We start from the raw sequence: 41,144 nt of genomic DNA, 5'->3' as shown, positions 1-41,144 counted from the left end.
CGAGTCGATTTCCACGAGCGGATGGAACGCGCCCTCGGGCAGCGCGTCCATGTAGGCGCACGGCGCCTGTGCGCCTACATGGACGCGCTGCCCGAGGGCGCGTTCCATCCGCTCGTGGAAATCGACTCGTGCGTCAGCCTCGATGAGCTGACGCTGGACAACGTGGCGCAACTGGACAAGCTGGCGCCGTTCGGCCAGGAGCATCCCGTGCCCGTGTACCTGGCGCGCGACGTGATGCTGGCGAACTGCCGCGCGGTGGGCGCCGAGAAGAACCACTTCTCGTGCTCGCTGTCCGACGGGCGCGCCACGGTGTCGGGCATCATGTTCCACTGCTCGGACATCGAATCGCTCATGCGCACCGACAGCGTGGTGAACGCCGCGTTCGAGGTGCAGATCGACGAATGGCGCGGCCGCAAGTCGGTGAAGGCCATGCTGCAGTCGCTGGCTCCCGCGCGCACCTGCGGCGCCCTGGAGGCCTGCCTCAACCCCGAGAACCTCAGCTTCGTGGCCGACCTGTACGCCACGAGCGACGCCGAGCTGTGCGCGAACGCGCCGCATCGCCCCGAGGACGTGGAGGCCTACGAGGCGGCCCGCGCGGCGAACCGCGCCTGCTGGGAGCGCAAGGCCGCGGAAGACCCCGCGGCGCTCGAGCAGGCCGTCGTGCGCGCCATCATCGGCGACAAGCCGCTGCACGACGCGCAGCGCGAGATCCTCGCGCATCTGCGCGCCGGGCGCTCCACGCTGGGCATCATGGCCACGGGGCGCGGCAAATCGCTGACCTTCCAGGTGCACGCCGCCACGCGCGCGCTGGCGAACCACGAGGCCAGCCTGTTCGTGTACCCGCTGCGCGCGCTGATCGCCGATCAGGCGTTCCACCTGCGCGAGGCGCTGGACGCGTTCGGTATCGGCGTGATCACGCTGACGGGCGAGAGCACGCCCGACGAGCGCCGCCAGGGCTTCGCGGGCCTGGCCGACGGCACCTACGACATCGTGCTGACCACGCCCGAGTTCCTTGCGTGGCACGCTGACGAGTTCGCGGCCGCGGGCCGCGTGCGCTTCGTCGTGGTGGACGAGGCGCACCATATCGGCCTGGCGAAGGCGGGCCAGCGCGTGGCCTACGCCACCATCGGCGCCGCCATTGCGAAGCTGGCTGGGCCCGGCGGCGAGGCTCCCGCGGTGCTGGCGCTTACGGCCACGGCCGACGACGAGGTGGCGGCCGCCATCAAGCGCGAGCTGCCGGTGGACGCCTGCGTGTACGACCCGGCTTCGCGTCCCAACCTCGAGGTGGACGACCAGCGCAACCTCAAGAACCGCGACGACTACCTGGCGAATCTCATCGCGTCGGGCGGCAAGACGGTCATCTACGTGAACTCGCGCGAGCAGTCGGTTGCCGTGGCGCGCGCTCTGCGCAAGCGGGTGCCCCAGCTGGCGCCGCTCATCGGCTTCTACAACGCGGGCCTCGCACGCGCCGAGCGCAAGCGCATCGAAGAGCTGTTCCGCACCGACGCGCTGTCGGTGCTGGTGGCCACGTCCGCTTTCGGCGAGGGCGTGGACATCCCCAACATCCGCCACGTGGTGCTGTACCACCTGCCGTTCAACGAGATCGAGTTCAACCAGATGAGCGGCCGGGCGGGCCGCGACGGCAAGCCCGCGGGCATCCACCTACTGTTCAACCGCGGCGACTGCTCGCTCAACGAGCGCATCCTGCGCGACATGACGCCCGACCACGACTGCCTGGCCCAGGTGTACCGCCGCCTGCGCAGTCTGCAGCGAGAGATGGGCGAGTGCTTCTTCACCATGGGCAACGCCGATCTGGCCGCGGCGGCCAGCACCGATGCATTCCCTATCAGCCCCGCCTCGGCAGCGTGCGGCGTGGCGGTGTTTCGCGAGCTCGGGCTTATCGAGACGCACACCGCGTTCGGCGCCGACGGCATGGCGCGCTCCATCCACGTGGTGGAGACGCAGGACAAGGTGGAGTTGACGGACAGCGTACGCTACCGTGAAGGTTTGGGGGAGCGCGAGGTGTTCCACGCGTTCCGGGACTGGGCGATGAAGAGCGATTCTGCTACCCTCCATATACGCGTGTCGCGGCCCATTTTGCCGGGTGACGCGGCAGGCGACGCGCGCGAGCGCTAGGGCATAGGGAGGACGACCAAAATGGGCAAGAGCAACCATGAGGAGCTGCTGGGCGGCGCGCCCGAGGCGACGTCGAACAAGCAGACCGTGGAGGACAACCTGCTGGGCCGGCCGCACGTGGCCGAGAAATCGTTCGCGCCCGAAGCCAAGAAGGACGCCCTCGCGCCGAAGACTCCCGAGGAGCGATTCGCCGAGCTGCAGCGCCTGACCTCGGTGTACCTGTCCGAGGACGACGAGGCCATGCTGGCGAAGGCCTTCCGATTCGCAAGCGAGGCGCACGAGGGCCAGTGCCGCAAAAGCGGCGAGCCGTTCGTGGCACATCCCGTGGAGGTGGCCATCATCCTGGCCGACTTGCGCATGGACGTGGAAACGCTGTGTGCAGCGCTGCTGCACGACACCGTGGAGGACACCAGCGTGACGCGCGACCAGGTGGAAGCGGAGTTCAATCCCCAGGTGGCACAGCTGGTGGAGGGCGTGACGAAGATCACGCGCATCGAGGTGGAAAGCCTCACCGACGAGCAGGCCGCCACCATCCGCAAGATGTTCGTAGCCATGAGCAAGGACATCCGCGTCATCGTCATCAAGCTGGCCGACCGCCTGCACAACATGCGCACGCTGGGCGCGCTGCGTGAAGACCGCCGCATCTTCAAGGCGCGCGAGACGCTGGAGATTTACGCGCCCATCGCGCACCGTCTCGGCATCAACAACATCAAGTGGGAGCTCGAGGACCTGTCGTTCTACTATCTGGAACCGAACAAGTTCAAGCAGATCAGCCGCATGGTGACTGAAAGCCGCTCTGAGCGCGAGGGCTATCTCGACCAGATCATCTCCATCTTGCACGACGAGATGGAAAAGGTGAACATCCAGGCGCAGATCATGGGCCGCCCGAAGCACCTCTACTCCATCTACCAGAAGATGACGAAGAAGGGCAAGGGCTTTTCGGAGATATACGACCTCATCGCCGTGCGCGTTATCGTGAAGTCGGTGAAGGACTGCTACTCGGCTCTGGGCGCGGTGCACACGCTGTGGCATCCGATGCCCGGCCGTTTCAAAGATTACATCGCCATGCCGAAGTTCAACATGTACCAGAGCCTGCACACCACGGTCATCGGGCCGGCGGGCCGTCCGCTGGAGGTCCAGATCCGCACCGAAGACATGCACCGGCAAAGCGAGTACGGCGTGGCGGCGCACTGGCGCTACAAGGAGAAGGGCGGCAAGAGCGGCGACGCGCTGGACCAGCAGCTGGCGTGGCTGCGCCAGATGGTGGACTGGCAGGACGAGTCGCAGGATTCGCGCGAGTTCCTGAAGGACCTGAAAGTGGATCTCGCGCCCACCGAGGTGTTCGTGTTCACGCCGAAAGGCGAGGTCATGAGCCTGCGCGCTGGTTCGACGCCGGTCGATTTCGCCTACGCCATCCACACCGAGGTGGGCAACCACTGCGTGGGCGCGAAGGTGAACGGCGCCATCGTGCCGCTGACCTACGAGCTGCAGCTGGGCGACCGCGTGGACATCCTCACGCAGAAAAGCGCCAGCCCTTCGCGCGACTGGCTGGGCATCGTGAAAACGCCCAGCGCGCGCAGCAAGATCCGCTCGTACTTCAGCAAGGTCAGCCGCAGCGACGATTTGCAATTCGGCCGCGACAAGCTGACCCGCGAGATGCGCAAGCACGGTCTGGGCATATCCAGCGCCCAGTCGATGCGCGCCCTCAAGTCGGTGGCCGACCACATGGGCTACAAGGACGCCGACGACATGCTCGTGCACATCGGCACCGGCAAGGAAAGCGCCCAGCACGTGGCGAACCGTCTGCTGAAGATCCTCGTGGACAAGGGCCACGAGGCCGAGACCGCCATGGACTACGTGGCAGGCGACATGTCCACCGGCAAGATGCCGCCGATGCTGACCAGCGTGAAGGCGCCGAAGAAGCACGAGGCGCACACGTCGAACGGCGTGGTGGTGAAGGGCGTGGACGACGTGCTGGTGCGCCTGTCGCGGTGCTGCAACCCGGTGCCGGGCGACGAGATTCTCGGCTTCGTGACGCGCGGCCGCGGCGTGTCGGTGCACCGCGCCGACTGCCCGAACGCTCAGGATCTCAAGCAAACCCCCGAGCGTATCATCGAGGTGGCCTGGGAGAACGATCTGCCGAAGAACACGTCGTTCAAGGTGGAGGTGTTCTTGGACGCGCTCGACCGCATGAACCTGCTGCGCGACGTGGCCATCATCCTGTCGGAGCAAGGGGCGAACGTGCTGTCCAGCTCCACCACGTCGCATCGCGACGGCATGGTGGAGATGCGGTTTTTGTTCCAGGTGTCCGATATCAACCATATCGATATCGTACTGAGCAAACTGCGCGGCATCGAAGGAGTGTTCGACGCGCGCCGCATGGTTCCCAAGGCCGGCGGCGGCAAGAAAAAGACTAGGAGCGACGCATGACCAATAAGGTGAAGGGCACGTGCGTGCCCGTCGAGTACCTCGTGCTCGGCATGCTGGAGAACAACGTGTACATCATTTCCGACGGCAAGGCCACCATCGTGGTGGATCCCACGTGCAAGCCCGACGAGATCATCAAGGCGGCGGGGGGCTCGGTCGACGCCATCATCCTCACGCATCGCCATTCGGACCACGTGGGCGCTGCGAAGGAGCTGCGCGACAAGACCGGCGCCACGGTCATCGCCTCGGCCATCGACGCGCCCATCATTTCGGGCGAGAAGAAGCTGCCGCGCGACGACATGCGCTTCACGCCGTGCCCGGTGGATCATGTAGTGAACGACGGCGACATTCTCAAGATCGGCGACATGCCGTGGAAGGTGATCCTGACGCCGGGTCACACCGAGGGCGGTATCTGCCTGTTCATCGACCCGCGCTTCGGCACGAACCCTGAAGGCGCGCCGGTGCTGATTTCGGGCGACACGCTGTTCTGCGGCTCCATTGGCCGTACGGATTTCCAGGGAGGCGACATGAACGCTATGCGCCGCTCGCTGAAGCGCCTGGCCGTGCTGCCCGACGAGACGGTGGTCCTGCCCGGCCACAACAGCACCACCAAGATCGGCAACGAACGCAAAAGGGTGTTCGCTTACTACGCGTAGGGGGTCGCGGCTTACGCTCAGGAGACGGATTGCGCGCTCCGTGCCCTCAGGATGACCGAGTCTTCCTCCTCATGACCAGCGAAATCGCCAGGCAGGCGAGGGCGAAGGCGCCGAAGGCGGCAAATCCGGGGACGCTCGTGCTGAACAGCAGCGTCGATGCCGACAGCACGAGCGGCGGAAAGAAGCCGCCCAGGCCGCCCATCATGGCCACGATGCCGTTGGCAATCCCGGCTTGCTTCGTGAAGTACGCAGGCACCAACTTGAACACCACGCCGTTGCCGATGCCGCATGCGATGCTGACCAGATAGATGCCCGCCAGGTACACGGGCAGCCCCGGTGCCGTGGCCAGCACCGCGGCGCCTGCGGCGAGGCCTGCGAACACGAGGGCCAGCAGCCGATAACAGTCGAACCGGTCGCCCAGCCAGCCGCCCAGCACGCGGATGGCGGCCGCCGCCACGATAAACACCGAGGTGGCCACGCCTGCCGACACGCCGTCCATCCCGTAGTGCGACGTGAGAAAGTTCGGCAGGTACACGGTCAAGGCTACGAAAGCGCCGAATGTCACGAAGTAGAACAGCGACAGGAACCACAGGCGCGCGTCGCTCCAGACGGCGCGCAGCTGCTCCATGACCGGCGTCTTCACACGCGGTTCGTCGCGATCGCCCAGCACGAAGTTCAGCACGATGAACGCCGCCAGCAGCACGAGGTACAGCTTGACGGCCATGCGCCAACCGAAGGCAACCGCGGCCACGGGCGCCAACCAGGTGGTCAGCGCCGTTCCCATGTTGCCGAAGCCGTATACCCCGTTCACGAAGCCGTGGCGCTCCTTCGGGTAGTACTTCGGCAGTGAGGTGACGCCCACCGAGAACACTGCGCCGGCGATGCCCAGAAACGTCCCGCCTATGAGCAATCCCTGATACGTGGTGGCCTCGCTCAAAAACCATACGGGCACCACGAGCACGATGAAGCTGGTCAGGAACACGGCGCGCGCGCCGAACAGGTTGGCACAGTAGCCGAAGGGTACGCGCAGCACCGATCCCAGCACCACGGGAATGGCGGTGACGAGGGCTATCTGGTCGGGAGGGATATAGACGTCCTGCTTGATGTACGGAAGCAGCGACGACAGGATGACCCACACCATGAATCCGGCGATCAGATCCGCGGTCTGCAAGGGCAGCTGGAAGCGCCTTCTCATTTCGATTTCCTCCCCCCAGGCGTCGTCGAGCCGTGCTTGCGACGCGGCGACGCGGAAACCTCTTCTTGCGTAACGGTTACTTTATCACGTATCGATAGAGCGGGGGTTAACTCCTACCGATTGCAGGGGTTTTACCCGTAGGCGGTGCCGGGGCGTGACTTTACCTGTATTTTGCCGTTTCGCCCGTAATCCAACGTGAAAAGAGAAAAGAGCCCCTTTCGCTTTGTTAGATTTACGTTAAACTGGGGAATGCTGAACCTTTTTGCTGTTGTTGTCGAGAGGGATTTCGTGACCATAGAGTGGGCTTCGTTCATCGCTGGGCTCGCGTCCAACCCGATCCTCGTGGTTGTGACCCTGCTCAACATCGGCGTCATCGTCGTGAATGGGGCGACGGACGCTCCGAACGCGATCGCAACCGTCGTATCGACAAGGGCTATGAAGCCGAAGCCCGCCATCGTCATGGCGGCTGTCTGCAACTTCCTGGGGCTGCTGGTGGTTTCTCTGTTTACCGCCGCCGTTGCGCATACCATATTCAATATGGTCGATTTCGGAGGCGACTCCCAGCAGTCGCTCATCGCTCTCATGGCCGCCATGGTGGCCATCATCGTGTGGGGCACCGTGGCCTGGTATTTCGGCATTCCCACCAGCCAAAGCCATTCGCTGATCGCCGGCCTCACGGGCGCGGCCATCGCGCTGCAGGGCAGCTTCGACGCCATCAACGGCGCGGAGTGGATCAAGGTGGTGTACGGCATTCTTTTGTCCACGCTGCTGGGCTTCTTTCTGGGTTGGCTGAACTCCAAAGCGCTTGGACGCGTCTGCCGCAACATGGATCGCAAGAAGACTTCGCGCTTCTTCCGTTGGGCTCAGGTGGCCTCGGGCGCGGGCGTGGCGTTCATGCACGGCGCGCAGGACGGCCAGAAATTCATGAGCATCTTCGTGCTGGCCATCACGTTGGCCACGGGCGTGGGGCAGGCCGATCAAATGATCCTGCCCATCTGGCTCATGTTCTTCTGCGCGCTCAACATGGGGTTGGGCACCGCCGTCGGCGGCGAGCGCATCATAAAAAGCGTCGGCCTGGATATGGTGAAGCTCGAGCCGTTCCAAGGATTCGCCGCCAGCGTGGCAACGTTTTTCTGCCTTATGCTCTCCACCTTCGCCGGCTTGCCGGTTTCCACGACGCACACGAATACGACCGCCATCATGGGCGTGGGCGCAGCGAAGCGGAAAAGCGCGGTGAAGTGGGGAATTGCAATCGATATGGTGAAAACGTGGGTGCTGACGTTTCCGGGGTGCGGTCTGCTCGGATTCGCGTTCGCCCACCTGTTCTTAATGTTCTCGTAAAGGAGGACCCTGTGGGCAAGAGGGACAAGTTCGATTATTTCGATGCGTTCGAGAAACAGACGGAAGTTGCCGTTCAGGAAGCCGAGCTGCTGATCGAGGCCATCGAAAGCTTCACCGAGGCGGAGCATCTCAAAGAGGTCATGGAGCGCGCGCACGAGCTGGAGCACAAGGGCGACGAGATCAACCACGCCATCTTCAAGACGGTTGCTACCGATTTCATCACGCCTATCGAGCGCGAGGACATCATCAACATGTCCCAGTACCTCGACAACATCATCGACTACATCGAAGACGTCATGCAACGCTTCTACATGTACGACGTGCATTTCATCCATCATGATGCGCTGGAGTTCGCGCACCTCATCAAGAAGAGCTGCGTGGCGCTGGACAAGGCCATGGAGGATTTTCGCAATTTCAAGAAGTCCAAGATGTTCAAGCAGCTCATCATCGACGTGAACGATTACGAGGAAGAGGCCGATCAGCTGTACATGACGGTCATTCGCAAACTGCATACGCACGACCGCGAGAACCCCATGCGCGTGCTGGTGTGGTCGCAGATATTCGACCGTATGGAGAAGTGCTGCGACTCGTGCGAGCACGCCGCCGACACGATGAACTCCATCCTGCTGAAGAACGTGTAACCGAAGGAAAGCGTGTCAAAGGGACGGGGGATTTGACACGCTTTTTCCCGTTTTGCGAGGCGCGGTGTCGCGAGCGTGTCAGATCCCCCGTCCCTTTGACACGCGCTGGACACGGTGGCTTGGTTTTAGCTTCTTGGCTCGAAGGGGTCGCGAGGTTTCTCTTCCTCGCCGCCCATGATGCGGTGGAGCTCCTCGCGGTCCACGATGATGCGGTCGCTGGGGTCGCTGGCTGCGGCGGTGCCGGCCGACGATCTGGCCGCTTGCGAGTCGGATGCGGCAAGCTTGTCGTCCTTGCTGCGCTCGGCCACGTACTCGCCGTTCATGCGCGCCCAGAACGCACGCAGCTTCTCGTAACCGTGCCGCTCCTTGTCGCGCTCCACCTTGCCCTTGGGCGGCCGCACGCGATTCGCCACCGAGCGTACCGGCTTCGATACCGCGCGGGTCACCACGTCGGAGTAGTCGCGCGGCGGCTTCGTGCGCCAGCCGAAGAACAGCGACGCGTAGCGCAGCCCCAGCACCAGCACCACGCAGGACAGCGCGGCGTAGTTGTCCAGGATGTGGTTCTGGCTCATCAACGCGTACACGATGCAGCCCACCAGCGCGGCGCTGCCGTACAGTGCGCCGGCCTGGAACGCCTCGGGCTCGCGGTTCATGCAGATGTCGCGCAGGATGCCGCCGCCCACGGCGGTGATGGTGCCCAGGATGATGGACGGGATGATGTCGAGCCCCGCCGACAGGCTCTTGCTCACGCTGATCACGGCCCACAGGGCTACCGACAGGTTGTCCAACAAGTCGACGATGGGGTCGAGATAGGTGGCCAGCTTACCGAAGTAGAACACCACCACGCCCGCGATGGCGCAGGCGATGATCAGCGTAGGCTTCTGGAACGCGTAGATACCGTAGTTCTGCAGCAGGATGTCGCGCATGATGCCGCCGGCCAAACCGGTGATAATGGCGATGCACGCCACGCCGAATATATCGTAGCGTGCGCGCACTGCGCTCATGGCGCCGGACAAACCGCCGGTCAGCGCAGCGGCAAGCTCCAGCCAGAAGGGGATGGTGAGGGCGACGTCCAGCATGGGGCGCTTACGCTTCGTCGGCGGGCTGCGGCTGCGCGTCGGCAGCGCCGTCCTCGACCGACACCACGAGCGCCACAACGGGTTCGCCCGAGAAGTCTCGCTCGTTGGTGATGGCGCGCGCTGCTGCGAGATCGAATCCGTCCTCGTCGAATGCGAACAGGTTGTCTTGCGCTTTTCCCAGCGCCTCGTCGAAGAGATCCCAGAAGCTTGCGGTGCTCATGTCTCCCGTGAACGGGTTCTCCCACGCCTCGCGGGCACGGTTGTCGAACTGGCTTTCGGTAAGCGCGACGGGGCGGTGGCTCATCGACTTGTAGAACGAGAAGGGGCGCAGCAGCTCCTCGACGCGACCGAAGAGGGCGCGCTTGCGGCCGGAGGGCGAGTAGAACACGCGCTGCGCCACGCGGAAGTCCTTCACGGCCGTCTCGAACAGGTCGGCGGGGACGATCTCGCCGTACACGGTGAGGGCGACGTAGGCGTACATCTTCGAGATGACGTGCAGCGTGAAGTTGCTGGCGTTGAGGATTTCGGCGGAGGGGTTGAACGTGGCGATGGTCTCGCCGCGCTTCTCAAACAGAACCAGTTCGTCCAGTTCGCTCTCGATCGTCCCGTGCACTTCGCTTCCGTCGGCGCGCGTCAGGCCTGGAACGCCGGCGTCGCACAACCGGTACTCGTGGAAGTACACGAACGGGTGCATCGTGGAGTCCAGCGTGTAGTGGCAGAGGAAACCCAACGCATAGGCGCGACCTACTTCACGCTCGGCGCTGTTGAGGATGCCGAGGGAGTTTTTGAGCGCGGTTAGAAGCTCGCTGGGCTTTTTATTGTGCATAGTCGAGCCCAGTCGGTTGTGCGCGCGCAACTGCGGACTGAGCACCAGGTAAAACAGAGGGTCGGGGCCTTGGTTGCCCAACAGGAAGGCGTCGGCTTCGTCGCGCGAGCCGCCTATGAAGGTGTACAGGCGGTCGTAGACGTCGCGCCCGAAGAAGTCGTGGGTGATGAGTGCGGGCATGGGGTGACGCTCCGTTCTGACTTGAATTTTACCGGTGACGCTACGCGCTATCATATACAATGAGCGGGGACTTGTTAACCTTCGGTTTCGCACTTGTGAAGAAGGAATCCCAAGTTGACGCAAACGAGACGAGAGGCAAGGCCATGGCAGGCAAGCTGACCAAGCAGGAGAAAAGCTGGATCCTCTACGATGTGGGCAATTCGGCCTTCGTGCTGCTTGCGACGGCGCTGATCCCCGTGTATTTCAAGACGCTAGCCGAACCGGGTTCGTCGGTTGTGGTGGCGTGGGGCTATGCCGAGACGGTGGCGTCGCTTCTGCTGGCGCTGCTCATGCCGGTTCTGGGCAGCCTGGCCGACCTCAAGGGCAATAAGAAGAAGTTCTTCATCGGAACTGTGGGTACGGGCGCCATCGCCTTGGCGGCGCTGGGCATCCCGTCGGCTGCGCTGGCTTTCCTCGTGATCTACGTCGTCGCGTCCATCATGCTGAACGGCTCGATGGTGTTCTACGATGCGTTCCTCGTGGACGCCACCACCGACGAGTGCTATGACGAGGTGTCATCGCAGGGTTACGCCTGGGGCTATATCGGCTCGTGCGTGCCGTTCATCCTGTGCCTGATCGTGGTGCTGGCAGGGCCCAGCGTGGGCATCCCTATGGACATCGGGATGAAGATCGCGTTTCTGATCACGGCCGTTTGGTGGGTGGCGTTCAGCGTGCCCCTTATCCGCGATGTGCATCAGACGCACTACAAGGAACGTGCTCCTCGCTTGATCCGCGACACGTTCGCCGGCCTCTTCCGCACGCTGAAACGTATTTGGAAGGATCGTCGCCTGCGCTACTTCATGCTAGCGTTCTTCTGCTACATCGACGGCGTGCACACCATTATAAAGATGTCCACAAGCTACGGCACCGACCTCGGCATCGATGCGACGCAGCTGGTTTTGGCGCTGTTGGTGACGCAGTTCGTGGCGTTCCCGTCGGCCATCGCCTACGGGCGCCTGTCCACAAGATTCGGCGCGAAGCGCATGCTGCTGGTAGCTATCGGCGCGTACTTCTGCATCACGCTGTTCGCGGCGTTCTTCCTGCGCGAGGCCGCGGAGTTCTGGATGCTGGCCATCTGCGTGGGGTTGTTCCAGGGCGGCATCCAAGCGCTGTCGCGCAGCGAGTTCGGCAAGCTCATTCCGAAGGAGCACGCCAACGAGTACTACGGCTTCTTCGACATCTTCGGCAAGTACGCTGCCGTCATGGGCACGTTCCTGGTCAGCTTCTTCACCCAGCTGTCGGGCAACTCGTCGTTGGGCGTGCTGTCCATCGCCGTGCTGTTCGTGCTGGGCTTCGTGCTGCTGTGGAGGATGCCTGAAAAGCAGGGGTAGAGCGCGCGGCGCGCGGGTTCGCGCAGCATGTGGCGCGCGGGTTTTGCGGCCTCCGCGGCGCGGGCGGCTGGTCGCCGGTTGGGGCTCAGCGGGTGCGGCTGATCGGATACATGGTGCGGCTGCTCTCCGAGAACAGACAGGCCACCAGCACGAATGCTCCTATGATGACGGTTGCGCCGACGGCTTTGCAGGCGATGCTCAACGGTTTGCTCATAGCGATCTCCTCGTATCGTGCGTTCACGGGTTCAACTATACCGTGAGCGCATGACGGACACCTTGACCGCCGCTTACACTCAGCTTACGTCTTCGTAAGACGAGGGTTCCCGGCAAAGCGCAGGTGTGAGGTCGCGTGGGGAAGCGACGTTTCCGCCCTCTGTCGAAAGGATTCCCGTTCGGGTGCCTCTCGCTCGGGGCGGTTGCGGACTGTGTGCGGAGCTGGGCGCAAAGCGGCACCCATGGCAAAGTTTGCCGTCACGAACTGGCGAATTCTCGAATCAGCGAAGTTGCGACCAGGCATTATGGTGGGTGACGCCCGTGTTTGCGGGTGCGAGCAGCTCGAAAACGCTTGCGAAATTGTCATGGGAAGCATTTTGCGGCCACGTCGGCAGGATGACCTAGCTCCTGGAGGGTCGCCTCTTCGAGATCGAGGCCGGGGGAGCCTTCCGGTTCGCACGCGTAATTCTCGTCAAGCGCGGCCGGTCGTCCGAACGCGCTCCTCGCGATGCGGTATCATGCGTACCGTATCGCATCTTCTTGGAAGATCGCTTCTCATGCGCGATGGGACGGAGGGGCTGTTGGTTACCGTTGCGGACATTATCGCATTGCCGGCGTTCAAGAACGTGGAGCTCGCCGCTCCCTGCGAGGGAGCGGAGCGGCGCGAGGTGCGCAACGTGGGCATCCTCGACTGTCCTCCCGACTACAACGAATACAGTGTATACGTGGCGGGCGAACTCATCCTCACGAACCTCGGGTTCGCGTTCGGCAACCCTGGCATGGCCGAGAAGTCGCTGCTGACGATGCTGCGCCGCGACGTGGCCGCCATCGCCGTCAAAACCGTCTACGAGCCTCCCATCAGCGACGCCGTGCGCAAGGAAAGCACGGCGCGCGGGGTGCCGCTTTATCTGTACGACGGCGCTTACCACGAGACGGTGGCGTACCAATCGCTCGATCTGCTGCAGCGCGATCGCGACGAGCTGGACAAGGGCAAGGCCCTCGACGAGCTGCTGACCGCCCACGACGGCGACCGGGTGCGTACGAGGCTGAGCGCGCTTGTGGGCGTGACGGGCTCGAAGCTGCAGTGCTTCGCGTTCGCCCTGCGCGCGGGCGACCCGTGCTCGTTCTACGCCATGCTCGACTCGGTGTCCTCTGGGCTGGGGACGGTGAGGGACGGGTGCGCGATCGTCGAGTCGGCCAGCGTGTGCCGCTACCGCGATCATATCCTGGCGTTCGTATCCTACGGCTCGGCCAGCGATGAGGAGCGGGCGGCCGCCGAGCGCCGCTGCATCGCCGTGACCTCGGTGGAAGGCAGCCTGCACTGCGGCGTGAGCGAGGCGGTGCACCTGTGCGATGGCGACCTGGCTATCCGCCAGGCGCTTGCCGCAGCCGCGAGTGCGCAGCGCCACGGCGAGCAGCTGGCGCGTTGGTCGGGCCTGCACCTGTCGGCATTCGCCAGCGCCGCGCGCTACGACCGCCTGTTCATGAGCGCGAGCGAGCTGTACCGCTCGATGCTGGCCGGCTATGACGACGAGCACGGCACCGAGCTCGTGCGTACGGCCGAGGCGCTGGTGAACTGGCACGGCGACGTGAAGGCTATCGCCGAGGAGCTTCACCAGCATCCGAACACCGTGCGTTACCGCATGCGCAAGATGAAGGCCGTGTTGGGTATTCCCCATGAGGACGACAAGGTGTTCATCAACCTGCTCAGCCTGGTGTTCCTGCCCGAGTTGGGGTGAGGCAAGGGAACGGGTTCACGCCTCATTCAAACGGCGAGGGCACCTTCTGCTTGCTGAGAAGGTTCGCCGCTGCGTACGCTACGAGCCCCGACGCCATGCCTGCGACGATGGGGACTGAGCTTGCTGTTCCCACGACGACGAAGCAGCCCGTCACCGCCACGGTGCTCGCGCCCAGCGCGTACAGCCCCGCTTTCGGGCTGAACCGCTTGAGCACGAAACTGGCCACCAGCGGCACGAACACGCAGCCCGACAGGTACCCGTAGCAGATGTCGATGCCCACCAGCACGTCGTTGATCCACAGCGAGCACACCATCACCACCACGCCGATGAGCAGGGCGAACAGACGCGTGATGGTCACTTCCTTGAGATGCGTCGTCCTCCGGGCCGCCCCCTTGCGAACGAATCGCAGGTACAGGTCGTTGTATAGGATGGTGGACGATGCCAGGATGGTGCCGCTCGACACCGACATCGTGGCCGCCATCGCCGCCGCCAGGATCAGCCCGCGCACCCCGACCGGCAAGAACGTGGACACGCCCACCACGAACGCGTTCTGAGGGTTGTCCAGGTGTGGCAGCAGCACGAACACGCTCATGCCGATGACGACGGTGGCCAACGCGTAGAAGACGCTGTACACGCCCGCGCAGACGGTGCCCGTTTTCGACACCTTCTCGTTCTTCGCGGTGAAGATGCGCTGCCAGATGTCCTGGCCGATGATGAGCCCTGGCACGTACAGCACGAGGTAGGCGAAGCTCTTGTCGAAGCCCATGCTGCCCACCGACAGGTACGTCTCGGGCACCTTGCTGACGAGCGCGTCCCAGCCGCCCGCCGCCGAGATGCAGAAGATGGGGGCCAGGATGAGGATGCCCACCGTTTTCACCACGAACTGCACGATGTCGGTCATGGTGACCGACCACATGCCTCCCACGAACGTGTACAGGATGACGATGCCGCCTCCTACCAGCATGGACAGTGTTGCGTCGATGCCCGTCACGCCGTTGATGATGGTACCGATGGAGATGACCTGCACCACGCTCAGCGTGAGCGTGTAGATGAGCGTGAGCGCCGAGCTGAACACGCGTGCGATGGGGCCGTAGCTGCTCTCCACCACCTCGTTCACGCTGAGAGCGCGCAGCTTCGAAAGCTTGCTGGTAACCAGGAAGCCGGCCGCGACGAGCCCCAGCCCGATGCTCAGGTTGAGCCAGATGCCGCCGAGCCCGAACTCGTAGCCCAGCTGGGCGCTGCCGATAGTGGAGCCGCCGCCCAGCGTGAGCGCGGCCATGCAGCCGAAAAACAGGGGAAACGACAGCCGCCTGCCGGCCACGAGGTAATCTTCCTTCGTTTTCGCGAACCGCGCCGCGATGAAGCCGATGGCCACGATGACGATGAAGTACAACGCGATGATGACGTAGTCGATAGGCGATAGAACCATCTGCGACCCCCGCTCCGTTGGAAGAACCCGCTTGCGCGCTTTCATCCTAGATTCCCGTTGCCCTGCGTCCCTTGTTCGGTCGGACAAAGCGCGCGACTCGGGTTTTGTCCGACTGTCCAGAGGGGCTCCCTCTCGCCGCTGCGTATGATGCTTCTCGTAACCTGGCCTGCCAGGAGGGGTCGCACCATCGGGCGCGGCGTCCGTCGGGGATTAGGGCGCAAGAGCATCCATCGAAAGGAGCTTCACATGACCGAGTCGGTATTCCAGGGACGCAGCCTCCTCTCCACGAGGGACTACACGAAAGACGAGCTGATGTACCTCATCGGGTTCGCCGAGCATCTCAAGGACCTGAAGAAGCGGGGCGTCGAGCATCGCTACCTCGCAGGCAAGAACATCGCGCTCTTGTTCGAGAAGACGTCCACCCGCACCCGCGCCGCGTTCACCACCGCGTGCATCGACCTGGGCGCGCACCCCGAGTATCTGGGCAAGAACGACATCCAGCTGGGCAAGAAGGAGACGGTGCGCGACACCGCGCTGGTGCTGGGCAGCATGTTCGACGGCATCGAGTTCCGCGGCTTCAAGCAGGAGCACGTCGAGGATCTGGCGAAGTACAGCGGCGTGCCGGTGTGGAACGGCCTCACCGACAAGGAGCATCCCACCCAGATGCTGGCCGACTTCATGACCATGAAGGAGAACTTCGGCACGCTGGAGGGCCTCACGCTGGCCTACTGCGGCCAGGGACGCAACAACGTGCAGAACTCCCTCATGATCACCAGCGCCATCCTGGGCGTGAACTACGTGAACGCCACGCCGGCCGAACTCGAGCCCGACCCGGCCATCGTCGAGGTGGCGCGGGCCTTCGCCGCCGAGAGCGGCGCTACCATCACGGTGACGAACGACCCGGTGGAGGCCGTTGAAAACGCCGATGCCATCTACACGAACGTGTGGGCGGCCATGGGCGAGGAGTCTCAGTTCGCTGAGCGCGTGAAGCTCATGTCTCCCTACCAGGTGAACGCCGAGCTGCTGTCCCATGTGAAGAACCCGGACTACATCTTCCTGCACTGCCTGCCGGCCTTCCATAATGCGGAGACCGAGTACGCCGCCGATATGGCCGAGCGCTTCGGCGTGAAGGAGATGGAAGTTACCGACGAGGTGTTCTACTCCGACCACGGCCGCCAGTTCCAGCAGGCTGAGAACCGCATGCACACCATCAAGGCCATCATGGCGGCCACCCTGGGCGATCTGTACATCCCCTGCGTCTAAACACGCTTCCCGGTACGCCGTGCGGCTCTGCGCAGGGTCGCACGGCAGGCTCGGTCTGCGAGGATGCCGCTTCTGCGGCACCCTTGGGCAGCTGCGCCCCGCTGTGCCGGAAGCGTCGAGGAGAGGAGCATCCATGTCAGACAACGAGCCCGAGAAGGGCAAGAAGAAATTCAAGATGCCGAACACCTACGTCATCCTGTTCGGGGTCATCTGCTTCATCGCCGTGCTCAGCTGGTTCGTGCCGGGCGGCGCGTACGAGCTGAACGCCAACGGCGACGCTATTTCGGGGACGTACCACATCGTGGAGTCCAACCCGCAAGGGTTGTGGGACGTGTTCATGGCGCCCATCACGGGCATGCTGGGTTCGGGCGCCATCAGCGGCGCCATCGCCATCTCGCTGACCATCTTGCTGTTCGGCAGCTTCCTCGAGATGATGGAGGAAACCGGTGCGGTGAAGACGGCGCTCAAGCGCATCACCATGAAGAACCAGAACAATATGCACCTGCTTATCGCCATCCTTGTATGCCTCATGTCGTTCCTCGGCACCTTGGAGGGTGCCTACGAGGAAGGAATCGTGTACTTCCTCATGTTCGTGCCGGTGATCCTGGCGCTGGGGCTGGACACCGTGGTGGCCATCATGATCGTGGTGCTGGGCACGCAGGCCGGCTGCCTGGCCTCGACGGTGAACCCGTTCGCCACGGGTATCGCGTCGGGTATCGCGGGCATCTCGGCCGGCGACGGCATGGGCATGCGCGTGCTGATGCTGGTGGTGTTCACGGGACTCGTCATCTTCATCATCAACCGCTACGCCGACAAGGTGAAGGCTCATCCCGAGAAGTCGGTCCAGTTCTTCCGTCGCAAGCTCGATCTTATCGAGTTCCCGGTTTCGGCTGACGAGAACTTGGAGCTGTCCGGCCGTCAGAAGGGCGTGCTGGCCATCTTCGTCCTCACGTTCGCCATCATGGTGGTGGGGTGCGTGCCGTGGACTTCCATCAACCCTGATTGGACGTTCTTCGAGCAGTTCGTGTCGTGGATCGGCGTCACGCCGGTGCTGCGCGAGGTGCTGGGCAGCGACATCACGCCGTTCGGTTCGTGGTACTTCCCCGAGATCGCCATGCTCGTGATGGTGATGACGTTGCTCGCGGGCATCGTCATGCGCTACAAGGCCGATAAGATCATCGACACGCTGATCAAGGGCGCTGCCGGGCTCGTGTCCACCGCGTTCGTCGTGCCGCTGGCGCGAGGCATCCAAGTGGTGATGGACGGCGGGCAGATCACGCCCACTATCTTGCACATGTGCGAGAGCACGCTGTCGGCCCTGCCTCCCGTCGCGTTCGTGATTGTGGCGCTGATCTGCTACTTCCTCATCGCGTGCCTCATTCCCTCGTCGACGGGGCTGGCGGCCGCGACCATGGGCATCATGGCGGCGCTGTCGCAGTTCGCCGGCGTGGACGTGGCCATCATGGTGACCATCTACTGCATGGCGCTGGGCCTGGCCAAGATGATCTCGCCTACGTCCATCGTGGTGATGACCTGTACTTCGGCTGCCCACATGAGCTACGGCGACTGGGTGAAGCGCGCTGCACCCATCGTGGGCTTCCTGTTCCTGGTGTGCTGCGTGTTCCTCACCGTGGCCGTGATGCTGTAACCCTCCGCGCTGCCCCCGGGGCGCCCCGCGCGCCCCGGTTTCTCAAACTGCTTCCCAAACAACCTGTCAAACGAAAGGAGCCTGTCATGGCTGAAGAAGAGAAGGTCTACGTGTCCAACGCAACGAACCCCCTGAAGAAAGTGATGATGTGCTCGCCGCGGTACTACCAGTTCAACGGCATCAACGTGATCACCGCCGAGTGGATGAAGAAGGGCGACCAGGAAAAGAACGACGTCATGGTTGCCGAGTGGCAGATGCTGGTGGATGCGTTCAAAGACAACGGTATCGAAGTGGTCGAAGTGGAGGCGCGCCCCGAGTTCGAGGTGATGACGTTCGCCCGCGACTACGGTTGCATGATCAAGGAAGGCGCCGTGATCGGCCACTTCCGCCACCCGGTCCGTCAGGTGGAGGCCGTGGCGTACGAGGAGAAGCTGAAGGAGATGGGCGTTCCCATCGTGGCGCGCGTGAACGCGGGCTGCATGGAGGGCGGCGACTTCTGGATGATCGACGAGCACACGCTGGCGTTCGGCCAGGTGGATCGTACCGACCAAGCCGGCGTGGACAACCTGCGCGACCAGCTGCAGAAGTTCGGCTACACCGTGGTGGGCGTGCCGTGCCCGCCGGACAACCTGCATCTCGATATGATCTTCAACATCGTGGCCCCGCAGGTGGCGCTGGCTTGCATCGACCAGCTGCCCTACAACTACCTGCAAATGCTGAAGCGTCGCAACTTCGAACTGATCCCCGTGGCCAGCGAGGACATGTACAAGCACGGCTGCAACGTGCAGTGCATCGGCAGCGGCAAAGTGGTGGCAATCGAGAAGAACAAGCACATCAACGACAAGATGCGCGCGCTGGGCTTGGACGTGATCGACGTGCCGCTCGATCAGATCCTGCATGCGGGCGGCGGTCCTCACTGCCTGACCCAGCCCATCGAGCGTCCGTAACTTCGTCGAGACGAAAGAAGGGTTGCCATGAAGGTTCTCATCTGCGATCACGCCGATTGCATGATGCCCGACCACGCGTTGGAGATCGAAACCCTGCGCGCGGGCCTGGGCGAGGACGTGGAGGTCGAGGTTCTCGAGTACGAGGACGATAAGCGTGATGAATTCTACGAGCATGTGGCCGATGCCGATGCGTTGCTGACGGCGTTCGTCACGGTGGATGCCGAGGCTATGGATCGCGCGCCGAAGCTCAAGGTGGTTTCGCTGAACTCTACCGGGTTCGACCAGGTTGACCTGGACGAGGCCACGAAGCGGGGCATCGGGGTCTGCCCGGTGGGCGAGTACTGCACGTGGGACGTGGCCGAGAGCGCCATCGCGTACATGGGCGCGCTCAACAAGCACTTCAAGTTCTACCAGAGGGAGATCGACGAGCGGCACAAGTGGGATTACGCCGCGGCACCCCAGTGGCCGCGTCTGGAGGATCAGGTGCTGGGCATCGTTGGGTTCGGCAAGATCGGCAAATGCACGGCCGAGAAGGCGATGGGCCTCGTGAAGCGCGTGATAGCCTGCGATCCGCACGCGGACGATGCCGTATTCGCCGAACGGGGAGTGACGCGCGTGAGCAAGGAAGAGCTGCTGACCCATGCCGACATCATCGTGAACCACATGTGCTTGACCGATCACAACGTGCGCTTTTTCGACGAGGCGGCGTTCGACTCGATGGCGCGACGCCCTATCTTCATCAACCTGGGCCGCGGCCTGTGCGTGGACGAGGAAGCGCTTGTGGACGCGCTCGATGCGGGCAAGCTCCGTGCGTTCGGCGCGGACGTGCTGTACGACGAGACTCCGGATCTGGCTTCGAACAAGCTGGTAGGACGCGACAACGTCATCATCACGCCCCATTCTGCGTTTTACTCGACCACGGCCATCGAAGACTTGGAGCGTTTGAGCTGCGAGAACATCGTCCATTTCCTGAAAGGCGAGAAGGAGAAGGTATTCAAGCTGGTCAACGAGGTGTAGGGCGAAACGGAGGGAGGGCCGTCGCAAGTACGGCCCTCCCTCGCTGCGCGCGTTCTGGGCGCAAACGGCCCCCTGTGACAAAGTTCGCCATGGCGAACCGCCGATTTTCCGAAGCGGAAAATCGCCACCAGGCATTATGCCGAACGTCATCCGGGTCGGTCGGCGCGAGCGGCCCGAAAACGCCTCGGGAATTGTCATGGGTGCGCTTTCGCGTCCATTTTTCTCGCGAGTCGGGTTGGATGCTTCGTGCCGAACGGCAGGATGCGCCAAGTGGCGCAGGACGGCGACTCGTCGTATCATGTCCGTGACAGGTTTCGGAAGGAGCTCCTCGTGATCACGGTTGCGGACATACTTGCGTTGCCGGCGTTCGAGCAGGTGCAGCCGCTGGTGCTGTGCGAAGGAGCCGAGTTGCGAGAAGTCCACAACGTGGGCATCCTCGATTGCGCTCCCGATAAGGACGGCGGCTACGAATCGTACATTCCCGGCGAGTTCATCGTGACGAACCTGGGGTTCGCGCACGACGATCCGGAATTGTCCGAGCGATCGCTTCTGGTCCTGATAGCGCGCGGCGTTTCGGGTATCGCGTTGAAGAAAGCGTATCGCCCCATCGTCAGCGACCGCGTGAGGGCTGCCAGCGAGGCGGCGGGCGTGCCAATGTACTTGTACGACGGCGGCTACCACGAAGTGGTGGCATATCAGGCGCTCGATCTGATTCGGCGCGACGGCGAACAATCCGATAAGGGACGCATCATGGACGGCTTGCTTTCTGGGCACGATCCGCATGCTGCTCGTGCGGCGTTGTACGAGCTGGCGGGGGCGACCGGATCGACCGTCCAATGCATAGCGGCGTCCCCGAAAGCGGACGACGAATGCTCCCTATACGCCATGCTCGACGCGATGACCGTCGTGTTGGCCGAGTTCAAGCGCGATTGGGACGATGTGGTGGAGGCGGTGTTCGCCTTCCGCTACCATGGCGCGTTGCTTGCGCTGGTGTCGTACGCGCAGCCTCCTGCCGGTGTGCGAACTCGCTCCGAAAGCGACCTGACGATGCGCCTTTTGGCTGCGGGCCAGGTGCATCTGGGAGTGGGCGAGGAGACGCCGCTTTCCGACGGCGACATGAGCGTGCGCGAGGCGCTTGCCGCGTTGAAGACGGCGCAGGTTGAGGGCGATCGCGTGGTGTGCTGGGCCGATCTGCATCACGATGCGTTTCGCGCGGCCGCCAACGAGGGGCGCTTGTTCTGGCGCACGGCCGCGCTGCACAGGGCCTTGCTGGAAGAGCACGACGACGCCCACGGCACCGAGCTTGCCGCGACTGCCGAGGCGGTCGCGCGCGCCTACGGCGACCTGCGTCTGGCGGCCGAGGCGTTGCACCAGCATCCGAACACCGTGCGCTACCGCCTGCGCAAGGCCAAGGACGTGCTCGGCATGCCCGATTCCCCCGATCGCGAGTTCGCGTTCCTGCTGGGCCTCGTGTATCTGGACTACACGAATCCCTTGCTGCAGCCGTAAGGGCAGGGGGCGGCGGCTCGCTACGCGGCGCTCGATGCTTTCTCGGCCAGTCCGCCTGCAATAATATGATTTAAATAATCATGGACAAAAAGCACCACTTTTCAGTAGTTTTCGACGCGTAATGGGAGCGAGCAGGAAAGAGAGGTCGAAGAAACCCCAGGTGATGAAAGGCTATTCCAAAATGAGAATAAAGAAAAACGGCATATTTTGTCCATGATGGTTTTGGTAATGAATCAAGTCGCAGCGCGCCGCTGTCTCACGAGGCAACGGAGGCGCTTTGAAGCTGTCGGGATGCTTGTTTGTACGATCGGCCAAAACCGACCGGCGAGGTTCTCCATTCGTCCAAAAGCCATCTTTCCTTGGTGCAGTACGCTGGATGCATCGAAAAGGAAAGGAGCATCTCATGTTTGGAAAACTGAACGAGCAGGCTGCGTCCGCCCTGCTGTCTTTGGAGCCCGGCGACCTGTCGTATTGCCTTAAGCTGGCGAAGCGCTTCGAGCACATGGGCATCGAGAGCGATCAGGCGAGCAATGCGTTGTGCACGCTCGTTGAGAGCGGCGAGCTGGAGACGATCTACCAGGCGGGGTAAGCGTATGCAGAGCAACGTCGAAGCTGTCTTCGGTTCGGGACGTCGCCCGCATGATCTGCTCGGTTTCGAGCGCATCATGCGGGCGACTGCTCGTTCTCTTCGTTTTCCCCATGTAAAAAGCTCCTGTTAACGGGCTTTCTATAGGCGACGATGCGACCGTTTGGTATAGTGGACAGCCGATTGGGTTCAACCTGACGAGAAAGAGCACCATGTCGCTAATCGTATGCAAATTCGGGGGCACGTCCGTCGCTTCGCCTGAGCGCATCCAGATGGTCGCGAAGAAGCTCATTGCGAAGAAGCAGGCCGGGCACCAGGTGGTCGCCGTCGTGTCCGCCATGGGCAAAACCACCGACGAGCTGGTGGGCCTTGCCGCCTCGCTCAACGACAACCCGCCGGCGCGCGAGATGGACCGTCTGCTGTCCACGGGCGAGCAGGTGTCCATGACGCTGCTGGCCATGGCCATCGAAGCGCGCGGCTACAAGGCCATGAGCTTCACGGGCCGCCAGGCCGGCATCGAGACGGACGGCACGCACGCCAAGGCCAAGATCGTGAAGGTGCACAACGAGCGCATCATGGAGGCTCTGAACAGGGGCGTTATCGCGGTAGTGGCCGGGTTCCAGGGCATCGACGCCAACGGCGACATCACCACGCTTGGTCGCGGCGGCTCCGACACCACGGCGGTGGCGGTGGCGCACGGCCTGGACGCCGACGTGTGCGAGATCTACTCCGACGTGGACGGCGTGTACACGGCCGACCCGCGCGTGTGCCCGCGCGCCAAGAAGCTCGACGTCATCTCCTACGACGACATGCTTGAGCTGTCCAGCTCCGGTGCCGGCGTGTTGCAGATGCGCGCCGTGGAGTTTGCGCGCAAGTACCAGGTGGTCATTCATTCTCGTTCGGCGTTCTCCGACGCCGAAGGCACCTATATCAAGGAGGAAACCGACATGATGGAGGAAGCCGTCATCACCGGCATCGCCCACGACACGTCCGAGGTGAAGTTCACCATCCGCGGCGTGCCCGACATGACCGGCGTGGCTGCGAAGGTGTTCTCGGCGCTGGCTGGCAACGCGGTGAGCGTGGACATGATCATCCAGAACATCTCGGAAGCCGGCATCACCGATATCAGCTTCACGTGCCCCGGCGCCGACCTGGCGCGCGCGAAGGAGACAATCGAGCGCATTCTGCCCGACATCAGCGCCCGCGATTACGACGTGGACGAGGACATCGCGAAGGTGAGCCTCGTGGGCACGGGCATGAAGTCGTCTCCCGGCGTGGCGGCGCGCGCGTTCTCGACGCTGGGCGAGAACCAGATCAACATCCTGGCCATCTCCACGTCGCCCATCCGCCTGTCGGTCGTGGTGGACGGCGCGCAAGCTGCGGCGGCGGTGCGCTGCCTGCACAAGGCGTTCGACCTCGACTCCGACAGCGTGTTCGAGGAAACCCAGCTCAGCGCGGAGGAAATCGCTGCAAAGATGAACAAGGGAAGATAGAAGCTTTGCCATGCATGTGTTTCGCTGGCGATACGCATGTTAGAATGTGTGCGAGTCAGCGGATGTAAGTCCTGAGCGTCAGGCGGCACCTACTTCTTGAGGAAGGAGGTGACTCGCTTGGATGCTATCGTGATAATCCTCAAGCTCGCAGCTTCGGCTGTTGGGCTGGCGGCCGCGATTGTCGGCTTGCTTCGGGAGGCGGTGGCGTTCGCCAAGGCGCTTTGGGCGCACCAGAAAGAAGATGACCGCTAGCAGCAACTAGCGGTCACAAACCTTAACGGTGTCGCCTGCTCTTCACCTCAGGCCATCCGCTGACTTCTTCATTATATACTAGCGGCAGTTGGTTGCGCAAACGCGTGAGCGAGGCTTGTCGATAGGGTGCATAAGCGGGGAAAGGGAGTTGCTATGACATGGACGAAAGAGATTCCGGCTAATCCGGTGGTGGCTGTGGCGGGGGCCACGGGCGCGGTGGGCGCCGAGTTCTTGCAGGTGCTGCACGACGTCGACTTCCCGGCGGCCGAGGTGCGCGCGCTGGCATCGGCTCGCTCGGCGGGCAAGAAGCTGCCGTTCCTGGGTTGCGGCCAGGTTCCGGCAGGCGAGCTCACGGTGCAGGAGATGACGCCGGAGTCGTTCGAAGGCGTGGATATCGCGCTGTTCTCGTGCGGTGCCAGCGTATCGAAGGAGATGCGCGAGGCCGTGGCCGCGGCCGGCGCCGTGATGATCGACAACTCCAGCGCGTTTCGCATGGACGAGGACGTGCCATTGGTGGTGCCCGAGGTGAACCCCGGCGACGTGGCCTGGCATAACGGCGTGATCGCGAACCCGAACTGCTCCACCATCCAGATGGTGGTGGCGTTGAAGCCCCTGTACGATCTGTCGCGCATCAAGCGCGTGGTGGTGTCCACGTATCAGGCGGCCAGCGGCGGCGGCGCCCCGGCTATGGCCGAGCTGTACGACCAGACGAAAGAGTTCCTCGACGGCAAGTCCGACGACGAGCTCACGGTGAGCGCGTTCCAGCATCGCATCGCGTTCAACTGCATTCCGCATATCGACAAGTTCCTCGAGGACGACTCCACCAAGGAAGAATGGAAGATGGTCGTCGAGACGAAGAAAATAATGGGAGACCAGGACATTCGCGTGGCCGCTACGTGCGTGCGCGTGCCCGTGCTACGCTGCCATGCTGAGGCCGTTTACGTGGAGTTCCAGGACGAGGTGGGCGTCGAGGCCGCGCGCGCGGCGCTCGAGGCGTTCCCGGGCATCGTGGTCATGGACGACTGCGCCACGAACACGTATCCCATGCCGGGTCTGCTGGCCGGCACGAACGAGACGTACGTCGGTCGTCTGCGCCGAGACGACACGGTTGATCACGGCTTGGCCATGTGGGTGGTCGCTGACCAGATCCGCAAGGGCGCGGCTCTGAACGCCGTGCAGATCGCGCAGCTGCTGCTGCCGTAAGGCGCAGCCTGCAACCGCGCATGTTCCGGCGGCCGCCTTCGGGCGGCCGCCGTGCGTTGGGAAACGTTTGCTTCCGAGGGAGGCGACGCCCAGCGGAGCGAAGTCCTCGACTTGCGTGCGCTTCTGCCACGAAAATCGACGATTTCTCCCATGTCCTTGAGTTATGTGCACCTGGAAAACGCCCGGTTTGGTAAAGGCGAGGTTCGATAAAAACGCGACCAGGCATGATGCCGAGGCGTATGCAGTCTTTCGTCCAAACGCGGCGCGATTTGCGTGGCAGAGGTGCGCATAAGTCGGGGACATGGGAGAAAACAGCCGGTTTGATTGCAGAAAGCGTAGCTCGCCTATAGCCGAAAACGATGCGAAGGATTCGCATTAGCGTACCCTTGCGTCTATAATCTTCAGATCGTAGGTGTCGGAAACCAACTCTTGGGGAATTTTATGTGGCTCATGCTTGCTTTAGCGGTGGTCGTATGCGTTGCGGTGCTGTATGTGCCGGGGTATTTGTTCGCACGCTCGCTTTCTGTGGCTCGTTTTGCTTCCGTCGCGATTGCGCCGATGATCTCGATTTTCTTCCTGGCGGTGCTGGGTATCGTCCTGTTCGAGGTCGGCGTGACGTGTTCGGGCCCCGTATTGCTGGCGATCGCCGTCGCGATCGGCGCGATTGCCTTGCTGGTGAGCAAGGGCATCGCTCAGGCGAAAGCCCCGAACGCCTCTCGTGAGCTGATCGCCATCGACGACGTGAAGGGCGCGTGGAAGGCGGCGGCTCTGTACGTCGCTGTGGCGTTCGCGGTCGTGTTCGTCGTGTTCCTGTTGGCCATCGACGGTCCGGAATCGTTTTCGAGGAACGATGACACCACCGTGCACCTCGCGATTGTGCGAGGATTCCTGGACACGGGCACGTTCTCCACGTTGCATGCGAGTTCGTACCTCGATCAGGGCGTCACCAGCTCGTTCTATCCTTCGGCTTGGCATGTGGTCACGGCGGTCGTGGCGTCTTTCTTCGGCAATGCCGTGACGCTTGCCGCAAACGCTTCCATCATCGCGCTGACGGCGGTGGTGTTTCCCCTGGGCATGTGCCTGCTGTTCCTGAAGCTGTTCGGCGAAGGCAAGCGGGTCGTATGGGCGGGCTCGCTGTTCGTCGTGGCGTTTTGCGGGTTCCCGTGGGGGTTCGTCGTGTACGGCCAGCTGCTTTCGAACATGGTGTCCTTCATGCTGATCCCGCTGGCGTTCGTCGCGCTTGTCGGGGCGATCGAAGCGAAGGGGCTCTCGGGCAAGGTCAGACTCGCGTTCCTCGTGGCGGCAGGTCTCGTTTCCATAGCGCTGTCGCAGCCGAACGGCGCGTTCACCTTCGGAATCTGGGCGGTGCTCTACTGCATGGGCCGGATACTGGTTCCGCCTTGCGACGACGCGCCGCGCATCGCCTCGAAGCGCATCGCGGCAGCCGCAGCGCTTTTCGCGGTGGCGTGCGCGGGCTGGGTCGTGCTGTATTTCGCACCGTTCTTGCAGAACGTGGTTCAGTACACGTGGAAAGCCACGCTTTCACCTCTCGAGGCGATCGGCGGCGGCTTGCTGTTCATGTTCACGACGCGCGAGGGCGTGCAGCCTTTCTTGAGCGTCGCGGTGCTGGCGGGCGTCATCTACACGTGCAGGAACAGGCGGTACTTGTGGATGACGGTCGCTTACGCGTTCGCCTTCGTCGTGTACGTTATCGACGTGTCGACCGACGGCGTGGTGAAGCAGGTGCTGTCGGGGTTCTGGTACACCGACTACTACCGAACGGGCGCGATGACGGCGCTTTTCGCCATCCCGCTTGCTTCCTTGGGTTTCGTCCAACTGGTCGATATCGTCAGGTCGTGGTGCGCGAAGGCTCTGCGCGTGCAGGCGGATCATCCGAAGTGCAGGTACCTGCCGGTGGGCATCCTCGTCGCGCTGATGCTCATGTGCCAGTTCTTCCCCTTTCATGCGAAGCTGATGGGTAAAACCGACATCGGCGCGGGTCTGGTGAAAATCCATCGCGAGGTGTCGATGCGGTATTCATGGGATCGCGGGCTGACGGGGGAGGAAGACGCGTTCGTGAAGAAGGCGGTGGAGCTGATTGGGGAGGGTGCTCTCGTCATCAACGTGCCGAGCGACGGCAGCTGCTGGAGCTACGGGGTGGAGGGCATCAACACCTATTTCAGGCGCTCGTCCGACAACGGAAGGGGCGGTGCCGAGGAAAGCAAGATCCTTCGTACGCAGCTGCGCGATATCAGCACGTCCGAAGAGGTGCAGCGGCTCGTGAACGACCTCGACGCGCGCTACGTGCTGATGCTCGACGTGCAGGGAAGCGACCATCGCACCACGACGACCATCCGCTACAAAGAGGAGAATTGGCGCGGCATCGAAACCATCGACGAGCAGACACCGGGCTTCAAGCTGCTTCTCAGCGAAGACGACATGCGGCTCTACGAGATCGTGGGGTAGCGCTCGCGATCCTTTCCTGCGCCAAGCGGGAAACGGCGAGACTCTCCGTTTCCATCGGTGCAGACGCGCTTGCTATATACTGTGCCCATGAAGAAAAACAGACTTGATACGCTGTTGGTGGAGCAGGGATACTTCGCGGATGCCGACGAGGCGCTGCGCGCGGTGTTGGCGCACGAGGTGAAGGTGAACGACGTGTACGCCACCAGCGCCGCCGTGCGCGTGGCGCCGGATGCCGAGGTGGTGGTGAAGAACCGCAAGCGGTTCGTGTCGCGCGGCGGCCACAAGCTGCAAGGGGCGCTCGATGCGTTCGGACAGGACGTGCGCGGTTTGCGGTGCCTGGACATCGGCTCGTCCACCGGTGGCTTCAGCGACTGCCTGCTGCAGGCGGGCGCGGCCAGCGTGGCGTGCGTCGACGTGAACTACGGGCAGTTGGCATGGAAGCTGCGGCAGGATCCGCGCGTGAGCGTGTTCGAGCGTGTGAACATCAAGCTGGCCGATCCAGTGGAATTGGGCGCTCCCTTCGACGTGCTGGTGGCCGACCTCAGCTTCATCGGCCTTGCGGCGCTCGCGCCCGTGTTCGCGCGCCTCTCGCAGCCGGGCACGGTGTTCATCGGCCTGGTGAAGCCCCAGTTCGAGTCGCGACCCGACGAGACGGAGCGCGGCGTGGTGCGCGACGAGGCCGTGCGGCGGCGTACGGTGGACGAGGTGCGCGCGGCGTTGGCGGATGCCGGGTTCGACGCGACGGGTGTCGTGGAGTCGCCCATCACAGGGCCCGAGGGCAATGTGGAGTACCTGGTGCGCGCCGTGTTCGAAGGGTCTCGCGATGACGGGGGCCGTGGTGAAGGGGGGCGTTCATGAGCGTGATCGGCAACATACTGTGGTTCATCTTCGCGGGGTTCTGGCAGGGCGTGAGCTGGTGCCTCGTCGGCCTTGTGTGGTGCATCACCATCGTGGGCATCCCCGTGGGCACGCAGTGCTTCAAGATGGCGGGGCTCGCGTTCTTCCCGTTCGGCAAGGAAGTCGAATACGGCGGGGGCGCGGGGTCGGCCATCCTCAACGTGCTGTGGTTCGTGTTCGGCGGCGTGTTCCTGGCGCTCGAGGCGCTGCTCAACGGCGTGCTGCTGTGCATCACCGTCATCGGCATCCCCTTCGGCCTGCAATGCTTCAAGCAGGCGAAGCTTGCCCTGCTGCCCTTCGGCGCCGTGGTGAGAGGGAAGTAGGGAAGGGGCGCGTTTGCATCCGCGGTTCTTCGAACGCGAGAGTCTTTCGCTTCGTGTGCTAACATGCTATATTAATGTTGTACGTACAACATAGGAGGTGCAGCATGGCCGATGCGATGGTGACGGCGCGCATGTCGCAGGAGAAGAAAGAGGCGGGCAACCGCGTGCTCGAACAGCTGGGCACGAACGCCTCGCAGGTGGTGAACCGCCTGTACGACTACGTGCTGGAGAATAAAAAGCTGCCGTTTCCGGAGGAGCAGGGGCGGCGGAAATACACGCAGGAGGAGATCGCCGAGGCGATTGCCTGGGTGGACAGCATTCCTCGAAAGGATCGCTTCTCCACCATGACCGACGATGAGATCAGGCGGGAGCGCTTGGTATCGCGCGGTCTTGCGACGAGCAAGGATTTCTCATGAGGCTGATGCTGGATTCGAGCATTGTGATCGATTACCTCAAAATGAGAGATCCTTTCTATGCTGCCGCACGAAAACTCATCTTGCTGGGATTTCTTTCAGAGCATGAACTCTGGTTCAGCTCTGCGCAAGCGAATGATGTTTTCTATACCCTGACGGGAGGAGGAAAGCCTGCACTCGCTGTCCAGCTGAAACGTGATTTGAAGAAGCTTCGCCAAGGGGTTCGCATATGCGGCGTCAACGAGGTTGAGTTCGATGCTGCGCTTGATTCCTCATGGTCGGATCTCGAGGGCTCGTGCGTGCACCAATGCGCGCTGAAGCTGAAAGCCGATGCCATCATCGCGCGCAATCAAAAGGATTTCGAAAAGTCGTCCATCAAAGTGTTCGACTGCGACGAGCTGTTCGCCTACCTGGCCGAGGAGAAGGGCCTCGTCTACGAAGAGATACCCTGGTAGTCGTTCGCGTGTGATACACTGATGCCAAGCACCAAGCGCTTGGTAAAGGAGATGCAGTATGGGCTCAGCAGCTTTGGCAGAACCGCTGGCAATAAAGATTTCCAGCAAACGGCAGATCACCATCCCCGCGAAAGCGTACGAGGAGGCGGGGTTCAAAGACTACGCGCTCTGCACGTGGACCGACAAAGGCATGTTTTTGCAGCCGCTCGACGTCGAAGACGAAGACGTGACCATCGACATCCTTCGCTATCTGATCAACGAGGGCTACGAAGGGGAAGATCTGATTGCGCAGTATAAAGCCATGAAGAAGAAGGTCGTCTCCGTCAAGGACAAGCTCGACGAGGCCGAGCGCGATATCGCCGAGGGCCGGGTAGGATCGGCTCGGGAGATGCAAAATAGGATGCGGGAAAAATATGGGTTATACGGTCAATAAGTCGCTGCGTTTCGAGTGCGACTATGACGACATACTTGCGTATCTTGTAGACGATTTGAAATCGCCCCGATCAGCCCTGGCATTGATCAATGAAATGGATAGGGTCATCGATTTTTTGGAAACCACCCCATTTGCGAATTCCGTTTCAACAAAACCAACCTTGGCCAAGAACGAGTATCGAGAAATGACAGTTAAGAGTTATGTCGTGGTGTATAGAGTTCAAGAGTCGATCGTGCATCTTGTCCGCATGTTTCACCAAACCCAACGCTACGAGCGCTTCGTGATGGAATGGGGGTGATAGCAAAAGCGGCCCCGCAGGGCCGCTTTCGGAAACGCGCTGGCTGATCGCCTCGTTAGTTCTTCAAGGAGTTGAGGGGCGCGGGCATGCGGCCGCCGCGGTGGGCGAACGTGGTGCCGGCGAACTGGTTCACGGGCATGACCGGGGCGTAGCCCAGCAAGCCGCCGAAGTCCAGCTGGTCGCCCACCGTCTTGCCGATGGCCGGGATGAGGCGCACGGCGGTGGTCTTGGAGTTGATCATGCCGATGGCGCACTCATCGGCGATGATGCCGAAGATGGTCTCGACGGACGTGTCGCCGGGAACCGCGATCATGTCGAGGCCCACCGAGCACACGCAGGTCATGGCCTCCAGCTTCTCCAGCGACAGCGCACCGTCCTCGGCCGCGCGGATCATGCCGGCGTCCTCGGACACGGGGATGAACGCGCCGGACAGGCCGCCGACGGACGACGAAGCCATGACGCCGCCCTTCTTCACGGCGTCGTTCACCATGGCGAGCGCTGCCGTGGTGCCCGGTCCGCCGCACTGGCCCACGCCGATGCCCTCGAGGATCTGGGCCACCGAGTCGCCCTCAGCCGGGGTGGGTGCCAGCGACAGGTCGAGGATGCCTTGCTGCACGCCCAAGCGCTTGCTTGCCTCGCGCGCCATGAGCTCGCCGGCGCGGGTGATCTTGAATGCGGTGGCCTTGATAGCTTCGGCAACCGATGTAATGTCGGCGTCCTTCGGCAGGTCGGCCAGCACGGCGCGCACCACGCCGGGGCCGGACACGCCCACGTTCACCACTTCGTCGGCCTCGCCCGAGCCGTGGAACGCACCGGCCATGAAGGGGTTGTCCTCCACGGCGTTGCAGAACACCACCAGCTTGCCGGCACCGATGCACTGGCGGTCGGCTGTGGCCTCGGCCGTGGCTTTGATGATGCCGGCCATCTTGAGCACGGCGTCCATGTTGATGCCCGCGCGCGTGGAGCCCACGTTCACCGACGAGCACACGTTGTCGGTGACGGACAGGGCGTGGGGGATGGAGTCCATCAGCTTGTGGTCGGCCTTGGACGCGCCCTTGTGCACGAGCGCGCTGAATCCGCCGACGAAGTCGACGCCCACTTCCTTGCCGGCCTTGTCCATGGCCACGGCGATGGGGGTGAGGTCGGCGGCGTTCGTGGCGGCGCAGATCTCGGCGATGGGAGTGACCGAGATGCGCTTGTTCACGATGGGGATGCCGAACTCGCGCTCCAGCTGCTCGGCCGTGGGCACGAGACGCTCGGCGGCGGCGGTCATGCGGTCGTACACCTTGCGCGCCATGACGTCTATATCGGCGTCCGTGCAACCTCGCAGGTTCAACCCCAGCGTGATCGTGCGGATGTCGAGGTGCTGCTTGCTCACCATGGCAAGCGTCTCGGCGATTTCAGCAGGCGTGATCTGCATGATGCCCCGTCTTTCTCTCAAATGATGGTTCGCGATGCGTATCGAACCAGCATAGCAAACCGCGCGCACGCCAACGGCGCGTTTCCCCCGTTTTCGGCGTTTCTTCTCATGGAAGAGGATCGCGGTTTGAGCCGGGCATGAACAAATGTTTCACGTGAAACACAGGGAGGGCGCTAAGGATGGGAGGCGATGGAGCCTATGGTCACCTCGCCGTAGGGGAGCTCGCGGCGGGATTTGTCGGGCAGCTCGATGACCAGCTTGAAGTCGGGCGTGAGATCGACGGCGCGGGCGCGCACGCGCGAAGCCCCCTGGCGCACGATCAGCGGCTGCCCCAGCAGAAAGCAACGGCGCCGGTACTCGTCGTGCAGCTTCGGGTCGTCCATGTGCTGGTAGAGGCTCCAGAAGCGCGCGAGGATGGCGGCCGCCAGCTCGCAGCGCACCGCGCCCGTGCGATCGTCGAGCACGGCGCCGGCGACGTCGGCGATGTCGTGCGGGAACCCGTCGGCCGGCGGCTTCACGTTCACGCCGATGCCCAGAACGGCATGCTCGAAGTGCCCCGACTCCATGTCCACCACGCCCTCGGTGAGGATGCCCGCCACCTTCCGGCCGTCGCAATAGATGTCGTTTACCCACTTGATGAGTGACTCTGCGCCCGTCACCTGCTCGATAGCCTGCGCGCACGCCACGGCTGCGGCGCATGTGATGAATTGGCCGCGGTCGGCGGCCAACGTGGGGCGCAGCACGATGCTGAGGTACAAGCCGGTGGCGGCAGGAGAGAAGAACGTCTTTCCGGGCCGTCCTTTGCCGGCGGTCTGCTCCTCGGCAACGACGACGGTGCCTTCGGCCGCGCCTTCGAGCGCGCGGCGGCGCGCTTCAGCGTTCGTGGAGTCCACGCGTTTGCGCACGGTGACGGCGAAAGCGTGGCTGTCCGGCAGGAACCGCTCGATACCTTGGGGCGACAACAAGTCGTTTTCTTGCGAGAGAGCGTACCCCCTGTTCGTGACCGCATCGATGGCATATCCTTCGGCACGCAGCGCCTTGACGGCTTTCCACACTGCGTTGCGGCTCACGCCGATGGCCTTGGCCATGGCGGCGCCCGATACGTGGCGCTCGCGGTTGTCCTCCAGCAAGCGCAGCAGTTGTTCCTTGGTACCCATGGGATCAATGATAGGGAGAGACGAGGAGGTCGTCAACGAGAAGTGTGAGCTAGGGTGACAATATTTTTCGAGCGGAGAACCTCTGCGAAAAGCTTCAGCAGATAACGCGTGCAAGATCCTTATGAAAAGCGTACGAATGTTTCACATGAAACATTCGTACGAGTGGTTGGCGGCTCGGCCCGAGCGTCAGATGCGATGCTGCCGACCGTCGTGCTCTTCGGCTCGAATTGCTCGATGCCGACCCCGGAACGGGCAGATACGAGCTCGGATTGGGCGGATGCGAGCGCGTAGGGGCTTCGGGCTCAAGCCGAGCTGGCGCAGCCGGGCCGCCCAGTCCTGACGCGACGGCGTCTCATCGTTGCAAAGGTGATCGGCGTAGGGTCAATTGAGCGCTCCTCGTTGTATTCGGTGCAGCGAACGGGTATAATACCCGTTAATGAACAACCTGTTCATTATTGATCCAGCTGTTCAATAGAGGTGATCATGACTACGACAACCGTCTCACCAGCCGCTGCCGCCGTCCAGTCGGCGCGCCGGTGCACGGCTGCGCCGCAGGATCGTCGCATCCTGCGCTCGAAGCGCGCGCTGCGCGACGCGCTCATCGAGCTGATGGAGGAGCGCAGCTTCGACGGCTTCTCGGTGAACGATCTGTGCGAGCGAGCCGACCTCAACCGCGGCACGTTCTACAACCATTTCCGCGATAAAGACGATCTGCTGGCTCAGCTGGAAGCCGAGGTCATGGAAGATCTCGAGCGCTTTCAGGTGCAGATGCGCAACCTCACCGTGCACGAGCTTTTGGGCTATCGCGCTCGTAAGAAGCCGTTGCCGCTGCTGGTTGGTCTGTTCGACTACCTGCGCGAGCAGGGCGCGTTCCTTCATGCGGTGTTGGGCTCCGGCGGCGATGTGGGCTTCGGCCCTCGCTTGCGCGACTCGTTGTGCACGAACCTCGTCCAGTCCGTCTTGCACGAGCGTTACCGCAACGACCCCGAACCGTTCGTCGGCTATTACGTGGCGTTCTTCGCGTCCGCCTATCTCGGCGTCATCACGCGCTGGATCGAGACGGGCATGCGGGAAAGCTCGGAGGAGATGGCGCTTATCGCCATGAGGCTGTTCTTCATCAAACCGGGCGAATCGATCAAGCTGTAAGGCAAGGGAGCTATGAAAGAGAACAACAACCTGCATATCGGCATCGACGTGGGTTCGACCACGGTGAAGCTGGCCATCCTCGACGAGGCGAACGACGTGAAGTTCGCGGTGTACCGCCGCCATCACGCCGACGTGCGCGCCACCATCGTGGAAGTGCTGGAGGAGGCCGCGGTCGACTTCGGCCCTGAGCGCATGACCATCGCCATCACGGGATCGGGCGGCCTGCTGCTGGCACAGTGGCTGGGCATCGAGTTCGTGCAGGAGGTCATCGCCTCGAAGACGGCGGTGGAAACCTTCATCCCCAAAACCGACGTGGCCATCGAGCTGGGCGGCGAGGACGCGAAGATCATCTACTTCGACCAGGGCATCGAGCAGCGCATGAACGGCACGTGCGCCGGCGGCACGGGCGCGTTCATCGACCAGATGGCCGCGCTGCTGAACACCGACGCCGGCGGCTTGAACGAGCTTGCTCGTGAAGCCACCACCATCTATCCCATCGCCAGCCGCTGCGGCGTGTTCGCGAAGACCGACGTGCAGCCCCTGCTGAACGAAGGCGCCCGCAAGGAGGACATCGCCGCGTCCATCTTCCAATCGGTGGTCACCCAGACCATCTCCGGCCTGGCGTGCGGCCGCCCTATCCGCGGTCACGTGGCCTTCCTCGGCGGCCCTTTGCAGTACCTTCCCGAGCTGCGTAAACGCTTCTACGAGACGCTGGAGCTGGACGACGAGCACATCATCGTGCCCGAGAACGCGCATCTGTTCGTGGCCAGCGGCTGCGCTATCGCGGGCGCAGCCAGCGAGACGGTGAAGGCCGAGCTTCTGTCCGACGTGCTGGACCGCCTGAAGAACCTCGGCGACATCCAGGGCTCCGAAGTGGTGCGTTTGCCGCCGCTGTTTGCCGACGAGGGTGAGTACGCCCGGTTCAAGCAACGCCACGACGGCGAATGCGTGCGTCGCGGCGAGCTGATGGACTACGAGGGCACGGCCTATCTGGGCATCGACGCCGGTTCCACTACGTTCAAGGCTGCGCTCATCGGCGAGGACGGCGCGCTTCTGTGGTCGCATTACGCCAGCAACAAGGGCGACGTGCTGGGCTGCGCCCGCGCCGCGCTGACCAACCTGTACAACGACATGCCGGTGAATGCCGACACGGGCGAGCCGCTCGTGCGTATCGGCCACGCCACGGTGACCGGTTACGGCGAGCACTTGCTGCTGGAAGCGCTGCGCGTGGATTCCGGCGAGATCGAGACCGTGGCTCACCTGCGCGGCGCGCAGGAGATGCTGCCGGGCGTGGAGTTCATCCTCGACATCGGCGGCCAGGACATGAAGTGCTTGCGCGTGAAGGACGGCGTGATCGACCACATCATGCTGAACGAAGCGTGCAGCTCGGGCTGCGGCAGCTTCATCGAGAGCTTCGCCACGGGCCTCAACTTGGGCGTGGCCGAGTTCGCTCAGACTGCCATCGAGGCCAAGCGCCCCGTCGACCTGGGCAGCCGCTGCACCGTGTTCATGAACAGCCGCGTGCAGCAGGCGCAGAAGGAAGGCGCCACCGTGGGCGACATCGCCGCGGGCCTGGCCATCTCCGTCATCAAGAACGCCCTGTTCAAAGTCATCAAAATCCGCGACCCGCACGACGTTGGAACGAAAGTGATCGTGCAGGGCGGCACGTTTTTGAACGATGCCGTGCTGCGCGCGTTCGAGCAGCTGTCGGAGGTGGAAGCCGTGCGCCCCGACATCGCCGGCAACATGGGCGCGTTCGGCGCGGCCCTGTTGGCGCGCGAGCGCTACCAGGAGGCCGTCGCCCGCGAGGCGCGCAAGGCCGAGGCGGGAGACTCGTGGAGCAGCGAGTTCGATGCGGCCGAGGGCTCCGTCGAAGTCGTTTCCAGCCTGCTGTCGCTCGAGCAGCTGGCGGCGCTCTCGCCCACGCAGAAAACCGTGCGCTGCAAGGCGTGCTCGAACCACTGCTTGCTTACCGTCAACGACTTCGGCGTGGACGACGTCACGGGCAAGCACCGCCGCTTCATCACGGGCAACCGCTGCGAGAAGGGCGCGGGCACGTTCGACGAGAGCAAGAGCGCCGTGCCGAACCTCTACGAGTACAAGAGCCAGCGCCTGTTCGGCTACGAGCCGCTGGCGCCCGAGGACGCGCCGCGCGGCAGCGTGGGCATCCCGCGCGCGCTCAACCAGTACGAGAACTACCCGTTCTGGTTCACGTTCTTCACGAAGCTGGGCTGGCGCGTGGTGCTGTCCGACCCGTCCACGAAGAAGACCTACGAGGCGGGCATCGAATCCATGCCGTCCGAGTCGGTGTGCTATCCGGCGAAGCTTTCCCACGGCCATATCATGAACCTGCTGGACAAGCATCCCGACTTCATCTGGTTCCCGTGCAGCAAGTGGGAGCGCCAGGAAGACGAGGGCGCGGGCAACCACTTCAACTGCCCCATCGTGGCCAGCTACCCCGAGGCGCTGCGCCTCAACATCGACGAGCTGCGCACCTCCGACGTGGAGCTGCTCACGCCGTGGCTGCCGTACGACCAGAAGGAGCACCTCAAGAAGCGCCTGTTCGTGGAGCTGGTGGAGGCGCATCCTGAGCTCATGGGCGCGGCCGGCGCGCCGACGCAGGCCGAGGTTGACGCTGCCGTGGACGCCGCGTGGGCCGAGGACGAGGCGTTCAAGCGCGACATCCGCGCGAAGGGCGAGGAGACGCTGGCCTGGATGGAGGCCACGGGCACGCACGGCATCGTGCTGGCCGGGCGCCCCTACCACAACGACCCCGAGATCAACCATGCCATCCCCGAGCTTCTGACCAGCTTCGGCCTGGCGGTGCTCACCGAGGACTCCATCGCGCACCTCGGCACGCTGGAGCGCCCCATCCGCCTGGTGGACCAGTGGATGTACCACACGCGCCTGTATGCGGCGGCGAAGGTGGCCACCGAGCGGGCCGACCTCGACCTCGTCCAGCTGAACAGCTTCGGCTGCGGTCTGGACGCGCTGACCACCGACCAGGTGCAGGAGATCCTCGAGGCGGCGGGCAAGGTGTACACCGTCCTCAAAATCGACGAGGTGTCGAACTTGGGCGCGGCGCGCATCCGCGTGCGCAGCCTGCTGGCGGCGCTCAAGGACCAGGCCGACGAGCAGGCCGAGGCCGAACGCACGCCGTGCGGCTGCCCGGCGGTGTCGTTCGACCCCGACAAGTTCCTCGCCTCGCCCGAGGCCGCCATCGACGCGAAAACCGGCGTGACCGAGGGCCGCATCGCCGCCGAGATCGCGCGCACGGTGCCCCGGACGTTCACCGAGAAGGCGGCGCCCGAGGTGGCCGAGCGCTTCAAGCAGCGCGAAGGCGCCACCACCGAGTTCCCGCGCGCCGTGTTCACGCAGGAGATGAAGGACGCGGGCTACACCATCCTCTGCCCGCAGATGGCACCCATCCATTTCGACCTGCTCATGGACATTTTCCAGCGCAACGGCTACAACCTCGAGTTGCTGCCGTCGGTTGACCACGGGGCGGTGGATGCGGGCCTCAAGTACGTGAACAACGACATCTGCTATCCGTCGGTGCTGGTCACCGGTCAGATCATGGAGGCCGTCATGTCCGGCCGCTACGATACCGACAAGCTGGCGGTCATCATCACGCAGACAGGCGGCGGCTGCCGCGCCACGAACTATATCTCGCTTATCCGCAAGGCGCTGGCCTCGGTGGGGCTGCCGCATATTCCCGTCATCGCGCTGTCGTTCAAGGATCTGGGCGAGAGCAACCCCGGCTTCAAGGTGACGCCGTCCATGCTGCTGCAGGCCGCATACGCCATCTTCTACGGCGACCTGCTGATGATGGCGCTGTACCGCACGCGTCCGTACGAGGTCGAGGAGGGCAGCGCGAACCGCCTGTTCGACCACTGGATGACGACGTGCAAGGCGCAGCTGCGCAGTGGCTTGAAGCGCGGCGAGTTCAAGAAGACGGTGCGCCGCATCGTGGAAGACTTCGATACGCTGCCGCTGGCCGGCGAGGGGTTGAAGCCGCGTGTGGGTGTGGTGGGCGAGATCCTGGTGAAGTTCCATCCCACTGCGAACAACCAGATCGTCGACGTCATCGAACGCGAGGGCTGCGAGGCCGTGGTGCCGGGCTTGGCCGAGTTCTTCCTGTTCGGCATCGCCGGCGGCATCTTCCAGAAGGACCCGCTCGGTCGTTCGGCGAAGGGCGCGCTGGGTTCCCGCATCGGGCTGTGGGCCATCGCGAAGATGCGGGCGCCCGTCACGAAGGCGCTGCAGGACTCCAGCCGCTTCGAGCCGCCGGCCGACATCTACGAGCTGGCCGAGTACGCGAGCGAGATCCTGTCCTTGTGCAACTCGATGGGCGAGGGTTGGCTGCTGACCGCCGAGATGGTGGAGCTCATCAAAACCGGTGCGCCGAACGTGGTATGCACGCAGCCCTTCGCGTGCCTGCCGAACCACGTGGTGGGCAAGGCGGTCATCAAAGAGCTGCGTCGCCGCTACCCGGAAAGCAACATCGTGGCGGTGGACTACGACCCCGGCGCGTCCGAGGTGAACCAGCTCAACCGCATCAAGCTGATGATCAGCGTGGCGAAGGCGAACCTTGCCGACAAGGAGGCCGAGGCGAAGAAGGCGCGCGACCGGTTCGTGGACGCCGGCCGCCCCCAGGCCGTCCAAGAAGAAGCCGGCGCGCTGGAAATCGAGACGGAGCGGGCATAAGGAAGTTCGAAGGACGGGCCGAGAGGCCCGTCCTTCGTGGAACCGCTATCGGTTTACCAGCCGATAGCGTACATGAGGGCTGTTCATCGCTCCGGTTGGAGCAAGCACTCCCCGTTCGACGAGATCCGCTACACGTTTTCTGATCGTGGGCCTTGAGCGCTTGAGTTCTTCCATCAACTCGCGCATGCTCACCGATTCTTGTGCTGCGGCAAGCTCCACGATGGCGTACTCGAGCCTTTCAGGTCGCGTGCCTGCAATCTTCGGGATATTCGATTCGTCATCCGCGCTCTGGATGGGGAGCCGTATCCCTTCGCTCTCCGGTACGATGAACGCGCGCGAATCGGAAGGCTCCCATTCGTTTCTGAAAGTCAGGCAGAAGCGCGTCAGCGAGTCGTACGGCTCGGGGTCTGGTTTCCCGGCGCGTCGCACCTCGTCGTTGATGACGAAAAAGCCTGTGCCGCGTCGCTCCGCAACGTAACCGTCGGGAGCTGTTGGATGGTTGAGAGCTCGAGGAGTGCTTTCTAGGATATTGGAAAGGTACTGGTTTCTGTACGATCCGGCTGCATGCTTTTCTCCCAGATCGCTCACGGTCATGGTGCCGTACAGACCGCCGGGATTGATGATTTCCAGACGGTCTGCATACAGGTCGACTGCTACGGAGGTTCCCTGCGCATTGGGCGAGTAGTCGCGATGCATGAGCGCGTTCGCGATGGCCTCGCGAACGGCAGGGGCAGGATAATCGGGCACATCGTAACGAAACGTCCCTTGAATGCGGCTTCCTGTGCGCATGTTCTTGGTTACGGCTGCGACGGCGTCTTCGATCATGTCGGGAATAGGTCCGACGCAGGTGAACGAATCGACGAAGCGCCGCGTGCCGGGAAGAGTTTCAGCTTTGATTCTGCCAGGATAGGATGTGAAGGTCACGACGAGGCATGGATAGAATTCTTGAGGGTACGTTCCTAAAGCGAGTAGGCCTGCGAGAGTGGGGTGCAGCAATCCGTGGTCGTCTGCTTTGGCGACGTGCAGCTTGCAAAGCAAGGTTTCGTCATCCATGGTTCCGAGGCGGCTTGGATGGAGACTCCTCTCGCGGCGGAGCAAGCCGGTTACTAAATCGGGATCCAAATCGTCAAGCGTGGCTTCCCGGACGATCCGGTCGTCGTAACGGGGTTGTTCGTGTTCGTCGATCAGGCGGTCGATTTCGTATCCTGACAGACGGCGGTCGCCGTCGCCGACACGAATATACGATCCGCCATAGCAGCCGCTTGCGGTGATGTAGCAGGGCTTTTGCACGGGAAGCAGCTCGGGGATGTGGGCTGCGAGCACGGGCTTGCCTTCTAGGATAAACGTCTCGATTATGGGCCGTATGGGAGGCCTCATCTTCTCGCCGCAATAGTTTGCAAGCGCATCTTGGATGCGGGCAGCATCGAACCCTTTAACAGGCTTGAAGTCGTCATTCTCGTCGAGCCCGCAGATGATGGTGCCTCCGGAAGCGTTCGCGAAGCCCGAGATGGTTCTTCCGATATCGCGCGTTAGTTCTTTGCGGCACGATTTGACTTCGAACGACTGGTTGTCGGTGCCGGCGACCCTCAGATGTGCGATTACGCTATGAAATTCCCTATCGTCCATGAACTCGGTCGCCTCCTTTTTCGATGGTTGTCAGTATAGAGGTATTTCTAAGTTTTACAAGCTTTCTAACTAAGTTTATTAAGCTGTATGGACGCTTGGGAAAGACTGATCTCAGGCCTGCACGTTACTGTCGTGCGGCGGTTGCGCGGCGTAGCCTTCTTTGTAAGTGTGTATACTGGAAAAACGTCGGAAGGCCTCCGGCTCTTTCGCTGGAGAAAGGTGGAGTTATGGCAGGCATTCGTCACATTTTTCTTGCTGGTGCATTCGCGTGCCTTGCGACGGGGATGCTGCTCTGCTCGTGCTCGACCGGTTCTCCCGCTGCGCCTGAATCCACATCCTCGCATGCAGAGGAGAGCGTTCCTTCCCATGAGGCTTCCGCGCCCGAGCCGGCTTCGGCCGATAGCGCGGAACCTGTGCGCATCGGCAAGGACCAGGTGACGGTGCTCGTGTTGAACGGTTGCGGCATCGAGGGCGCAGCCGCCGAGGTGGCCGAGAAGGTGCGCGCCGCGGGGTTCGAGAACGTGACGGTGGACAACGCGACCTACTTCAACGTACCGTCGACGCGCGTGTCGTACTACCATGAGGAAAACAGCGCGGAAGCCGAGGAGCTGGGCGATCTGCTGAAAGTGGTCGGGCTTGCGAGCGTGTACTGC

General features: G+C 63.0%; 34 protein-coding genes. 26 read left to right on the top strand and 8 right to left on the bottom strand.

Annotated features, from left to right (window positions below; translation table 11 throughout):
• From ACMO6A_RS12075 to ACMO6A_RS12065, 3 genes are all read left to right on the top strand, one after another.
• On the top strand, positions 1-2,136 hold a 2,136-nt coding region (locus tag ACMO6A_RS12075), incomplete at its 5' end, for a helicase-related protein (protein WP_418471324.1).
• A 21-nt stretch (positions 2,137-2,157) separates the two neighbouring features.
• Positions 2,158-4,566 carry a RelA/SpoT family protein gene (locus ACMO6A_RS12070; RefSeq protein ID WP_009306831.1) on the top strand — a complete coding sequence of 803 codons (2,409 nt, stop codon included), beginning with the start codon at positions 2,158-2,160 and terminating at the stop codon, positions 4,564-4,566.
• Complete coding sequence (locus tag ACMO6A_RS12065; RefSeq protein ID WP_009306829.1) at positions 4,563-5,219, top strand: MBL fold metallo-hydrolase; 657 nt, start codon at positions 4,563-4,565, stop codon at positions 5,217-5,219. The genes ACMO6A_RS12070 and ACMO6A_RS12065 overlap by 4 nt, the downstream gene beginning before the upstream one ends.
• Positions 5,220-5,265: 46 nt before the next feature.
• Here the strand turns inward: ACMO6A_RS12065 and ACMO6A_RS12060 are convergent, their stop codons facing one another.
• Positions 5,266-6,414 (bottom strand): nitrate/nitrite transporter, encoded by a 1,149-nt coding sequence (locus tag ACMO6A_RS12060; protein ID WP_009306828.1) that lies wholly within the window; start codon positions 6,412-6,414, stop codon positions 5,266-5,268.
• A 288-nt stretch (positions 6,415-6,702) separates the two neighbouring features.
• On the opposite strand from ACMO6A_RS12060, the gene ACMO6A_RS12055 reads away from it, so the two are divergent.
• Complete coding sequence (locus ACMO6A_RS12055; RefSeq protein WP_015761374.1) at positions 6,703-7,755, top strand: inorganic phosphate transporter; 1,053 nt, start codon at positions 6,703-6,705, stop codon at positions 7,753-7,755.
• A gap of 11 nt (positions 7,756-7,766) precedes the next feature.
• A complete protein-coding gene (locus ACMO6A_RS12050) occupies positions 7,767-8,396 on the top strand; it encodes a DUF47 domain-containing protein (RefSeq protein ID WP_009306822.1) in 630 nt (209 codons plus the stop codon).
• 125 nt (positions 8,397-8,521) lie between these two features.
• On the opposite strand, the gene ACMO6A_RS12045 is transcribed toward ACMO6A_RS12050, so the two are convergent.
• Together ACMO6A_RS12045 and ACMO6A_RS12040 are read right to left on the bottom strand one after the other, a co-directional pair.
• Positions 8,522-9,475 carry a trimeric intracellular cation channel family protein gene (locus tag ACMO6A_RS12045; protein WP_009306820.1) on the bottom strand — a complete coding sequence of 318 codons (954 nt, stop codon included), beginning with the start codon at positions 9,473-9,475 and terminating at the stop codon, positions 8,522-8,524.
• A 7-nt stretch (positions 9,476-9,482) separates the two neighbouring features.
• Positions 9,483-10,481, bottom strand: a complete 999-nt coding sequence (locus ACMO6A_RS12040; RefSeq protein WP_114518151.1) for a zinc dependent phospholipase C family protein — start codon at positions 10,479-10,481, stop codon at positions 9,483-9,485.
• 143 nt (positions 10,482-10,624) lie between these two features.
• Between ACMO6A_RS12040 and ACMO6A_RS12035 the strand changes: the two genes are divergently transcribed.
• Positions 10,625-11,851, top strand: coding sequence for an MFS transporter (locus ACMO6A_RS12035; RefSeq protein WP_114518150.1), 1,227 nt, complete (start codon positions 10,625-10,627; stop codon positions 11,849-11,851).
• Positions 11,852-11,936: 85 nt separating this feature from the next.
• On the opposite strand, the gene ACMO6A_RS12030 is transcribed toward ACMO6A_RS12035, so the two are convergent.
• Positions 11,937-12,065 carry a hypothetical protein gene (locus tag ACMO6A_RS12030; RefSeq protein ID WP_009609324.1) on the bottom strand — a complete coding sequence of 43 codons (129 nt, stop codon included), beginning with the start codon at positions 12,063-12,065 and terminating at the stop codon, positions 11,937-11,939.
• Between the two features lie 580 nt (positions 12,066-12,645).
• Here ACMO6A_RS12030 and ACMO6A_RS12025 point away from each other — a divergent pair.
• Entirely contained in the window at positions 12,646-13,803 is a 1,158-nt protein-coding gene (locus ACMO6A_RS12025; protein WP_035579048.1) for a helix-turn-helix domain-containing protein, read from the top strand.
• Positions 13,804-13,825: 22 nt separating this feature from the next.
• Here the strand turns inward: ACMO6A_RS12025 and ACMO6A_RS12020 are convergent, their stop codons facing one another.
• Positions 13,826-15,232, bottom strand: coding sequence for a sodium:solute symporter (locus tag ACMO6A_RS12020; RefSeq protein WP_114518148.1), 1,407 nt, complete (start codon positions 15,230-15,232; stop codon positions 13,826-13,828).
• Positions 15,233-15,478: 246 nt separating this feature from the next.
• Between ACMO6A_RS12020 and argF the strand changes: the two genes are divergently transcribed.
• From argF to ACMO6A_RS11940, 16 genes are all read left to right on the top strand, one after another.
• Positions 15,479-16,495, top strand: coding sequence for an ornithine carbamoyltransferase (gene argF, locus ACMO6A_RS12015; protein ID WP_009609445.1), 1,017 nt, complete (start codon positions 15,479-15,481; stop codon positions 16,493-16,495).
• Between the two features lie 133 nt (positions 16,496-16,628).
• Positions 16,629-18,143, top strand: coding sequence for a YfcC family protein (locus ACMO6A_RS12010; protein ID WP_009609389.1), 1,515 nt, complete (start codon positions 16,629-16,631; stop codon positions 18,141-18,143).
• 86 nt (positions 18,144-18,229) lie between these two features.
• Complete coding sequence (locus tag ACMO6A_RS12005) at positions 18,230-19,090, top strand: dimethylarginine dimethylaminohydrolase family protein (RefSeq protein WP_009609448.1); 861 nt, start codon at positions 18,230-18,232, stop codon at positions 19,088-19,090.
• A 27-nt stretch (positions 19,091-19,117) separates the two neighbouring features.
• On the top strand, positions 19,118-20,107 hold the full coding sequence (locus ACMO6A_RS12000) for a hydroxyacid dehydrogenase (protein WP_009609406.1): 990 nt from the start codon (positions 19,118-19,120) through the stop codon (positions 20,105-20,107).
• A 330-nt stretch (positions 20,108-20,437) separates the two neighbouring features.
• Complete coding sequence (locus ACMO6A_RS11995; protein ID WP_009609372.1) at positions 20,438-21,616, top strand: PucR family transcriptional regulator; 1,179 nt, start codon at positions 20,438-20,440, stop codon at positions 21,614-21,616.
• Positions 21,617-22,019: 403 nt separating this feature from the next.
• Complete coding sequence (locus tag ACMO6A_RS11990; RefSeq protein WP_009306798.1) at positions 22,020-22,205, top strand: hypothetical protein; 186 nt, start codon at positions 22,020-22,022, stop codon at positions 22,203-22,205.
• A gap of 209 nt (positions 22,206-22,414) precedes the next feature.
• A complete protein-coding gene (locus ACMO6A_RS11985; RefSeq protein ID WP_009306796.1) occupies positions 22,415-23,695 on the top strand; it encodes an aspartate kinase in 1,281 nt (426 codons plus the stop codon).
• Between the two features lie 117 nt (positions 23,696-23,812).
• Entirely contained in the window at positions 23,813-23,947 is a 135-nt protein-coding gene (locus tag ACMO6A_RS11980; RefSeq protein ID WP_009609461.1) for a hypothetical protein, read from the top strand.
• Positions 23,948-24,100: 153 nt separating this feature from the next.
• A complete protein-coding gene (locus ACMO6A_RS11975) occupies positions 24,101-25,150 on the top strand; it encodes an aspartate-semialdehyde dehydrogenase (protein WP_009609347.1) in 1,050 nt (349 codons plus the stop codon).
• Positions 25,151-25,591: 441 nt separating this feature from the next.
• Positions 25,592-27,616 carry a DUF6541 family protein gene (locus tag ACMO6A_RS11970; RefSeq protein ID WP_009609390.1) on the top strand — a complete coding sequence of 675 codons (2,025 nt, stop codon included), beginning with the start codon at positions 25,592-25,594 and terminating at the stop codon, positions 27,614-27,616.
• An 87-nt stretch (positions 27,617-27,703) separates the two neighbouring features.
• The gene (locus tag ACMO6A_RS11965; protein ID WP_009609425.1) at positions 27,704-28,474 is read left to right on the top strand and encodes a TlyA family RNA methyltransferase; all 771 of its coding nucleotides are present in this window, start codon (positions 27,704-27,706) and stop codon (positions 28,472-28,474) included.
• Complete coding sequence (locus ACMO6A_RS11960; protein WP_009306788.1) at positions 28,471-28,836, top strand: YccF domain-containing protein; 366 nt, start codon at positions 28,471-28,473, stop codon at positions 28,834-28,836. The genes ACMO6A_RS11965 and ACMO6A_RS11960 overlap by 4 nt, the downstream gene beginning before the upstream one ends.
• Positions 28,837-28,940: 104 nt before the next feature.
• Positions 28,941-29,252 (top strand): type II toxin-antitoxin system RelB/DinJ family antitoxin, encoded by a 312-nt coding sequence (locus tag ACMO6A_RS11955; protein ID WP_009306787.1) that lies wholly within the window; start codon positions 28,941-28,943, stop codon positions 29,250-29,252.
• Complete coding sequence (locus tag ACMO6A_RS11950) at positions 29,249-29,704, top strand: PIN domain-containing protein (protein WP_009306785.1); 456 nt, start codon at positions 29,249-29,251, stop codon at positions 29,702-29,704. The genes ACMO6A_RS11955 and ACMO6A_RS11950 overlap by 4 nt, the downstream gene beginning before the upstream one ends.
• A 58-nt stretch (positions 29,705-29,762) precedes the next feature.
• Entirely contained in the window at positions 29,763-30,137 is a 375-nt protein-coding gene (locus ACMO6A_RS11945; protein WP_009306783.1) for a hypothetical protein, read from the top strand.
• Positions 30,118-30,435 (top strand): type II toxin-antitoxin system RelE/ParE family toxin, encoded by a 318-nt coding sequence (locus tag ACMO6A_RS11940; RefSeq protein WP_009306782.1) that lies wholly within the window; start codon positions 30,118-30,120, stop codon positions 30,433-30,435. Before ACMO6A_RS11945 ends, ACMO6A_RS11940 begins: the two co-directional genes overlap by 20 nt.
• A gap of 55 nt (positions 30,436-30,490) precedes the next feature.
• On the opposite strand, the gene ACMO6A_RS11935 is transcribed toward ACMO6A_RS11940, so the two are convergent.
• Together ACMO6A_RS11935 and ACMO6A_RS11930 are read right to left on the bottom strand one after the other, a co-directional pair.
• Positions 30,491-31,855 (bottom strand): PFL family protein, encoded by a 1,365-nt coding sequence (locus ACMO6A_RS11935; protein ID WP_418471322.1) that lies wholly within the window; start codon positions 31,853-31,855, stop codon positions 30,491-30,493.
• A 173-nt stretch (positions 31,856-32,028) separates the two neighbouring features.
• Positions 32,029-33,012 carry a biotin--[acetyl-CoA-carboxylase] ligase gene (locus tag ACMO6A_RS11930; protein WP_009306778.1) on the bottom strand — a complete coding sequence of 328 codons (984 nt, stop codon included), beginning with the start codon at positions 33,010-33,012 and terminating at the stop codon, positions 32,029-32,031.
• A 483-nt stretch (positions 33,013-33,495) separates the two neighbouring features.
• On the opposite strand from ACMO6A_RS11930, the gene ACMO6A_RS11925 reads away from it, so the two are divergent.
• Both ACMO6A_RS11925 and ACMO6A_RS11920 read left to right on the top strand, forming a co-directional pair.
• The gene (locus ACMO6A_RS11925) at positions 33,496-34,158 is read left to right on the top strand and encodes a TetR/AcrR family transcriptional regulator (protein WP_009306776.1); all 663 of its coding nucleotides are present in this window, start codon (positions 33,496-33,498) and stop codon (positions 34,156-34,158) included.
• A 12-nt stretch (positions 34,159-34,170) separates the two neighbouring features.
• Positions 34,171-38,865 (top strand): acyl-CoA dehydratase activase-related protein, encoded by a 4,695-nt coding sequence (locus tag ACMO6A_RS11920; protein ID WP_418471321.1) that lies wholly within the window; start codon positions 34,171-34,173, stop codon positions 38,863-38,865.
• 45 nt (positions 38,866-38,910) lie between these two features.
• Here ACMO6A_RS11920 and ACMO6A_RS11915 read toward each other — a convergent pair whose 3' ends face one another.
• Complete coding sequence (locus ACMO6A_RS11915; RefSeq protein ID WP_009306772.1) at positions 38,911-40,491, bottom strand: ATP-binding protein; 1,581 nt, start codon at positions 40,489-40,491, stop codon at positions 38,911-38,913.
• A 413-nt stretch (positions 40,492-40,904) separates the two neighbouring features.
• Between ACMO6A_RS11915 and ACMO6A_RS11910 the strand changes: the two genes are divergently transcribed.
• Positions 40,905-41,144, top strand: a 240-nt coding sequence (locus ACMO6A_RS11910; protein ID WP_418471320.1) for a LytR C-terminal domain-containing protein, incomplete at its 3' end; no start/stop codon positions are given.

The sequence above is a fragment of the Eggerthella sp. genome (assembly GCF_048329335.1).
Taxonomy (GTDB): domain Bacteria; phylum Actinomycetota; class Coriobacteriia; order Coriobacteriales; family Eggerthellaceae; genus Eggerthella; species Eggerthella lenta.
This window is presented reverse-complemented; position numbering and strand designations above follow the sequence as displayed.

Excerpts from the sequence above, each read along its gene's own strand:
- ACMO6A_RS12040 (WP_114518151.1), bottom strand. The coding sequence starts at position 10,481 with ATGCCCGCACTCATCACCCACGACTTCTTCGGGCGCGACGTCTACGAC.
- ACMO6A_RS11990 (WP_009306798.1), top strand. The coding sequence starts at position 22,020 with ATGTTTGGAAAACTGAACGAGCAGGCTGCGTCCGCCCTGCTGTCTTTG.
- ACMO6A_RS11935 (WP_418471322.1), bottom strand. The coding sequence starts at position 31,855 with ATGCAGATCACGCCTGCTGAAATCGCCGAGACGCTTGCCATGGTGAGC.
- ACMO6A_RS12045 (WP_009306820.1), bottom strand. The coding sequence starts at position 9,475 with ATGCTGGACGTCGCCCTCACCATCCCCTTCTGGCTGGAGCTTGCCGCT.
- ACMO6A_RS12005 (WP_009609448.1), top strand. The coding sequence starts at position 18,230 with ATGGCTGAAGAAGAGAAGGTCTACGTGTCCAACGCAACGAACCCCCTG.
- ACMO6A_RS11955 (WP_009306787.1), top strand. The coding sequence starts at position 28,941 with ATGGCCGATGCGATGGTGACGGCGCGCATGTCGCAGGAGAAGAAAGAG.
- ACMO6A_RS11985 (WP_009306796.1), top strand. The coding sequence starts at position 22,415 with ATGTCGCTAATCGTATGCAAATTCGGGGGCACGTCCGTCGCTTCGCCT.
- ACMO6A_RS11950 (WP_009306785.1), top strand. The coding sequence starts at position 29,249 with ATGAGGCTGATGCTGGATTCGAGCATTGTGATCGATTACCTCAAAATG.
- ACMO6A_RS11975 (WP_009609347.1), top strand. The coding sequence starts at position 24,101 with ATGACATGGACGAAAGAGATTCCGGCTAATCCGGTGGTGGCTGTGGCG.
- argF (WP_009609445.1), top strand. The coding sequence starts at position 15,479 with ATGACCGAGTCGGTATTCCAGGGACGCAGCCTCCTCTCCACGAGGGAC.
- ACMO6A_RS12010 (WP_009609389.1), top strand. The coding sequence starts at position 16,629 with ATGTCAGACAACGAGCCCGAGAAGGGCAAGAAGAAATTCAAGATGCCG.
- ACMO6A_RS11930 (WP_009306778.1), bottom strand. The coding sequence starts at position 33,012 with ATGGGTACCAAGGAACAACTGCTGCGCTTGCTGGAGGACAACCGCGAG.
- ACMO6A_RS11920 (WP_418471321.1), top strand. The coding sequence starts at position 34,171 with ATGAAAGAGAACAACAACCTGCATATCGGCATCGACGTGGGTTCGACC.
- ACMO6A_RS11970 (WP_009609390.1), top strand. The coding sequence starts at position 25,592 with ATGTGGCTCATGCTTGCTTTAGCGGTGGTCGTATGCGTTGCGGTGCTG.
- ACMO6A_RS11945 (WP_009306783.1), top strand. The coding sequence starts at position 29,763 with ATGGGCTCAGCAGCTTTGGCAGAACCGCTGGCAATAAAGATTTCCAGC.
- ACMO6A_RS12020 (WP_114518148.1), bottom strand. The coding sequence starts at position 15,232 with ATGGTTCTATCGCCTATCGACTACGTCATCATCGCGTTGTACTTCATC.
- ACMO6A_RS11965 (WP_009609425.1), top strand. The coding sequence starts at position 27,704 with ATGAAGAAAAACAGACTTGATACGCTGTTGGTGGAGCAGGGATACTTC.
- ACMO6A_RS12000 (WP_009609406.1), top strand. The coding sequence starts at position 19,118 with ATGAAGGTTCTCATCTGCGATCACGCCGATTGCATGATGCCCGACCAC.
- ACMO6A_RS11960 (WP_009306788.1), top strand. The coding sequence starts at position 28,471 with ATGAGCGTGATCGGCAACATACTGTGGTTCATCTTCGCGGGGTTCTGG.
- ACMO6A_RS12060 (WP_009306828.1), bottom strand. The coding sequence starts at position 6,414 with ATGAGAAGGCGCTTCCAGCTGCCCTTGCAGACCGCGGATCTGATCGCC.
- ACMO6A_RS12070 (WP_009306831.1), top strand. The coding sequence starts at position 2,158 with ATGGGCAAGAGCAACCATGAGGAGCTGCTGGGCGGCGCGCCCGAGGCG.
- ACMO6A_RS12030 (WP_009609324.1), bottom strand. The coding sequence starts at position 12,065 with ATGAGCAAACCGTTGAGCATCGCCTGCAAAGCCGTCGGCGCAACCGTC.
- ACMO6A_RS11915 (WP_009306772.1), bottom strand. The coding sequence starts at position 40,491 with ATGGACGATAGGGAATTTCATAGCGTAATCGCACATCTGAGGGTCGCC.
- ACMO6A_RS11940 (WP_009306782.1), top strand. The coding sequence starts at position 30,118 with ATGGGTTATACGGTCAATAAGTCGCTGCGTTTCGAGTGCGACTATGAC.
- ACMO6A_RS12035 (WP_114518150.1), top strand. The coding sequence starts at position 10,625 with ATGGCAGGCAAGCTGACCAAGCAGGAGAAAAGCTGGATCCTCTACGAT.
- ACMO6A_RS12065 (WP_009306829.1), top strand. The coding sequence starts at position 4,563 with ATGACCAATAAGGTGAAGGGCACGTGCGTGCCCGTCGAGTACCTCGTG.
- ACMO6A_RS11925 (WP_009306776.1), top strand. The coding sequence starts at position 33,496 with ATGACTACGACAACCGTCTCACCAGCCGCTGCCGCCGTCCAGTCGGCG.